Consider the following 57,671-nt stretch of genomic DNA (forward strand, 5'->3'; position numbering starts at 1 on the left):
GCGGTGGATATGGTTATCTCGTGAAAACCCAAAACTTAGAAGCACAAGTTCCAAAACTTGACGATGTCACATTACTGGTTGCTGCTGGAGAAGATATCAAAAGCGCTGTGACTACACTTTGCCAATCGGGCAAAGGATTATTCGCCATTCTGGACGGTCCAACCGAAGAGTTAAAATCTGATAGCCAACCCGGAACTAATTATGATTCAAGCCCTTTTGCCGCAGTTTATTACCCTTGGCTAACGGCTGATTGGACGAATATCCATATCCCGCCAAGCGCGGCCATTGCCGGTATCTATTGTTCAGTTGACCGTACCCGCGGTGTCTGGAAAGCTCCCGCAAACGTCATATTACAAGGTGGGGTGAAACCGAAATTTAAAGTCACTGATGATTTGCAAGGTACCTATAACACCGGTAAAGCCATCAATATGATCCGTGAATTTCCAAATACCGGTGTCACCATCTGGGGCGCCCGCACACTTGAGGATAGCAATAACTGGCGTTATATCCCGGTTCGCCGCCTGTTTAACAGTGCAGAAAGGGATATCAAAAATGCCATGAGTTTCGCGGTCTTTGAACCTAACAGCCAACCCACCTGGAAAGCCGTACATCGTGCTATCGATAACTATCTCTATGCCCTCTGGCAACAAGGAGGACTGGCAGGCAACAAAGCTGAACAGGCTTACTTTGTTCAAATCGGTAAAGGCACCACCATGACCGAAGACGATATCAAACAGGGCAGAATGATTGTCAAAGTGGGTATGGCGGCGGTTCGTCCAGCTGAATTTATTATTCTGCAATTCACCCAAGATGTTGCCCAGTCTTAATGAGGCCGGTAACTGATTCAGGTCAACCGCACATTTACTTACCTAAGGAAAACCTATGACTTCTGCAACCTATGCCACGCCGGGCGTCTATATTGATGAAGATGCCTCACTATCACTATCAATTAACTCCAGCCCAACATCTATTCCCGTTTTTATTGGTAAGTTTTTCAGAAAAGATGGAAACCCGATAAAACCGGGTAGCTGTATTAAAATCACCAATTGGTTGGATTTTACCTCACAGTTTTCATTTTCGCCTGTAGTGTCAGTAAAGGCTGAGCCTGAAGCTAAGGTTGAGCCTGAGATTGTTGAAGCTGAGGTTGATGTAGATGAGAGTGAAGCTAATGGTGGTGATGTTCCACTGGACGAAGACAAAAAGGTTGAATACACCTATGTTGTCACTGTCACGGCCACGTCTTTAAGTGCCTTTGCTGTGCAGCACTATTTTAATAATGGCGGTGGTGTCTGTTATCTATTGCCATTGGTAGCAATTGAAGCAGGGGCTGTGACAACAGAATTAGCAACGCTACCAAACCTGATTGAAAAACAGCAGGAGATTACTTTACTGCTCTGTGCTGAAACGGATAAAACGCTAGTAAACTGCAAAAAACAGGCTGTTTACAATGCGATAAACTCCTTGTTGCAAAAAAAAGTAGGTTACTTTCTGATTGCTGATGGCAAAAGTGAGACAGATAAACCTGATACCCAACCGGATAAAACCGCTGTTTATTACCCTGATTTAAAGACCTCTTTTACTTATAGCCAGCCAACGGATGAGGATATTGTGCTAAGTGGTTATAAAGGGAATAAAGAGGTGAATACGCTAGCCGCGCTGAAAGCGACTGCATCAGATGAATATACTAAAGCTAAGGAAGAAATCGATAAAAAATGGCAAGCGGCTAACGTACCCACAACACCAATTACCTTACCCCCAAGTGCCGCCGTTGCGGGGGCCTATGCAGCAACTGATGCCAGCCGTGGTGTCTGGAAAGCTCCCGCTAACCTAGCACTGAATAATGCTAAACCGTCTGTAGCAATCACAGATACCGCTCAAGGAACCATGAATGATGCGGGTATTAATATCATCCGTGCCTTTACCGGCAAAGGCACGCTAATTTGGGGAGCCCGCACATTAGATCAAACGGACAATTGGCGTTACATCCCGGTTCGACGTTTATTTAATGCAGCGGAACGGGATATCAAAAAGGCAATGCAATTTGCCGTCTTTGAACCTAATAGCCAGCCAACCTGGAAACGGGTACAAACAGCCATTGACAACTACCTCTATCAACTTTGGCAACAAGGTGCACTCGCGGGAAATAAACCGCAAGAAGCCTATTTTGTCCAGATTGGTAAAGATATCACCATGACCGATGACGATATCAAGCAAGGCAAAATGATTGTCAAAGTTGGGATGGCCGCCGTGCGTCCGGCTGAATTTATTATCCTTCAATTTTCACAAAACGTAGCACAGTAATCGTACTGAGGCGCGGTTTAACGCCGCGTCCATTCAGTCCAGTGTTGAATAAGAGGAAACAATAATGATAACGGAGATAAAACAGCCTGGCATCACGATAGCGGAAAATTCAATATCTCTAAAACCAAACAATGAATTTATCGGCATACCCGTTTTTATTGGCTATACCGAAAAAAATTCAAGCCATAAAACGGCTGTAAAACTAAATAGCCTGATGGACTTTACCCAAACTTTCGGTGAATCAGAATTAACGTATTATTCAGTACGCCACTTTTTTGAAAACGGCGGACAGCAAGCTTATATATTGTCACTGGGGATCAATGAACAGTTAAAAGATTTTCAATCATTAATTACTGCCCTACAACAAGAGTGGGTGAAACAAGCGATTTCCGCAGAAAGTGAAATTACGCTGATTGTCACACCTGATATCACTCGTTTTAATGATACCAACGCTCAAAAAGCCCTTTGGCTACAATTCTGGCAATCAGTTCTCGACCTTTGCAAAAGCCGACGCGGCATTATGGGATTACTGGACGCCCCGGACGATCCAACATTAGCCGCTGATTGTCTGGCTGATCTTTCTTCAAGTGATCGCCAATGGGGTGCCGTATACTGGCCGGGGCTAAAAAGCACTTACCAAAAAAAGGGGGAATATATTGTACTTTCGCCTACCGCTGCGGTCGCCGCTGTTATACAACGCAATGACAACCAGAAAGGCGTATGGACTGCTCCCGCCAATGTCGCTTTAGCTAAAGTGATCAGCCCGGTACGTTCTTACCTTGAAGCGGGGACTCTCCTTAATCTTAATCAAGAAAGCACTTCGTTGAATCTGGTTCGCAGCTTCCCGGGCAAAGGTATTAAAATCTGGGGTTGCCGCACGCTGGACAACATGTCAGGTTCCCCCTGGCGCTATATCCAAATTCGCCGTCTGGTTTCCTATGTCGAAACCCACATGACCCAACTGGGCCGAGCCTTTGTCTTTGAACCCAATAACGCCATTACCTGGATGAAATTTAAAGGTCAAGCCCACAACTGGTTACGTCAATTATGGTTAAAAGGTGGATTGCGAGGCACTGAGGAAAATCAGGCATTTGAGGTGTTACTGGGTGTTAATGAATCAATGAATGAAGCGGATATTTTGGCCGGAAAGATGATCATGAAAATCAGGCTGGCCCTGTTAATTCCAGCAGAGTTTATTGAGTTAAGTCTGACATTTGATATCCATAACAATACCGTACCTAGCTAATCTAAACAGGGGAAAAACATGCACAACCTATACACCCCGTCAGTATCACACCGTTTTATCGCCAGTTTTCTGTTTAACAATATTCCCAGCCCACTTGATATCGCTTTTCAGCGCATATCGGGCCTGAGCCGAGAGATGCAAACCACCCAACACAGCCAGGGCGGAGAAAATGCCAGAAACGTCTGGCTAACCGAAAAGATCCAACATGGCAGCCTGGTGCTGGAGCGTGGTGTCATGACCATTACGCCCCTCACTTTGATATTTGATCGCGTACTGCGTGGTGAGAAAGCGGTGTATGCCGATGTCGTCATCATGCTACTGAACGAAAACACGTTACCCGTGGCGAGCTGGACGGTCAGTAACGCACTCCCCGTTCGTTGGTCCACCAGCGACTTTGATGCTAATAGCAACACCGTACTGGTGAACTCTCTGGAATTACGTTATCAGGATATGCGCTGGTTAGGAGTAAAAGCATGACTGTTGAAATTAAGGAACTGATTATTCAGGCAAAAGTCACCGATCCGACGAGTGATCAACTCTCCCCACCAACATTAGCTCAGGAAAAACTGGATAACACCCGTTTGATTGAGATGGTGAAACGGGAGGTATTAGAGGCATTACGTGAAACAGGAGGTGATTATGAGTTTAATTGAACGCGGTTTATCCAGACTCACCCTTTCCGCCTTCAAAGACCGGGAAGGAAAAGTCTCCGTGGGTAGCTTACAGGCCATGTATAACCCCGATACGATCCAGCTTGATTACCAAACCCGTTACCAACAGGATGAAAGTGTTAATCGTACCAGCCAAAGCAGCCGTTATGTATTATCTCAGCCTGCTGGATTATCCTTGGTCCTGCTGTTTGATGCCTCAATGCCCGGCAATAACACACCCATAGAAACACAGCTTGCAACCCTGAAATCCCTGTGTGCGGTGGATGCCAGCACCAAAGTACCCCACTTCCTTAAAATTAAATGGGGTAAAATGCGCTGGGAAAACAAAGGTTATTTCGCTTGCCGAGCCAGTAGTCTGGCCGTCAACTATACTTTGTTTGACCGGGATGCCACACCACTGCGCGCCAATGCGACCTTATCCCTGGTGGCAGACGAGAGTTTTGTTATTCAAGCTACCGAGCGACAGTTAAAATCGCCTCCGGCTACTGCGGTTAGCGTAACCGATATGCTTTCCCTACCCTTGATCGCCTTAGGTGCTGGAGCTTCGCTGGCCGGTGGTATCGATTATCTCTCGCTGGCCTGGCAAAACAGTCTGGATAATCTTGATGACTTTACCCCCGGACAAACCCTACAAGCTCGGGGGGATACATGAAAATACCCACAGTAACCCTCAAAATAGGGGGTAAAACCCTCAATCAATTTACCGTAATCAGCTTGACAACCAACCATCACATCAACGGTATCCCTTCGGCCAACATCACTCTGGGTATCGCCGGTGATGCCAACCCTATTTTTGACACCAAGACACAGGCTGAATTGGCAAGCTGCCGCCCGAACCATGAAATTATCGTACAAATGCAAAAAACCGTGTTGTTTAAGGGAATCATCGTTCGGCAGACATTGGGGCTTAAAGGTCAGGACAGCATCATTACCCTGACGGCAAAACATCACCTGCAAAAATTAACCCATAGCTTTCACTCACAGCTATTCAATAAACAGAGTGATGAGGCAATTATCAAAAAACTCTTCAATCAGAATGGTATCCAAACAACGATAAAGCAGGCCCCTCAACTCAAAACCGTTCATGAACAAATGGTGCAATTTCGTTGTAATGATTGGGCATTTCTAAAAAGCCGATTGACTGCCACTAACACCTGGCTGCTGCCCGGCAATGAGTCAGTGACCTTGATAACCCCCAAGGCCCTAAATCAATCAACGGTACATACCCTTCATCGACATGCCAGTCGTATTCAAGATATTGTGCTATTTGAAGCGGATCTCCAATGGAATAACCAATACAGCCCTAAGACAGTGAGTGTCCGTGCCTGGGATATTGCTCAACAAAAGCTTTCTCAAGCAATCAATACTCAAAACAGCAGGCTTGGCGGTAATAGATTGGCGGTGGACAGTATCGCCGCACTGGCCGATAAAGAGTGGCAATGGGCTTACAGCTATCCATTGGATAATGAACAAGCCAAACATCTTGCTCAAGGCATTATGGATAATCTACGCAGTCATAATATATCTGGTAGTTTTGAGATCGAAGGCAATCACCATTATCAACCAGGGGATGTTCTGGCGTTAAATGGCTTTGGTCAAGGAATAGATGGTCAAGGGATCATCACCGGTGTAAATCAGATAATTAACCAGCGGCAAGGCTGGCGTACCCGATTAACCTTAGGCATGTTGCCAGATGTGGCCGCCCCAGTGCCACAGGTGAAAGAGTTACATATCGGTATCGTGGAAAAATACCAACAAGACAGCCAATCGCTGGGGCGCATCCCGGTCAGAATACCGGCATTAAACCTGACCCAAGGTGTCCTTTTTGCCCGGTTAGGTAAACCTTATGCCAGTCATGAAAGTGGATTTTGCTTTTATCCAGAACCGGGAGATGAAGTGATTATCGGATTCTTTGAATGTGATCCCCGTTTTCCAGTGATATTAGGTTCCATGCATAATCCGAAAAATAAACCGCCGTTAGAACCCAGCGAAAAAAATCCGGTGAAAACTTTAGTTATCAAGCAAGGAGATAAACAACAGTCATTAATATTCGATAATAAAGAAAACACAGTGGCCCTTAATAGCGGAGAAAATAAAGTTTCTCTGCAACAGGATAAAGATATTACGCTCAATTCAACGAAAAATCTCAATATTAAAGGTACGAAAATCAACTTAACACAGTAATGAGGTATTGAAATGACAAGCAAAATATTAGCTGATATTTATGGTTGCGGCTGGAAATTTCCGCCACAGTTTTCTCTTGATAATGGAGTAGCAATGGAAAAAGGAGCCGAAAACGTTCGCCAAAGTATTAAAATCCTTTTTTTAACTGAACCCGGTGAACGGATTATGCGTGAGGATTATGGCTGTGGTCTGAATGATTATATGTTTGAAAATATCAGTGATGAATTATTATCGGAGATTCAAACCCGCATTGAAGAACGCATATTGCGCTATGAACCCCGCGCAGAAATCACCGATATTCAGGTAACTCAGAAAACAGATTCACCGAATACCTTACATATTCAAGTGACCTATGCCCTGAGAGGCAGCCAAATCAGTCAACAGCTTAAAGGGGTTCTTGAGATCAACGAAGGTCAGGCAAAGGTGAATCTATGAGTAAACAACTCATTATTGATGGCGACAGCCTGCTATTCGAGCCATTCTTCGGCAACCGTCAGGTCACCATTTTGGGACTAGCAACCATCAGCGGCAGCGGACACGCGCAAATCCAGGGCAAAAAGATCGCCATTGTGGGGGATGAAAAAAAGGTACAACTTCAAGCCCAATACATTACCCCAAGCCACCCGATACCCGGCCTAGGGATGGTCACCATTGCGCAATTGGATGCCAGTCAACAAGTAAACTTTTGCCGTAGCCCTGCCACAGTGATAGTTGTCGGGCAGCAATTTACCGCCCGTTTTACCCCATCACAACCAGCGAGTAATCCGTCAACCGGACCAGATATCACAACACCTAGTATGGGAAAAGGCCGTTTTATTGCCAGTCAATATAGCGTTAACGCAGGATAAATAACCTCTAAAAACTCATTATTAAATAACGATCCTATTGCTCAATAGCTATCAGCAATATATTTAAATAACAGGTGGTATAATATGGGACTCACCGAATTAAAAAATAAACTCGCCGCTATCGTACCAGAGACAGATTTTAAACTTGATGAAAGAAGTACGCTGGATATTTTAAACTGGCTACAAGAATATGCTAAAAACATCCCTTTCGCTCAAGAGCAAGAAAAATTCTGGGATAGTTTCTATTTTATTCAGGAAAATAGCCCTGAGAAATTAGCCGATCTTTACCAAAACGTTAATAAAACAAATGGTCATTTACCGGCCCATCAAGCTTTTGTTTTAGCCTTTTTAAAACTCTTAGAAACCTCCAAAATATTATTTAATACTTTTCCGGCACGACATCGTGATCTTTATTACCGGGAATTATTGGGACTAAAACCAAGAAATGCTCAAGCAGATAGCGTTGCTTTAGGCATTACCTTAAATACAGATAATGCAGAACATCTTATTCCTAAAGGAACCTTGTTTGATGCCGGGCAGGATAGCGCTGGAAACCCATTACAATATGCATCAGATACCGATCTATTAGCGAACCAAGGGAAACTAACCGATCTGCGTTGGTGTCGGAAAGATAACGGTGGCTGGAAATCAGCAATACTGTTAAGCGACTCAGACAATATTGAATTACCTGAAAACGGTATTAAGCTTTTTAGCCCCTTTTCCGAAGATAACTCGGTCTTGTCCGGTTATCTGATTACCTCCTCTTTATTTGCTATGTCGAAAGGAGTACGTAGTATCGAGGTAACTCTAGCAAGTGAGTGGACGGGTGATCCTAACAACATTACTGCTCAGATCAGCTCTGGAAAACATTGGCTTTCACTATTCGTAGAAAAAGAAACCGACCTTAAACTCACCTTAAGCTTATCAGCTAATGATGGACCCATCAGCCCCCCTGATGAATTAGATAATATGGAGTTTAATGTACCCGTATTAAAGCTGGGCACCACTCAGGGGCCTATACTACCCAAGATTACTGATATTGAAATTAGCATTAACGGCAGCAGTAATGTGCGCTATGCCTCTGATAGCGGTATTGAAAACGTAGGTACGACTAGTTTTCCTTTTGGGCAATCACCGACACTAGGTTCCGGTTTTAATCTGATTTCCCCTGAATGGTATCATGTTAAAAACGCAACACTCACTATCACCCCACAATGGGTGGGATTGCCAACAAAAAGTTTTAAAGATTGGTATAAAGGGTATGAGACTCAACCCAATAATAATAGTGCATTCAAAGTAATGGGGTATTTAGTCACACCTAAGAAAGAAACCAAACTAGAAAATACTGAGCCTCAACCATTATTTGATGATACGGATAAACCACAAGGAAAAAGCCTGAATTTTTCTGTGCCAGCAATGGATTATCCTATTGCAGATAGTCAATCCCCAAATGACTGGCCAGCGTTTATTCGTGTAGAACTAGCTGAACAGGATTTTATGCATTCTCAGTATCAGAAAAATCCTCTGGATAAAAATCCCCCCTATATTCCTCAGATCAGCTCATTGAAAATTGAATTCAAAGCAAAAGTTAAAACCGACCAATATTCCGTTTATCCCCTAACACCTTTTGGCTGGGACAAAGCAGGAAAAGATATAACATCACTAACCGACGACGCATTCTATTTAGGTTTTACTGATATATTACCAAGACAAACTTTATCCCTGTACTGGCAGTTAGAAGGTTCTGAAAAACTCCCTTTATCCTGGTTTTACCTCAATAAAAACAACAGCTGGTGTTCACTGGATAAGTTGATTGACGATAAAACTCGCAACCTGTTTGACCGAGGAACCTGGAGTACTTTGTTACCCCATGATGCTTCAAATCAAACCTCTCTAATGCCAACAGATAAATATTGGCTAAAAGCTGAGATGATATCAAAGGTATCTGGTAAAAAACCGCCTAATTATCCAAGCATTAAAGGGCTATTATATAACGCGATAACCGCCACTCTAATTAACGTAGAAACCATTGAATCGGCTCACTTAATCAATGGATTAGCCATCAGCAGCATTAAACAACCAGTAAACTCATCCGTTGCAATCAGTGAAGTGACTCAACCTTGGACATCCTGGAATGGTCGTCTGAAAGAAGACGAGCAAACCTTCCTGAAACGGGTTCCCACCCGGCTGTCCCATCGTAACCGAGCATTGAATTGGGGAGATATTGTCACCTTATTAAAAGAGCGATTTGTCAGCATATTTGATGTCAAATACCCTTCTACCAATGAATTAACCAAAATACCCGCGCCAGAAAATCGCCAATTAATCGTTATCCCTGATAATCGCTACAAAGATAATAATGATTCACTCCGCCCAGAATTGAACCAAGCCCGATTAACTGAAATGGTTGAATGGTTAGATCAATTAAGCAGCCTCTGGACAACTATTGAAATTAAAAATCCCACATACGTTGACGTGAAGATCAACTATCAGCTGGAGTTTGCGTCAGACGTTAACGCCGATTATGGCTACCATCAATTACAACAGGAATTAAGTCGAATCTACATGCCGTGGGGAGAAAATATTGCTATCGGCGTAACGCCAGGTAATCGCATTGACTACTACCAGTTATTAGCCACAATTCAACAATCACCTTGGGTTGAGCGAGTTGCTAGCTTAACTCTGCAAAAAAACAATAAGTCCACTAGTGACATAGGTGAAAGTATTGACGCTAATGACAATGAAGTCCTGATTTTAACCTGGTAATAAAAATCCCCTAAACGAAGGAGTTAACAAATGAATAATCGAGATATGTTATTTCCCATTATTAAAGACGATATTACCTTTGATACTTTACTTGCTCAGGCAAAGACCGTTATTAAACAACAATCTGGAAAGCTCTGGAGTGATATGGGCGAAAATGATCCCGGTATTACCTTACTGGAAGCTTGTTGTTATGGTGCCTCTGATTTAGCTTACCGCCATTCATTACCCCTGAAAGATCTTCTTACACCTAAGCAAGAAAGACAGGCATCCGATGACGGTATTTTTCCTGAGGAATTTGGACCACAAAAAATACTGACTTGTGACCCGATTACCGCAGAGGATTATCGCAAAGCTTTACTGGACTTACATAGCGACAACACCACTAATAGTTATTTTTTCTTTAATGATGTACAGCTCATTCGTGAACCTGAAAATGAACGCTATGAATACTGGTATAACAAAGGAAAACGTGAATATAGTTTCGCGAAAACCCCAAACGGCGAACAATTAACATTAAGAGGAAACTATTGGCTCTACTTACTTCCCAGTAGGAAAACGCAAATCGACAATACCCTAGCTGAAAAAAGGCTCAAAACTTTTTTAAAAGATAACCGAAATTTAGGGGAATTGGTCAGCAAGATTATTTGGCTAAAACCTATTGAGCTGCCATTGAAGATTGATATTCAACTTGACGATGATGCCAAAGATATTGCTGATATATTCGCTAAAGCTTATATGATGGCGGAACAAATAATTCTTGAAAAACCGCAACGTTATACCACCCAAGCAATGAAAGAAATGGGTTTCAGTAATGAAGAAATTTTTAATGGGCCTTATTTGCATCATGGCTGGATACCCGAATTACCTCCGATCAAAGATTACAACAACTCTACGGTATTAAACTTAAGTCCTCTGGTTAACCGATTATTGACGATTAAAGGCGTTCAAAGTGTAACCCGTCTGGAGTTAAGTAAGTATGATACTCGCATTATTTCTCCGTTACCGAATGATAATTGGTCTTGGAAAATAGCTAAAGAATATTATCCCAGGCTGTGGGGAGAAGATCCATTAGCCTCGATTACCGTATCAGGAAACAATCCGCTCACCATTACTGCAAAAGGTGGGATTAAAACTCCCGTTACTAAATCACAGATAGAAGAAAAAATAATTTTAGATCCTCTGATTAACACTACGCCGGAATTATTACATCAAGGGAGACATCGTAAAGTCCTGGATTACTACCCGATAAGTAATAAATTACCTGCCTGCTATGGATTACAAACCAATGCAGATACCCCTCAACAAGTACAATTGCAGCAATTTATGCTACCTTTTGAGCAAACGCTAGCTAATGGTTGTGCTGAACTTGCTCTGTTACCAAAACTATTAGCATTTAAGCTACGGGGAAATAGTGTATATGGTATTCAGCCGCCTTTTAAAGCTAATACGGTCAATCAAAAAACCCATCAGAATATAGAATCTGATTTGCAAGAAAAACTTGATAATGACGTTAAAATTTACAATAAAGGAAAAATCAAAAATCAAAACTATATTAAGGAACTGGCTATTCTTGATTATCTGTTAGGATATTTTGGTACTCATCGTGCAGCCAGACCACTCACATTAAACGCATTAGATTTTCTGGCTACTCAACGTGGCTATTTGGCTCAACAACCCGACCTAGCCTATCATCGTAATAATATTCGTATTGATAAAGTATCAGCACTGCAAAAACGTATTGCTGCTCGTCTTGGCTTGGGAGAAGAGTGTTTCAAAGAAAAACCAGAGCTAAATAAACTCCCTTTTTATTTAATTGAACATCGCCAACTTTTACCAGTAAAACCTAATAAGCAATTCGACAGTGAACAGACACCAAGTCAACTGGAAATTAAAAATGACCCCAATTCTCGTCATCATCTCTTAATCATTACACAACCAAATACAACAGGCCAATTACTACATGGTCAAGTGATTAACCTGATTATTATTGAAGGTGATAGAAGATTTACATTGCGAGGCCAAATGATTATCGACATTGAAGGAGAATCATTCTCTCTCAACATCCGTAATAGTGCTGCTCTGGAACACAATCTGAAAAGAGTGCAGACCGCATTTGATCAAGGTAATTTGCGCTGGAGCGATAGCACGATATGGTTGGAAGATATGGATTATCAACTGGTTTATGCCGATGAAACACATCAAAAGAATAAAGAAGACGATGAACTCTGGATCACCTCCAGCCCTCATAGCCCTTTTCCTGCTATGATCAAAGAAAATGACGAAATCACATTAAAATATGTAATTTCACCATATAAGCCGTCTCATCCATCTATGGAAATGCTTGAACGTTCTGAGTCTCCATCTGATTATGTACTTAAAGCTTACGTAAAAGAATTTGATCGCATTAAAGGACAGATGAAACTTAAAAAATGTAAAAGTCAACAAAATAATTTCCCATTAAAAGCAGAAGCATGGCGTTATCGTTGGTATTTCTCCGGCGAAGAATATACCCATACCGATCGCTTTTCATTTGTTGTCAGTGTAGTGATTAATCGCCAATTAATTGAGAATGACAATGTTGATCCTTACAAACTGGAATCTTGGATAAAAACCGAGATTTTAGCTGAATTTCCTGCTCATATTTCTATGATTATTCACTGGTTGTCACCAGAACATTTCGTGAATTTTGCCAGCACTTATAAACGTTGGCAAAACAATGGAGCCCCTTTAGGAGATGAGGCATACAAAATTTTAGAAACGTTAACCCTAGGACGTCTACCTTCAGAATTAACAGGTATTGGTAGTATGCGAATTGCCACTGCACAACAACGTATTGAGGCAATTGGTCAACATGAAAATAAATGGCATGAAGAAGCAATAAAAAACAATCAGTTATTATATGTTCCTTATACTGGAGAACATATTCAATTAAATACTGACGGCTCTAATGAAATTCCAGTAAATACTGGCGACTCTAATGAAACCCCAACAGTTATTTTAAATCAATAGATAAATCAACATAACATTATTGTAAAAAACATTAATTTACTTTATATCTGATTCCTCTATATAAAATATCTATATTCATTGCACCGTAATAGTTACAAAATATCTAAAATAGAGTGACTATACATTACCTATAACATAAGGTGATAAACATGAGCGCAGAAAAAAATTTGACAAATAATATTAAAGTGGATGACTTAAAGAATCGTTTTAAAGAAGGCAGTATTCCGTTACAGACAGATTTTGTGGACTTAATTGATATTGCTGATATTGGTCGCCGAGCGGTTGGCAAAGCACCCGATCAAACCGATAACCCGAATTCAGCACTAAGACTGGATAGCCATGGTAGATTAGTAGTTAAAGCTGGCAACGGTATAACCATTGATTCAAACGGTGTCAACATTGATCCAAATAGAGTACTTCCCAAAGGAATGATTGTGATGTTTTCTGGTAGTAGTGTTCCTACAGGTTGGGCATTGTGTGATGGTGATAATGGTACCCCAAATTTAATCGATCGATTTATTCTAGGTGGGGATTTCGATGACATTAATGGTAAAAGTAATATTACACATTCAGGAATTAAAAATAGCAAATCATTTAGTTTTAGCTCTGATGAAGCTACGCTAAATATTAATGGAAAAACAACTGGTAGCTCTCTATCTATTAATCAAATACCTAACCACAACCATCTTAGTGGAATAGTTATAGACACACAAAAAAATAATCAATATGGATATCATGAAATCCAAAAGTCAGAAAATTTTTGGGCTGTACCAACAGCAAATAATACCAGAGATACATTCCAATATCATTCAAGTGGCGTCATCGGCTCCACAGGAACTGTGAGTCAAAATAGTCAAGAGATGCATAATCATGATATTGATTTGAAGAACACTGGCAAGCATTCCCATAATAGCAGGATAACAGTTCCTTATTATATTCTTGCTTTTATTATGAAAATTTAACACTGACAAAAAACTGAAAATTTAAATCATCCATTAATCGCAAAGAGAATATTAACATGGTTTCTGGGACAAATTTATTAAATCGGATTTTTATTACTATTAAGGTTAACCATCAACAAAGAAGATGATGAATTTTGGATCACCTCCAACCACCATAGCCCTTTTCCTGCTATGATTGAATAGAACAATACCCCACTTATAATATAAGGTGATAAACATGAGCACAGAAAAAGATTTGAAAATTAATATTAAAATAGATGAATTAAAAAATCGCTTTAAAGAAGGCAGTATTCCGTTACAGACGGATTTTGCGGACTTAATTGATATTGCTGATATTGGTCGTAGGGCGGTTGGCAAAGCACCCGATCAAATCGAGAACCCAAATTCAGCCCTAGAACTGAAAGATGATAGTGGATTGGCGGTAAAAGTTAACGCTAATGGTGGTTTACAGGCAAATGAGAATGGAATAAGTGTAAAAATTAAGGATCAAAGCCTGCTATCTGATACTGAAGGATTAGCAGTAAATACAGGTAAAGGATTGTGGATTAATAAAGGAAAACTGGAGGTAGATAATCATGATGGTATTGAAATAGTTAATGAAGGTGTAAAAGTTAAAGCCAGTGACGGTATTAATGTTAATAATAGTGGTGTATCGGTAAAAGCCAGTGACGGTATTAATGTTAATAGTAGTGGTGTATCGGTAAAAGCCAAAATGACACATGGTGGTATTGCTGTTAATAAAGAGGGTGTGAGTATAATCCCAGACACCACTACGGGTATAATGATAACTGATAAAGGATTGGGTATTTATCTCGGCAATGGCTTGAAATGTGACGATGCAGGTGGAAGACTATATGTTGATATAAATGCAATCGCATCAACACTCGCTAATTTAATTATTCCTAAAGGAACAATCGTGCCATTTTATAGTGATGACAATAATCCACCCTCTGGTTGGGCATGGTGTGATGGGAATAATAGCACTCCTAATTTAAATAGATATAATGATAATGATTACAGTCTTTTCTTTATTTCAGGGAGCAATAGTCGGTATAGTAGTTCTCGGGGATTTCCCCTTGGAGTTGCTAGTGGAACAATATATATACATTATATGAGATACATAATGAAAATATAATAATTTCTATAAAATACGGACAAATTAATAATAACGTATTTTACATGCAGATTCATTCACAATCAGCATAATTATCAATCAAAAGGGAAATACTAATATGGTCATGAAGACAAATCTGTTAAATCGGATTGTCATTACTATTGAAACTAATAACGCTCAGATAGCTAAAAAAATATTGCATAACTCTATGCTCAATAAAATCAATATAAATGGACTAATCAACTCATGTTTTAACCAACATAACATTGATCAGAATATACATTTAGAAGAACTAACTCTAAATTTGGGAGAAATAAACTTACATAACTTTAATTCATTATTCTATGCTCGCCTCAGAGTTGAGCTAAATAAAGCACTTAGCCAATATCAGACAAATAACCATCAGGAAGAAATTCTGCTGAATAAGCCAATATCCAATAAATTGACCGATAACACCTCTTTATCCAGTGACAATCATTTAATTGATGCAGAGAATTTCATTCATTTCTTATATCAAAAAGATCCGCCAATCAATCCAATGGAGGTAATAACCGATAATAAGAATAGCAATATCAAGATTAAGCCATTAATCAACCAATTAATGCAGATAGAGAACAAATCAGCATTATTATTAGCGAAAGGCTGTTTATCTGAACAGGGTCTACAACGGCTTTTAGCTATCAGACAACCAGCCTTATTAATCGCCATTAACCGCAGATTATCCAAAAGGGTAAACAAATCACAACATCAGGAGGAGCTTGTCTCCTCCGAACAATTGATACTTAATGCACTGGAATATATCCAGCGGTATAATACACAGGAAATGCCTAAACCCGATACGAAAATTATCTCACGTATCACGACTGAACTTAATAACGGTACGATTAATATAGCCTCTATTATTGCGTTATTTCGCCAGGCTGCAACCCGTAATTCCACATTAAATAACTGGTTAAAACTACTCTGGCAAACAGCACCCGTTTCACAAAATTGTAAAAAACATCTATCGGTTGAAGAATACCAATATCTGTCGGAATACTTTATTACAACAGGAGAAAATAACCACGACCAACATAGAACTGATGACACGCAACTCTCTGAACCGACTTTATTACCTGAACAAGCCCTTCCACATCAAGTGAGTCATGCTGGAATATTAGTTTTATGGCCGATATTACCTGTTCTGTTTAATCAACTCGGTCTACTCGAAAAGCAAAAATTTATCCATCGTCAAGCTCAATTCAGTGCCGTAGCCCTCCTTGATTATCTAATTTGGGGAACCGAAAAGGCACCAATAGAACGTAAGGGATTAAATCATATTTTATGTGGACTCATGGTTGATGAGAATATTGAATCAACGCCCATTGAACCAGAAAAGCAGTTGGCAACAGAACAATGGCTGGATGGGGTTATCAGCCAACTTCCTGCCTGGAAAAAATTAAGCCACAATGATGTTCGCCAATTATTTTTACAACGCCCGGGAGAATTACGAATAGATGAACAGGAAATCAAAATCACGGTGCAACCTCAACCATTCGATGCACTGTTAAACGACTGGCCATGGCCATTAAATATCGCCAAACTGCCTTGGCTAGATCGCCCTCTATTAATCAACTGGCAAAACATTTAAAAGGTTTATATGAACTTCCCTCTAAAAAATAACCACTGTATGGCAGCAGAATCACGTTGGATTTATCCTCATTTGGAGCGTATTGATCTGCTATTACAACGCTACTATTATCAAAAGAGAGATTGGTACGACTCCTTACCAGAGAGTTTTTTACTTACCGAAGATGAAATAGAACAACGTTTGGTAAAACCATTAGGCATACCTCATTGGTTAAAACAAAGTGATATTATTGATTACAAGGAAATAGAGAATGAATCTATCACCGGTACATTATCATTGTTGATAGAACGTTTTGAACTCACTGAATTTGAACGTGATGCCTTATTATTAGGTTTATTGCCGCATTTCGACAACCGTTATCATGCGCTATTTGCTACTCTACACGGTAACAGTAAAAAACAGTGGCCCAGTTTTGCTTTAGCAATTGAATTATTTAGTCAACACCAAAGTGATTGGCAATTATTTCAAAACCATTTTTTACCGCAAGCTCCATTAATCAGTAATCATTTATTACGGATCAACAACCAAGAGGAACCCATTTGGCTACAAACGCAATTCTTAACGCACAGTAGCGTCTGGCATTTTTTATCCGGCCAACGGGTTATTTTACCTCCCCTGATAACCTGTGCTTATTGGCATTCTTCTATCTCACAGACTTGGTATCCGCAAACCCTTTATCATTCACTTAACAAGATATTGTTAAATGAAATAGATGAAGTACGCCCACTGGTGATCCTCAAAGGAAAACAGGACAGTGCCAGAGAATTAGCGGTCAGTAATATTATGGCATTTCATAATATCAGTACCTTAGTTCTTGATTTAACCCATCTACCGGACGAAGGGAATACCAATACTAAACCTAGCCTGTTAACAGATGCAATACGGGAAGCCCGGCTACACGATGCTTGCTTATTAATTCGTAATTTTTCTTTACTTGCAGGGGAAAAGAAAATATGGCAAAGCGAATTATCCACCCTGCTGAATCAACCAAAATTACGCGTGGTTTGTCTGGTAGAACCGGGAGATTCATTCATATGGATTCAACACTTGCCAATGGTACACATTGAGATGCCTATAGCCACGCTGGCAGAGAAAAAATCGATGCTGACAGAAAATCTGCCAGATAATACCGATTGTGAAATTAATCTTACTCAGTTATGTCAGCGCTTTTCATTTACTCCCGAAACGTTACCGTTAATTATTAAAGAAGCGAGTCAATATCAAATACTCCGGCAACCGGAAGACCCATTAAAGGAGATCGATTTGCGTAAAGCGTTAAATTTCCGCGCCCAACAAAATTTCGGCAAATTAGCCCAACGGATAACCCCCAAACGCCGTTTTAATGATTTAGTGATTTCAGAGGGATTAACTCAACAACTGAAAGAAATTATTGCCGCCATTCATTACCGAGACCAAATATTAAACGCGGGTTTTCAGGAGAAAATAGGTTATGGTACCGGTATTAGCGCCCTATTTTACGGCGAATCAGGGACGGGTAAAACAATGGCCGCAGAAGTGATTGCCGGGCATCTTGGCGTTGATCTGATTAAAGTCGATCTCTCTACCGTGGTGAATAAATATATCGGTGAAACTGAAAAAAATATCTCCCGTATTTTCGACCTGGCCGAAGCCGATTCCGGGGTGTTGTTTTTTGATGAAGCCGATGCTCTATTTGGCAAACGTAGTGAAACCAAAGATGCTCAAGACAGACATGCTAATATTGAAGTTTCTTACTTATTACAGCGATTAGAAAATTATCCGGGGTTGGTGATTTTAGCTACCAACAATCGCAGCCATTTGGATAGTGCGTTTAATCGCCGTTTTACCTTTATTACCCGCTTTACTTACCCCGATGAAATATTACGCAAAGCCATGTGGCAAGCTATTTGGCCTGAACAACTTAATTTATCAGATAAACTTGATTTTGAGCATTTGGCTAAACAAACAAATCTAACCGGTGCTAATATCAGAAATATTGCCTTATTATCATCAATATTAGCCGCGGATGATAATGGTGATCACATTGAAAATAAACACATAGAGCGAGCTGTGATACTTGAATTAAATAAAACTGGTCGATTGGTTTTTTAAACATTTAATAGAATTGGAGTTAATATGATAAATATAATTGATCCTAACAATGCTATTATTGAAGTTAATAACGCATTAAATAATATTTTATCTCAGTATTTAAAGAATATTGATATCCGCTTTGATCTACCCGAAATAAATTCAACCCCAGAAGCCCCCACAGTCAGTGTATTTCTTTATGATATACACGAAGATCTACAATTACGCGCTGCTGAACCAAAAAGCTATAATCCCATCACCAACTCATTATTGCCAGGATGGGTAAATATTAATTATAACTACTTAATTACTTACTGGCATCCAAGTAAATCATCAAGCGATAGCGCTAATCCTGATAGTCAACCAAATAATCAAGCTGCGCAAGTCATGACAGCGATTTTAAATGCATTGGTTAACAATCGACAATTACCTAAAATTCCTGGTGCATATACCAGAGTCATTCCACCACAAGAAAATCTAAATAGCTTAGGTAACTTTTGGCAAGCGCTCGGCAATCGCCCTCGCCTTTCTTTATTATATTCAATTACCGCACCGGTAAAACTGCAAGATATTAAAGAGACCATAAAACCCGTTAGCCAAATTTCCACTTCTGTGGATCAAAAATCAAATCTGGATAATGTGCAAATCAACCAAGCTTTATTTAACAAATTGTGTGCCGATTTAGGGGGTACAGAAGATGTTCACCTTGCCCTTGCGAAAGTAAATCTGATAACCAAATCTATTAAGGAAAATAATGAAAATCAGAATAATAAAAATATTATTCTTGAAGTTTCTGGCACTACCCACTTTGATTATTCATCCAAAATAAAAGATATTCTTTCAACCTGGAAAAATAGCCATAGTGCTGTTGTCAGGATAAATAATATTGATATTATTGTTTCAGAATACAAATCAGAACAATTAAAAGGAGTTCAAAACCTTTAATTTACATTAATATATACCCAATAGATTTAGAGTTGCAGCGCGGCGGCAAGTGAACGCATCCCCAGGAGCATAGATGACTATGTGACTAAGGTGAGTGAAAGCAGCAAATTGAAAGATAAAGGATATAAAAACAATCATTTCAATACCAATTAATATTTCTTACAAAATCACTTTATTTATATATTAAAATACACTTAACTTTATTTTTAAAAAATAAAATGACAATAGCCAATCCATATAGTATTTATTTCCAACATGCCTCTTACTGAAAATTCACAGGTGATAATATGGTATTTGAGCACGATAAAACCGTCGAAAGAACAAAAAAACCGTCGATTCAATTAGGCAATGCTAAAGAGAAATCATCGGAACAAGCACTAGAATTGCCTCAAAGTCATCAGAACAATCCATTACTCCATGACCTCATCACCAGCGATAATTTACGTAAAGGGGCTGCGATCTTTGCCAAACGGATTGGTCCCTCCTATCAAGGAATTCTGGATGAACTTGAGCATCTCCATAATCTGAGTGGCAATGAGCAATTCACGGCAGGTTTCGAATTACATCGACGTATTACCCGTTATCTTGAGGAACATCCTGATTCTAAACGTAATACTGCCCTGAGAAGAACACAGACACAGTTGGAAGACTTGATGTTTACCGGTGCTTTGCAGGAAGTACGCAACCCATTGTTGGAAGTGGCGGAAACCCGCCCTGCAATGGCATCACAGATCTACCAGATTGCCCGTGATGAGGCCAAAGGTAATACACCTGGGCTGACCGACCTGATGGTACGCTGGGTGAAAGAAGATCCCTATCTTGCGGCCAAAACAGGCTATCAGGGAAAAGTTCCCGACAATCTTCCCTTTGAACCTAAATTCCACGTGGAGCTAGGCGATCAATTTAATGACTTCAAAACGTGGCTGGATACTGCCCAAAGTCAAGGGGTACTGACTCATGCACGGCTTGATGAACAGAATAAACAGGCCCATCTTGGCTACAGCTATAACGAGCTGCTAGATATGACCGGAGGAGTTGAAAGTGTGAAGATGGCAGTCTATTTCCTTAAGGAAGCAGCCAAACAAGCCGAACCAGGTTCTGCTAAATCACAAGAGACAATTTTACTCAACCGGTTTGCTAATCCGGCTTATCTGACCCAACTGGAACAAGGCAGATTGGCACAAATGGAAGCAATATATCACAGCTCACATAACACGGATGTCGCTGCCTGGGATAAGCAATTTTCCTCAGATGCGCTGACGCAATTTAATCATCAATTGGATAACAGCATGGATCTGAATAGCCAGTTGTCTCTTTTACTTAAAGATCGTCAAGGGTTACTGATCGGTGAAAGTCATGGCTCAGATCTGAACGGATTACGTTTTGTCGAAGAGCAGATGGATGTATTAAAAGCGCATGGCGTGACGGTCATTGGTCTGGAGCACTTACGCTCAGATTTAGCTCAACCGTTGATAGATAAATTCCTGACAAGCGAGAATGAACCCATGCCCGCTGAGCTGGCCGCAATGCTTAAGACCAAGCATTTATCTACAAATTTGTTTGAACAGGCCAGAAGCAAGCAGATGAAAATCATTGCTCTAGATAACAACAGCACAACTCGCCCTTCCGAAGGAAAGCATGGCCTGATGTATCGTGCCGGGGCGGCTAATAATGTGGCAGTTGAGCGTTTACAACAATTGCCTGCGGGAGAGAAGTTCGTTGCCATCTATGGTAATGCTCATCTGCAATCCCATGAAGGTATTGATCACTTTTTACCAGGCATTACCCATCGTCTTGGATTGCCAGCCCTCAAGGTAGATGAAAATAATCGTTTTACCGCTCAGGCCGACGATATCAACCAACGCAAACGTTATGATGATGTGGTTGAAGTACCCCGTATTCAATTAACATCTTGATTACAGTACAATTGCTAATATAACAAAACCAAAGATGAATACTTTTCACTATACCCAATAGATTGCAATTTGCAGCGCGGCGGCAAGTGAACGCATCCCCAGGATGCATAGATAACGATGTGACTGGGGTAAGTGAACGCAGCCAACAAAGAGGCAACTTGAAAGATAACAAGTATAAAAACTTATAGGTGATAATTATGGTGTACGAATACGGTAAAACCAATGATAGAAAAAGAAAACGATCAACACAGTCAGATAATTACGAAGAAAAACTATTTGCACCAGTATTAGATTTACCTAGAAATAATCAAAATACGCCTAATATGGAAGATGAATATGAAACACCTAAGGATTTTATTAATAGAACGGGTCGAGAAAAATTATTCCGTGCAATCCGTATGATAGCCTCAGATAAACGAGATCCTATTACACAAGATCAAGTTTCAGTGCCACCTGATGGTAATCTATTTACGGAACTTGAAAAGACACATCAAGGTAGAGCCGATGAATATAAAAAATTAAAAGAATGGCCGACACATGCTTCAATTATAGCTACCTCCCCCAACGCTAATATCCCTATTGCACAACATGTTTCCGGGGATAATATATTAAGCCCTTATATCTCTACAGGTGACGAACTAGGGGCCGCGCAGAATACGGTAAGGAGTTGGAATCAGGCTGGGCCAGTATCAGAAAGAAGGCTAAGACCAGAAAAAAATTGGTCGCCAATAATAGAGATCGACGTGAATAAGCTGCCTGACACGACTAAAATCTTCGATCTGAATAAACCGAGTAATACCTTCTTTAGTACCGCAAATAGCGACATCTCTCAAAACGCTTTTGCCGATAAAGAAGTGCTAATTTCACCAGAAATTCCAGGCCACGCTATCACACGGGTAATTAATGATCCAAAAGAGATCAAACAGATTGCTAATCTTAATCCAAGCCAATCGCCTATAGAAAAAAAGAACATCATTCCTGAAGAAAAAATAATTTTTGAAGAGAAAAAATCTGCTCCTATTCATGATAGTGATGCCAATCTACCGTCATCATCATTTATCTTTCAAAAACGCAAGAAACCGAGAAATATAAGATCACGCACGGATAGTTGATGCAAAAAACAGGCTAAATTAAGCCTTGAAAGACATATTTTTTTGAAACATCAAAACCAATATTCAATAATTGGAAAATTAAACTTAATTTTCCAATTATAATTGAAAGATGTAAACATTTATTCCAATGACTACAAATATAATGAGAAACAACCTAAAGGTGATAATATGGAACATGACTATAATGAGAAAGAAAAACAGAGAAAGTCAGCAATTAAGTTGAATGATACTATTGCAAATAACGAAGGAAATATGGATATGACTAGCCCATTGGAATTGGGTCCTGAAATACCCCATTATAATCAAGAAAATGGCGATCTGTTTTATGGGCTTGCGACTAAAAGGGGACGCTATATAAAAAGCGCTAATCCTGATTTTGATTCAACGAAATCTGAGAGCATTCCAATGATTATAGATGTTTATAATAATAGTATTTCCAAGAATGTTTGGGATAGGCATACAGGAAAAGACCCAGACGAGATAGATAAGGAAATAGAAAAATTATTCGATGATCCCAAAAAATATTCTAGAAATATTAAAGTGTCAAAGAAATTACAGCAGGATGTTATTTCAGATGAAAGAGGATGGTATCCTCTATGGAATGATTATTTTAATACTGGAAAGAAAAATCCTAAATTTAATCTTTCTAAGATATATGAAAAAACAGCCAGTAAGTATGATTCTGATTATTATCACTCATGGGCTCTTTCCGCATTAGCACCTAAATTGCTTTGGAAAAGAGGCAGCAAATTAGGTATAGAAATGGCTGCCAAAAATGGGAGAACAAAGATACATTTTGTTCTTGATGGTCTGAATATCGAACAAGTTGTTAATAAAACCAAAGGTTCTGATTCTTTTGAAGCCGGCCCCGGTGAGTCAATTACCGCTTCTGAATTACGTTATGCTTATCGAAATAGAGAAAGGCTCGGAGATAGAATTCATTTTTACAAGGATGATAAAGAAGCTATTGCACCTTGGGATGAAAATCCAGAGCTATGGCAAAATTATATGCCTAAGAGTAATAAAAGAAATGTAACGGCTCAAGGAAATAGTGAAAGAATATCTAGATTAAACACATTGTTCGGGAGAGTGTTTTCTTCTTCAAAGAAAAGAAGCTGATTATATTTTACGAGATTTGCATATGAGAATCGCAATTACTTATCAAAAATAAATTCGAATTATTAGCAGAGAATTAACTTAGAGGTAATATATATGGAACACGAATACAGTGAAAAAGAAAAACCCAAAAAATACCCAATAAAGCTAACGGATTCTATTGAACATGATCAAGAGGGTATAAATACCACGACTCCATTAGAACTTAATTCTCAATACACTAACAGAGAAAGACCCGGGTTACGCGAACGTTTCTCAGCCACTCTACAACGTAACCTACCAAGCCATTCTATGCTCGATCGTGAGTTAACCACCGATGGCAAAAAAAACCAAGAGAGTCGATTCTCTCCCAACATGATAATGGACCGGATGATGCATTTCGGGGTCAGAACCAGATTAGGCAAAGTCCGAAATTCGGCGAGCAAATATGGCGGTCAAGTCACCTTCAAATTTGCCCAAACTAAAGGTACCTTCCTGGACCAAATCATGAAACACAAAGACACCTCAGGCGGTGTCTGTGAGTCTATATCGGCTCACTGGATAAGCGCCCATGCCAAGGGTGAAAGTATCTTTGACCAACTCTATGTCGGGGGCCAAAAGGGAAAATTTCATATAGACACTTTATTTTCCATTAAGCAGTTACAGATGGACGGCTATCTGGATGATGAACAAAGTACAATGACCGAGTACTGGCTTGGTACGCAAGGCATTCAACCAAGCATGCAAGAAAACGACGACATGGACGAACACTCATCCAAGGTAGTGGGTCAAACCGGTACCAAAGGTACAAAAGACCTATTAGACGCCATTCTAGATACGGGTGATAAAGGATCAGGCTACAAGAAGATAAGTTTTTTCGGAAAAATGGCTGGACATACTGTAGCTGCCTATGTGGATGCTCAGAAAGGTGTCATTTTTTTTGATCCCAACTTCGGCGAGTTTAGCTTCCCGAACACAACTTCGTTTTCTCGTTGGTTCACTGACGATTTCTGGCCAAAATCCTGGTACAACCTGGAAATCGGTTTAGGGCAACAATTCGAAGTCTTCAACTACGAGCCTAAGAAACCATAATTCACCACTCCCCCTAGTCAATTGAACAATCTGCTAATGAAGCAGTACAACAAGCAACTACGATCAACAAGTGGAAAACATAAAATAATTTTATAAATTCATTTTCAATTGCGCAGTCGTGATTTAATTACATTATTCCCTAAATACACGGCTGCATCACACATCACAGATCCTATACTTAGCCCGTTCCCTCTTAACTCAATGAGAACGTTCTCCTTTCATTTATTTACAAATATTTATCATTTATCCTATTTACAACTTATCACAGAAAGTCTTTACCAATATTCCTATCCCCTAAGAACATCCCTCCACTATCTTTCTCAACGGCTGTACCGATTTGTTTGTTATCCGTATATAAAAAACAATAGATAAACATTTATATATAATTGGACTAATTAATAGTTTTATATTGTTATTAATTGATATTTGATATTACACCAGTTTGATTATAATCACTCTGCCTTACGATTAGGATTAAAAATTACAACATAATATGTTGGCATGAATAGTAATCTCTGTGAATCAGCTTACTACGATAGCTATATAAATAATAAAATTAATCAACCTGGAGGATTATATGTCAAATTCCGAATACGATATTACAAATGAAAACGAAGTTTATCAGGAAAAAGAAAAGGAATATACTGTAGTCAATGGGAAATATTGGCAATATGAGATAGAAGGTAATAAAAATGACAATAATGATTTTATTTCCCTCATGAAAGGTAATCAAAATCATCCAATCTGGATAACATCTGATATTAAAGAAATGGCTTTATATATAGTAGAAGGTCTATTTTCTTATCACAAATTTTCAGCCGAATTACAACATACTTTAAAAAATGCAGTGAGCGCTGTTTTCAATGAATATACTGAAATAAAATATTCTGAGTTACTGAATAATATTAACAATATATTCAACTTGTTTTTTATAAAAAATTACAATACAAGCGATATCGATGCAGCAATAAATATTTTAACAGCAAAAATAGAAATTTATGACAAACTGGAAAAAATCGATCAAGACCAAACAGATTCAAATAATACTAAAGTGGATATATGGGAAGAACTTGGTATCAATGCCGAAGAACCTTTACTGAAAATATATCGTCAGGCATTCTCTACAGGAGATATTGATGATAAGATCTATTCAGATGTATTACTCACTTTCATGTCAGATGGTAATATAGAGTTAGGCGATAAAGAAAAATCAGATTATAACCAACGAATTAAGGATAAAGCAGATCTTTTCAAATCCTATAAAAAAGGAATTGAAAAAGTAGAGAATTTAATTGCCTTAAATAATATTAATCCAGGTATACCTATTACTCACCCAGAAACAGAACAAAGTATTAACATTGGTGATGATATACTATTAGCCCAATTAGCGAAAGAAGAGATAGCAATAAAAAAACAAAACCGTAGTGAATATAATCAGAAAGACATCTTTGACCTGCAAACACTACAAGCTGCTAAATATCATTTATTAGTCTTATCTTCGTTAGGCGCTCTACTCTATCAAATTGCCCCTAAAGTCGAAAAAATGACTAAAGGTCATGGTGATTATCGCGATATTATTTTTTCCCAAGATCAGGCTGAGTTATTATTTAAAAGAAATAATATTCACTATGATACTGACCATGTTCTTTACCAAGAATCAAAACATATTGAAATGGAAGGCTGTATTATTTTAACAGCAGCAATTATTTATCGCATGAGAAAAGAGAATACTAATACAGAACAAGCATTTAATTACTCCACCTTAGAAACAATAAAATTATTCGAAAACGACAAACGAAAACTTAACCCTTTCAATAAAAACAACGTAAAGCCCGCAGGATACTTTTCTTTTATCGATTTCAAAAAGAGAGATAAATTTGATTCACAATACAATTTTAATGAGCAATTTAATGTTTATAAAAACAAATACAGTCATTATGAATCTATTTCGTTCAGTAAATTAATCCTTTCATCTCCCGCTGCACACTTAACTGTCGAAGAGATTATTAACCCACCAGAAGAGGCTTTTCTCTATTCAGTCGAACAGGGTATGGGAAATGTCGCCATGATAAAAATGTATCAAGGTAATTGGTTGGTTGTTTCAACGATCCAAGGCGGCGTGAAAGCAAAAAAATACTCCCAGCAGCAAGTTGATAACAATCCGACCTTACGTGCCATGTCTAAACCCAATGCATTATTTTTAATTGAAAGAAAAATTGAGATAGGCATGGGAATATTAATGCCAAATATGATAGTCAACACCGGAAAAAGACTTTTCCCAACGGGTTATGAACGCGCCAAAACCTTGAGCGGCTTCGCAGAAACAAGCAGATATAAACATTCTTACGATGCATTCTGGAATGATTATTATGGTATAACGTCAGGAATGAATGTAGGAATTAGTTTCACTGGTTCACCTAGATTTAATTTTTATAAAGAAGAGAACTTACTTTCTGTTACGACAACAGTCATCCAGCAAGGTTTAAATGATATTGCAATAAAAAGTAAACAGGCGCTGGACATTACCTCTGGTTGGCATATAGCAGCAACCATTCTTATTCCTTTCTATAATGTTATCTATAAATCAACGACCGATAGTGAATATAAATTAACGGGAGAGGATATTGGTTCCATTGTCTTTGATACCGCAAATGTGCTTTTGATTGTTGCTACCCTAGGTATGTCATTGACTGAATCAATGGCCGCAAAAGTAACACAAACTACATTGCGCCTCAGACAAGCTGGTCTGACCGGAAGAGCTTTAATTACAGCGGTTGTCAGGACATTACCAGAGCATGGAATAATAACCTTACGTCAATCCTCTGGAATTATACTCGGTGGATTAATTGATTTAATCGAACCTTTGCCTATCAGATCAACACTAACCTTAACTTACCGGGGAGTCATCAGCGCAGTCGGTGCCATGAGAAATAGCATTAAACTTGAGAAAAGTTTCGCTGATATTTTTGGAAAAAGTACCAGAGGATTAGGTAAACTTAAAAATGAATGGCAAGTCAAAAATATTTCACTCGATAGGATGGCCCTTCATACAAATGAAGGAATATATAAAGGAATTTATTCAATACGCCCTGCTAATGTAGAAGTAGCGGTTAAACAGAACTACTATATAAAGGAATCAGGCACTCACTATCAAGTTAAATGGGATGATGCAAATCACACCTGGCGCGTTGTCAATCCAACTTATCCCGAACAATTTAGTTACTGGCCCGCAGTTAAATTAGATAAAGATGGGCATTGGGTTACTCATGCCAATATATCTAATCAATTTATTATCCTGGAGCAAAGTAAAAGAATAGATCAGGAACTTGAAGCTGCACACAGAAATATTAATAATGATAATATATTGGATGCATTTATTCATATCAATACCGCATTCAAAGATGGTGAAAGATATGATATTGATAAACTATCAGATATTACTGACACGTTAACCCATTTTTTCGAAAAATCGCTAAAACTTAGAGATAACACGATTCTACTCAGCACAGAGGTAATAGATATCCAACAGATCTGGATACGTGAAGTCATCTTACCATTGCAAAATAACCTAAGTATTTCGGTTGAAAAAATTAATGCGATCAAAACAGAATTTCCTTATTTATTAAGAAAAGCCTTTCCCTTTGACAACGAATCAGTGGTAAATAAAATTGCATTTTCCATCGAGGAAATACCTACCACACTGATGCCAAAATATAGTTCGGGTAATATCTTAAAAACGGTACAGTATACATCGTTAGAGAGTAACTATATCGATATTCCCCCTGTCGGGATCACAATAACAGGTAATGATATATTCATCAATCAAGTCACTCGTATACTCAATGAAATAGAGGGGATACCATCCGGCAATATTGTTATTCAAGAGATTGAGAAACAAGGTATAAATATTCAGCCACCTACCATGAACGCAATTGTACGTGAAAAAGAGGGGCAATTCTATGCCCGTAACAGCGCTGGCAGCAGTATCACTTTTGATCCTGATAATCATATTATTGATACAGAAGAGAAGCTTATTGAGGAACCCTGGCGCTCTCGTGAACCCGCTATCGCTTTATATCACGAGATGTTACATATCTACTATAATCGCTATCCAACATGGTTTACTTCTATTGATAACAAAGTGATTGATAAGAAAGTGAGTGGTGGCTTTTCTTTACTGGAAGAGTCGCGAATTGTGGGAGCAAAATATTATGTCAACGATAAAAATACATTATTTGATTTCAGTGATCTTAATTATTTACTAGAAAATAATTCCGCTTTATTGACGGAAAATAGATTCAGAGCAGAATATGCCATATTTAAAGGCAAAAGTGAGTATGTTATCCGACCGTATACTGGTAAAGGAGATAGTCAAATCCCACTGACAAATACCAAAATAAACATCAATGAATCACACCGAAACGTAATGGGCGTGGGTAATGGCAAACCTGAAAAAATGCCAAACGAATCAGCAACGGATTATCGAAATAGAGTGAGAGAATGGAGGAAAGCAAATAAGCAACCTGGAACAGATATCGAAACGGGTGATATTAGAAAGACAAAATCGGAAACCAGAATTAAACATTTGAAAGAAAGTTATCCTCAATTTGAACCACAAAAAATTGAGCTTGGGGGTGCATTCCAATTATGGACGGTACCGAATCAATCTGCGAATAAATTGATGCTGAGTTCCCACGGATATTTTTTCTCTGATAGTGCAGCGACACAAGTCCCCGCAGGAAAAACAATCCAATTTCTGGGTCCTCACGGCAAAACATTATTGGAAGCACCGGAAAATCCCTTGAATTCCCCTTTTGATGTCACATTGGGTAATAGTGGTTTTACTGTGCAACCTTATGCGACGATTGAATCAGGCAGCAAAGCAAGCTCCAGCAGTGTAAAAATAGGTGATAAGACATTTACCGTAAACGATATTCAGAATATGACTGCCGATGATGTTGAAAATTATTTACTTGCTACCGGAGTAGAAGCTAATACATCAAACCATGGTAAGGTTAGAAATTACGGTATCAAATATTACGAAAAAATGCCGGATGAGGAAGTTAAAGCAGCAATATGGAAAAATAGAGCAGACGAGACTGTTACCAGTAAATATGATGCCTTATTAGTTAGTCCAGAAGCGGGAAATCGTAAAAAATTGTCTGATATTTTTACTCTGATGAAAACAGACGAAAGGATGTCAAAGTACGACGAAATAACCTTTGTTGCTTGTCGTGAAGAATTGAACAGAATAAATATGAAATCAGTTCATGATACCGGCCTTGGCGGCGGTTATGAACCCAAGCTGGAACCAACTGTTATTCTTTCACGCCGGCGACGGGAAGCAACATTTACCCCCGATGGCGCAGTCATCTATTCAGTTATTGCGGTAAATCTGCATCGTAATTTCATAACAGAGAAAATCGTCGGCATAGCCCCTTTTCTGTTTATCGATAATTAAAAGGTCTTTTTGTATTACTTGAAACACTAAATTGAGGCGAGGAATATTTTCTCGCCTTATTTATTTTAAACTGTACTAGAATCCAGACTCACTCCTCGCGCCGTGAGGAGTAAGAAAAAGCATCCTACGATTTTGATATCTTATTTAGCCGACTACGTAGATCTGCGGGGGCAATATAATGAGTTGTTCGTTTTATTTTTATAGGAAGAAATATATTCATTGACTCAAGCTCTCTAAGTAATTTCCTGGCTGTATTTTCACTAACATCATATATATTTTGAACTGATTTTACTTTAAACAATCTTCCGGGTTCTTTTACACCTTTTTTGATTAAATCTTTCTGAATGAAGGTTAGCTTACTTTTATACTTTGAATGTTCCAACACATCGACAATTTCATAGAATTCTTTTGTTTTTACTTTTAAATACTCTTGTAATTCATCAAATGCATTTAGAATAATATTAACATTAAAATTGATAAAATAAGTCAAATCCCCATAATCCTTTTGAACATAAAGATATGACATACCATAGTCTTTAGCGTTCTCCTTGATAACCTTGCTTATTGAAATATATTCAAAAATGTCATATCCATTCTTTAGCATATACCAATAAAATATTGCCCTTGCAGTTCTGCCATTCCCGTCTCTAAATGCGTGTTCATACCCCATCATAAAATGAAGAATAATCGCTTTTATTACTGGTGGTATAAATTTCCTGCCATCCTCTCCATTATGATTTTCGTTAGCAAAAGCACATAATGCTTCTAACCTATTTTCTAACTCCTTATAGTTTGGCGGGTAAAATAATGGATTGTCATCATTTCCAATGTAAATATCATTACTGCATCTAAATTCCCCCGGTATATTTTCGTTTTCAGATACACCATTAGTCGCTATTCTGTGAAATTCAAGCATCAGATCCCTTGTAAGGGGTTCTTGTTTTCTTTTATCCGCTAGCTTTAATAGCATATAATTGTTCAGAATCATTCTCTCATCAGGAGTACTGGGCGCTAATTCTTCCTCTAGCATTTTTTTTGCGTCAGCTCGGGTAGTTGCTGCGCCTTCCAATTGAGCGCTGGTGATGGCTTCTTCCATCAGTAAAGATGATACTAAGTAATTCTGTTGAATATTATCTGATGCTTGAGATCCTGCAATTGCAGCGACTTTACCTGCACCAAGTTGTACAATTTTGTGCAACTTTGGCTCTAGTGAATCATGTATACAAAAACTAAACTCATTCCCGCTTTTATCAAATAAGCCCGTACTTTTTTTTACCTGATCTCTACAGAACTTTACTGCATACCAGATGTGTTCAGCTTCTTTACTAGGAACTCGCCACTTAAGCTGACTCCAATGAAGGTATCTTCCTTGTTTATCAACAATACTATATTCACTGAGGTATTCCCCGAATTTAACAAAATCTAAATTTGAGAAATCAAGTTTAGGTGATTGTTCTACAGGATGTTTTGCCACATTACCTCACATTTCAAAATTTGATGTATAGGTAAGTATGACAATAAATCCTTAAGGAGGTCAACACGAATAAACCCGATTTATGAACTGTTTGAAACGTAGCCGAGGCCCCCATTTGGCTCGTCACTCAGCAAATTTTTTTGCTCAGTTCCGATCGACTGAAAATTTAGCTGATGAACCTACCAGCAGGCGGGTATATCGCTGATATTTTTTTCTTAAAAGACTTATATAACACTTTAAAGTATCTTAAATACCTTTATAAGCTTCAAATAGAACTCTTAAATCCTTCTCTTTTCATGTCAAATTTTGGTAAAATAAGAGATATGATAAAATCTCTTAACCATAAAATTTAAACTTAAGAGGTGCATTTGTGGCTCTAATACTTTATACCGAATCGGAGTTGCTAGCAGAACTTGGACAGCGCCTCCGGGAACATCGGCTACGACGTAACATGCTCCAGACAGAGCTGGCGTCCAGAAGCGGTATTTCTGTCTCAGCGCTCAAAAAAATTGAAAGCAGCGGGCGGGGTACGCTTGAAAATTTCATGAAAGTCGTTTTTGCTCTGCGGCTGGAGAACGAAATTAAGTCCCTGTTTATGCTACAACCGACCAGCATTGCTCAACTCAAAGCCATGAAAGCGCCGGTTCGCCAGCGCGCCCGGCGAACCCAACGTTCGTCTCGGAAACTCTCCGGCAATGGCCTCGCTCATCAATCAGGGAACGCAAAAAAATGACGACGCGAAACTTTCAGTACCGGTCACTGGACCGACTACAGGTGATCTACAACGGTCATGGAGAACAGTGGATATTGGGTCATCTGGCCGAAAGTACCGTACATGCCCGCTATTTATTTGAGTACACCCACAAAGCTCTTGAGAGCGGCATCGAATTCTCGCCTCTGCAACTGCCACTTTCCACTAATACTTACGCAAATTTTGAACACTTTCAGGACTGGCTCCCTGGCTTCATTGCAGATTCTCTGCCGGATGGGTGGGGACGGCTGCTTATGGACCGGTTCCTTCGCCGTAATTATGTCGATCCTGGGCGGATTTCCGTCCTGGAACGCCTTGCATTGCTAGGCGATAACACGATGGGGGCTTTGACCTACCAACCTGCTCTGCCTTTACCAGACGACCAGCAAGACAAATATAGTATTCTAAACTTGACCGGGCTGGCCAAACAAATCCGTAAGGAAGTCACTGGTCAGGACTCGGAAGCACTGCGTGAACTTTTCCTGCTTGGTGGCTCGCCTCACGGAGCCAGACCAAAAGCACAGGTAGAATATAATCCCTCCACCGGCCAAATGAAAACGACGGCGTTCCCAGGGAGTGAGCCTTGGTTGGTCAAATTCCCCGCAGCAGAGGAAAATCCTTGGGTCTGTGCCCTTGAAGAAGCGTATGCCTGTACTGCCAGAATGGCGGGCATTAATTTCCCCACAAGTCGCTATTTCCGCCTTGAAGGAGGACTCGCCGCATTTGGTGTCCAGCGATTTGATCGCGAGAATGGAATGCGAATGCCAGTACTGAGTATGGCCGGCGCCCTACATGCCGACTTCCGATTACCCTGTATGGATTACATAGATATCTTACGGGCGACTGGCTCTATCACGCGCTCTGTTGTTGAACGAGAAATCCAAGCCCGCCGCATGGTGTTCAATGTGTTGATGCATAATCGTGATGATCATGTGAAGAATTTCTCCTTCATTTTGAATAAAAGCAATGAGTGGGTAGTGTCCCCCGCCTATGATTTGACCTTTGCGGACGGCCCCGGAGGACAACATCAGACCTCGGTGACTGGCCACGGAACGGATATCACCCGCACCATATTGTTGAAGGTTGCCAATAATGCGGGCATCTCACCGGCCAGAATGAACAGCATTATTGATGAAGTAGCGGATGTCGCCGCCAATTTCGCTCATACTGCACGGAATGTAACTGATGATATTCCCGCTGACGAACTTCATCAGGTCACGGACTGCATTAACCGAAATCTGTCCTGCCTCAAACGATAGATTCAAGGTACGAACCTTATAGATTCTTCTGTTAATCAGAATCCGACAGCACCGACGGCAGAGAATACCGCACATCGGCAGCGTCCTGGCCGTCACCTGAAAAAAGAGTGGCTGCCAAACCTACGGCTTTACCTAATGATTAAATCACAATCCTAAATCAGATAATCCGGGATGATCGTCAGGGCGACGGCCTAAAGGCCAATGAAATTTTCGTTCAGACTCTTTTATTGGAAGATCATTAATGCAAGCATAGCGGTTATACATCAAACCCTCTTCATTAAATTCCCAATTTTCATTACCATATGAGCGAAACCAATTGCCAGAATCATCACACCATTCATAAGCATAACGAACCGCTATCCGATGATCAGTAAACGCCCATAGCTCCTTGATCAGTCGATATTCATGCTCTTTTTCCCATTTTCTGGTTAAAAATTCTTGAGCTTCCTTACGGCTGTGAACAAATTCAGAACGATTACGCCAATTAGTATCCAATGAATAAGCTAATGATACTTTCTCAGGGTCACGGCTATTCCAGCCATCTTCAGCCAAACGAATTTTTTGAATAGCAGTTTCCCGGGTAAATGGGGGTACTGGCTGGCGAATTTCTTTTATATCAGACATGTTGTCTCCTCATTAAATTTTCCATTAATTCACATTGCATTCACTTAATAATACTTTTGCAATATTCATTGCATCTAAAACACAATTCTTGTCACTCATTACATGAGCCATGGTAATAGCACCTTCTATCAAAAGTAGAAATTTCCTGGCTAAATCTACTGATGAGTCTGGCGATATTTCTTCACAAATAGAGAGAATATAAGTAAAAACTTTCTCTTTATGCTCCTTAGCAATGATTCTCACCGGATCATCAGGATTAAGGCGTTCACCAGATGTATTGATAAATGCACATCCTCTGAAATCATCACTTTCAAACCATGTTTGTAATACCAGAAAAATATTTAATAATTTTTCTTTAGGCGTATTATATTCGGCGATTGATGAGGTAAACCACCGCATCCAGCGTTCATCTCGTCGGCGAAGAACCTCTTCGACCAACCCATCTTTCGTACCGAAGTAACGATAAATTGTCTTACGTGAAGAACCTGTGGTACGCGTTATAAGATCAATACCTGTAGCAGAAATCCCCCTTGTATAAATCAATTCCTCTACCGCATCCAACATGTTTTCCCTGATGTTGGGCACCTGCTCACCTTCCATGCCTTTTAGGGTAGAACGATCGTTCTCCATAGTCAACCTCTTTACTAAAAAAATAGATTTAAATTGTTATCTCTATGATTTTAAAACAATTATAATATTTCCCACCTTTTCCATCAAAGGTACTCATTTCCACATAATAACGATTTTAAATAAAGAAAAATCACAAAATAATATTAAGTTTCCTACTACTGTTTCTTGCTAAGATATATCAGTAAAAAATAGAATTATTTATTAAGCATAGGCGAATAATATCATTAAATTATTTTCATAGAAAACTTATAATAATTTATCGCATCTCTTTATTGTAAATAATTTTTAATTTAAATATTTGACAATATTATTAATTAATATCTTAAAACGCCACCAATAATCAAAATGAGAAATATAAAATGAAGGGCGAATATCCGCCCTTCTATCAGCCACCCGCTAATTTAACTGTCATACCTTTGGCTTCAAGTAATTGTTTCAATAAGTCTCTTTTATCGCCTTGAATTTCTATTTCGCCATCCTTTACTGAACCCCCACAGCCACATTTTTTCTTTAATTCAGCCGCCAGTTTGATCAGTGCCTGATCATCAGTATCAATGCCAGTAATTACGCAGACCCCCTTTCCTTTACGACCACTGGTTTGGCGCTGAATACGTACAATACCATCACCTTTTGGCCGCGGAGGTTTAACCGCTTCTTCCTGAATACGGCCTCCGTCCGTAGAATAGACCAGGCGCGAATTATTATCTTGCATTAATAAGCTCCTGCAATGGATTGATTAATTTGACGCAATGCCGCAGCAGGATCAGCTGCACGAGTAATCGGGCGCCCGATAACCATATAATCAACACCAGCCAATACCGCTTGTTCTGGTGTCATGATACGACGCTGATCACCCGCATCACTGCCTGCCGGACGAATTCCCGGAGTGACTAATTGGAAATCCTGACCGCAAACCTTTTTCAGTTGCTGAGCTTCATGAGCAGAACACACTACACCATTCAGCCCACATTCCTGAGTCAGTTTTGCCAATCTTTCAGCCTGTTGCGCTGGCGTAATATTAATACCAATGTCTTGCAGATCCGATTGTTCCATGCTGGTTAATACAGTGACAGCTATTAATAATGGCGCATCATTACCATAAGGTAGCAGCGCTTCTTTCGCAGCAGTCATCATTCTGGCACCACCACTGGCATGTACATTGACCATCCAAACCCCGATTTCAGCCGCCACCGCCACCGCTCTGGCTGTAGTATTGGGAATATCATGGAATTTTAAGTCCAGAAATACTTCAAAACCACGTTGGTGTAACGATTTAACAAACTGAGGACCATTAAGGGTAAACATCTCTTTACCCACTTTCAAACGGCAATCCTGTGGATCAATTTTGTCGGCAAAAGCCAATGCAGAATCTTGGTTGTCGTAATCTAAAGCCACAATTACAGGCGAGTTAATCTGTTTACCGAATGATGTTAAGGTATGTGATGTCATTTTTTAACCTTTTTAACCAACAAAGAAATATTACTGTGACACTGTCACTGACCATCCAATCCACGAATAGGTTTAATAGAGTCCCATAAACGACATGATGGGCAATGCCAATAAAGTGAATGAGAAGTAAAGCCGCATTTATGGCAACGATAATCGGGTTTGGTCCGAATTTGTTCACCAACCATGTCCCTCAGCAAAACAATACTTTCTTTCGCTCGGCCCTCTTCTGCTTCAGCCAGATGGTAATCCATCAGACGACAAAACAAGCGCATTGTCGGATGACGTTTCAGTTGATGGTTGATATAGATTTGCGCGACCTCATGCCCTTCTTTCTGCTCAATAATATCAGCCAGCATAAGCTCAGCAGTTGCACCACTATTCTCTTCCACACAACGTCTCAGGAAATTTTCCCATTCATTACCCTGATTCAGATGCTGATAACACTCCCGGAGCATGGGTAATGATTCACTGACAAGTTCTTTATCCTGCTCAAGAACAGATTTCAAAGAATCTGCCGCTTTGGTGTATTCCTGCTGGGCCATAAATAGACGTCCCAGCATAATAGAAACTCTGGCGCAATTTTTATCGGCTTGAACAGCTTTATTGAGATAACCAATAGCCTCATCAAGATCATCACCACTCATTTCTTGCAAAGCCAGTTCGCAATAAAAATGGGCAATTTTTTGTCGTAACTCATGTTTACCGGATTTAACTAATTTTTCAGCAATATCAATCGCTTTTTTCCAATCACTAGTTGCCTGATAAATAACCAGAAGCGATTGAAAGGCATTTTGCCGAAACTCTTTTTCAACCACCAACTGAGAGAACATATTTTCAGCGCGATCATATAAACCCGCTGACATATAATCACGACCTAGTTGTTGAATTGCGAGTAGACGCTGCTCAAACGTCAGAGATGCACTTTCTATAAGCGATTGGTGAATACGGATAGCTCGCTCTACTTCCCCTCTGGAACGGAACAGATTCCCCAAAGTCAGGTGAGCTTCAAAAGCGGAACTGTCCTCTTTTAGCATTTCAAGGAACAGATCCACGGCTTTATCCTGCTGGTTTGACAGGAGAAAGTTAACCCCGGCTACATATTCCCGAGACAAACGATCAGCATTTTGTTGCTTATCCTGTTGAGCACTTCTGCGCCCCATATACCAACCATAAGCAGCGGCCACGGGAAGCAACAGAAACAGCAGCTCTAACATAGGAGTTTATTCCCTGTTAAGTATAGGTGATGAATGAGCAACTGGAAGCTCCAGTTGTGCTTCCAATCTCTTAATCTTGCGTTCTGCCCTTGCTAATGACAAACGAACACGAAGATAGAATAATCCACAAATAACCCAGCCTAACACTAAACCACTAGCAAACAATACGGCCAAAAGTGTAGATACCGAGTAATCCCCTTTAGCAATCAGATAGTTAAAAGTAACAACCTGATCATTATTTGATCCAAGGGTCACAGAGATGATAAAGATCACCAATACCAGTAATAAAATCAGAAAATATTTCACATTTTTTCCTGTTATCTATCGTTGCTCGGATATTATGCCAAATAACCGGCATAACGGCTCGTTAAATTAGCATTTCCAGTCTGGACAAAGGAAGCAATTTATCACGATAAATGCCCCTTTCAGCGTTTTCTTAATGCCTTCTCATTAACTTAGTGTAAATAGGAAGCAATTACATATTAAGACCTTATTTGAAGTGAGGACGTTATATACCCTTCATCTTTCAAGTTGCTGCCTTGTTGGCTGCTTGCATTTACCCCAGTCACATCGTTATCTATGCTCCTGGGAATGTGTTCACTTGCCGCCGCGCTGCAAATTGAAATCTATTTTGGGTCTAGGTACTTATAATCGTTAATTAAGCGCCATTTTTCTGTGAGATAGCACATAACCATCACCAATGTCGCACTAATTAACGTTGACATCATAAGATCTTGCGGCCAATGCATACCTAACGCCATCCTGCTAATCAAAACACTGACCACCCATATCGTCACTATTGAGGATAAAATATAACGGCAACGAGGCAGCAATAAAATCAGTGTTACTACAACAATAGGCTTGATGAATTGATTCATGTCTGATACTAAATACTTTTATGTACATTTTAGAACTCTGCTTATAGCTTAACATACTGATGTTATAACGCTTACTTACATATAATTATTTAAAAATTTCCACAGATAATTTTTTACAAATATGGCAAAATATATACACGTTATAACCAGAGAAAATCTCCTATGCAGTTTCAGCTGATTTCCCAGACCAGTATTGTTTTTCTTTATCTATTTTTACAATGAGTCTGAATCAACATATGAAAAATAAAATGCAATTAAAACGAGTATCTGAAGCTAAATTACCCACGCAATGGGGTGACTTTTTAATGGTCGGTTTTGAAGAAATTGCCACCGGACGAGATCATGTCGCCTTGGTATACGGTAATATTTCTGATAATGAACCTGTTCTCTCCAGAATCCATTCAGAATGTCTGACAGGTGATGCCCTATTCAGTTTACGTTGTGACTGTGGCTTTCAACTTGAATCAGCCCTTGCTCAGATCGCGAAAGAAGGGAGAGGTATATTACTTTATCACCGACAGGAAGGCCGTAATATTGGCCTGATAAACAAAATTCGGGCCTATGCTTTACAGGATCAAGGAATAGATACCGTAGAAGCTAACCATCAGTTAGGTTTTGCCGCCGATGAACGTGATTTCACTTTATGCGCAGACATGTATAAATTGTTGGGAGTTAATGCTATTCGTTTGCTGACAAACAACCCTAAAAAAGTAGAAATTATGAACGAAGCAGGTATTAACATTGTGGAACGCGTTCCGCTAATTACCGGGCGTAACCCTAAAAATGCTTATTATCTGGATACCAAAGCCAAAAAAATGGGGCATTTATTACCTAAAGATATTACCTAAGAACTTTAAATTGTTTTTTCACTCACTTAAACAAGCAAAGACGACGCCAATATCAGCGCCGTCTTTATACCGTGTAAAAATTATTTCAACATATGACGGATAACATAATGCAAAATACCGCCATGACGGAAATAATCCAATTCAGTCCCGGTATCAATACGACATCGAGCATTAACAATTTCCTTGCGTCCATCAGCATAAGTCATTTTTACCGACACAGTTTGACCCGGCTTGAGATTATTCATCCCTTCAATATCAATCGTCTCATCACCTCTCAGATTCAACGTCTTACGGTTTATACCCTGAGTAAACTCTAGCGGTAATACCCCCATACCAATCAGGTTCGAACGGTGAATACGTTCAAATGATTCCGCAATAACCACCCGAACTCCCAATAACCGGGTTCCTTTCGCAGCCCAGTCTCGGCTCGAACCAGAACCATATTCTTTACCCGCAATCACAACTAATGGTATTTTTTCTTGCTGATAACACATGGCCGCATCATAAATCGCTAACTGTGTCTGTGATGGTATATGACGGGTATATCCTCCTTCTACGCCAGCAATCATTTCATTACGGATACGGATATTAGCGAAAGTGCCACGCATCATAACTTCATGGTTACCACGTCTTGATCCATAAGAGTTAAAATCTTTAGGAGCAACGCCATGCTCCTGAAGATAACGCCCTGCTGGGCTGTCAGCTTTGATATTTCCCGCAGGAGAAATATGATCCGTGGTTACAGAATCCCCAAGAATAGCCAGTATATTTGCGTCATGAATATCCGTTATAGCTTCCGGCTCTACTGTCATATCACTAAAGAATGGCGGGTGACGAATATAGGTAGATTCAGGCTGAAAGTCATAAGTTGCAGAACTTGCGACTTCCAGTAACTGCCATGTCTCATCACCATCAAATACTTCGGCATATTCTTTGTGAAACATATCGGTTTTAACTTTATCAACAGCTTCAGCAATTTCTTTTCTGTTAGGCCATATGTCTCTCAAATAGACATCATTACCTTGCTGATCCTGACCAATCGGTTTTTTAGTCAGGTCCTTTTTCATACTGCCGGATAAAGCATAAGCCACAACTAATGGCGGTGATGCCAGCCAGTTAGTCTTTATCAGAGGATGAATACGACCTTCAAAATTTCGGTTGCCAGAAAGGACCGCACCGACAGTCAGATCGGCTTGCCTAATTGCAACTTCAATAGGTTCAGGCAATGGCCCAGAGTTACCAATACAAGTTGTACAGCCATAACCGACCAGATTGAAACCAAGTTTCTCCAGATATGGCATAAAACCCGCCAGTTCAAGGTAATCAGTTACCACTTTCGAACCCGGTGCCAGTGAGGTTTTTACCCATGGCTGGCATTTTAGTCCCCTCTCAACCGCTTTCTTCGCCAGCAAGCCAGCGGCCATTAGAACACTAGGATTAGATGTGTTAGTACAGGATGTAATCGCGGCAATCACGACAGCACCATCTTCTAACTCATACATGCGGTTATCCAAATTAATCGGTGCGGAAGCGACTTTCCCCTGAGCTTTATTCATCTCCAGATCAATGGCTGACTGAAATGCCTGTGGTACTCGCGCTAAAGCGACGCGATCCTGTGGGCGTTTAGGCCCTGCAAGACTGGCTTCCACTATCGACATATCCAATTCGAGACTACTGGTAAATATCGGTTCATCACCTGGATTTCGCCACAATCCTTGGATCTTAGAATATACTTCAACCAGAGCAATCTGCTCTTCTGTACGCCCCGTCAAACGCATATAACTCAGGGTAATATCGTCTACCGGAAAGAAACCACAAGTTGCCCCATATTCTGGTGACATATTGGCAATTGTTGCCCTGTCAGCCAATGGCAGGTCAGCTAATCCATCACCATAAAATTCAACAAATTTCCCGACTACGCCATGCTTACGCAACATCTGAGTCACGGTCAGCACTAGGTCTGTCGCTGTAATACCTTCGCGCAACTTGCCAGTAAGTTTGAAACCAACGACATCAGGGATAAGCATGGAAACAGGTTGCCCTAACATAGCCGCTTCCGCTTCGATACCACCCACACCCCATCCCAAAATACCAAGGCCATTGATCATTGTGGTATGAGAATCAGTACCAACCAAAGTATCAGGATAAGCCAGCTCTCTGCCATTATGCATTTCATGCCAAACTGTTTTACCCAAATACTCCAAATTTACCTGATGGCAGATCCCTGTTCCTGGCGGTACCACACGAAAACGATTAAATGCTTTTTGTCCCCAGCGTAGAAATAAATAGCGTTCATAATTACGTTCCATTTCTAATTGAACATTTTGTTCAAACGCATTTTCCGTACCAAATTTATCCACCATAACTGAATGGTCAATAACCAAATCAACTGGCGACAGCGGATTAACCTGTTCAACATCTCCACCAAGGCGCAGAATGGCTTCCCTCATAGCGGCTAAATCAACAACAGCAGGCACACCAGTAAAATCTTGCATTAATACACGTGCTGGCCGGTAAGCAATCTCCCTATCTGCATGGCCTGTATTTTGCCAATCAATAATAGCTTTTAAATCATCAACAACAACAGAATTGCTATCAATATTGCGAAGAAGATTTTCCAGAAGAACTTTCATTGACTTAGGCAAGCGGGAAATATCACCTAAATGTTTAGCAACCAGTGGTAAACTGTAATAATCATACTCTTTACTTGCAGTGGAAAGTGTTGAAACACAAACCTTTTTCAAATCAAACGACATAACTCCTCCTTCTTATTATGCTGGTATATACCTGTTATCTTTCAAGTTGCCTCTTTGTTGGCTGCGCTCCCTTGCCGTCGCGATCCATCTTGAAATCTATTGGGTATAACTTAAAGCCATCTTAACGATGATGACATAAATTAAACATAACATATAAGCAGGTATTTATTTTTTATTACCACACAATTTGTCAATTCAGCGTATCTATCATAATTTCAGTAATAAATTTTGATAATTTAGTCAGGTAAACAATCGAATGATAATCGTATAGAATTCGTTTTCCATCAAATTGGATTTAAATGATTAATTAAAAGAATAAGGATAAATTATGGATATGAAAAACTCAATTACAAATCACCAGGAACATATCGAAAAAATCAATGAAGCCAATAAGTTCTTTCACATTGATGAAGCTTATTTTAATATAGAGAACACAAACAAATATAATGAAAAAGATGGTTTGGTGCAATTCATTGTAGCAACACAATTATCTGATCAAAAAGACGTTTTAGAAAAAACCAATAGTTTAAGTCAGACATTGATTGCCTTATCCTCCATCGTCACTAATTATGTAAATAAATATGCAGAAAAGCATGGAGAGCAATATAAGACAGATATGGCATTCTGGAGTAAAGCAGTAAGCAAACTGCCTTTAATGGGTACTAACAAAGTTGAGTCTAAAAGCTACACAGATTCATTAAATGGTTTAAGTATTTCAAAAAGTTTCCTGCATTTTATTATGAATGTTGTTGTATTTGAAAATACAGATATGCTGGCAGATTTCTCCCATTTTCTTACAAAACAAGGAGAAACGATTCGTTTAGGTATACGGAAAAATAAAGGCTTCTATTCTACTGTAACGTTGGCAATTGCCATCGATACCTTAGTTGTAGGAGAGAAAACCGTGTATATTCCTAAATTGAAGCTTTACCAAGTTAATTTTGATAGCAGTAATGCAAACTTTTTATCAAGTTGTGCTTCTAATGAAAATGTCAATGTTGATTTCAAATATTCATCTTTAGTATCGGTATTCGACTATGAAGCTCTCGATCATCCTGATGTTAAAGCCAGTTTTGATAATTTTATTAATAAGCAAAGAAAAACATCAATAGAAGAGTCAGATGATTTCTTCAGTGGTGAATTTGACGCACTCTGATAAATAAATTCCGGGAGATAACGGCCATCATTATCTCCCTCACCTTTTACTACACAATGGGTAACTTGATATCTTTGAACATGGCTTCAATATCTTCATTTGAACGCAAAGCAACAGCCTGATCAACAACATCACGCGTCAAGTGAGGTGCAAAACGCCACATAAAATCATACATATAACTGCGCAAGAAACTACTGCGACGAAAACCTATCTTAGTTGTGCTATAGCCAAATCTCTCACGCATATCAATGCAAATAAGATCTTTATCCTGTATCGGATCAACGGCCATACTCGCAATAACCCCCACACCTAATCCCAATCGGACATAAGTTTTGATCACATCGGCATCAGTAGCTGTGAAAACAATTTTAGGCTTTAAGCACACTTTATCGAATGCAACATCTAATTCAGAGCGGCCAGTAAAACCAAATGTATAAGTGACCAATTGATAATTAGCCAATTCTTCAATTGAAACATTCTCTTTACCCGCCAACGGATGATCTGGTGTAACAACTAATGTCCTATTCCAATGGTAGCAAGGTAACATTATCAGATCTTCGTACAAATGCAGTGCTTCAGTTGCGATAGCAAAATCAGCGTTCCCTTTACATACAGCTTCCGCAATTTGCGTTGGCGATCCCTGATGCATATGCAAAGAGACCTGCGGATAACGTTCAATAAACCCTTTAATTACCGGAGGTAATGCATAACGAGCCTGTGTATGGGTAGTGGCAATATATAGTGAACCACGATTTGGATAAGTATGTTCACTAGCAACTGACCGTATTGCATCAATTTTGGACAATACTTCACGGGAAATTCGGACAACCTCTTCACCTGCGGGAGTAACGTGCGTCAGGTGTTTACCACTACGGGAAAAAATCTGAATACCTAACTCATCTTCAAGCATCCTAACCTGTTTACTGATCCCAGGTTGAGACGTATACAGCCCTTCAGCTGTAGATGAAACATTAAGGTTGTGGTTTACCACCTCCACAATATAACGAAGTTGTTGTAATTTCATATAAGTACCATCCCAGAATAAACGCTGTGAACAATTATGACTTAAAATTTGGCCTGATATTGCTGTTTGCTATTTATTATAACTAATAGAAATAATTTTATCGTCGCATATAACCACTATAACACGATTATATATTTATATAACGAATAATTGAAAAATCATAATGAAAGTTATAGCTGTATTTCAATTCAAATATTTTAAGATTCTGTTGATAGATGAAAAAAGCCAACCTAATAAGGTTGGCTAATAGAAGAAAATGACTTCTTTTTGAGAAAAAAGAGAGGGTTAATTCTCTCAATAATTGTTACTTTTTATCTTTCTCAATCCATTTTCCATCAACATAGAACACGCTCCACCCCGTTGCCTTGCCATTTTTCTCTGAAGAAGCATATTGCTGTTTAGTTTTACGACTGAAACGGATAACAGTTTTATTACCCTCAGCATCAGCCACAGGCGCATCAGCCAGATAACGTAATTTTTCCGGCAGGCGGTCTTTGAAGAGAGCCAATTCTTCTACCAATGGTGCCCTCGTTTCCCTAGATTTAGGGAAAGTATTAGCAGCGAGAAATACACCGGCAGCGCCATCACGCAAAACAAAATATGCATCAGACTTTTCACAAGGCAACTCTGGTAATGGTACGGGATCTTCTTTTGGTGGAGCGACTTCTCCACTACGCAAGATTTTACGGGTATTTTTACACGTTTCGTTAGTACAACCCATGTATTTACCAAAACGTCCCATTTTTAGGTGCATTTCAGAACTACATTTATCACATTCAATAATCGGGCCGTCATACCCTTTAATGCGAAACTCACCTTCTTCCACTTCATAGCTATCACAAGCAGGGTTATTACCACAGACATGCAATTTACGTTGGTTATCGATGAGATAGCTGTCCATTGCTGTACCGCATTTTTTACAACGGCGGCGAGCACGCAACGCGTTTGTTTCCGCTTCATCCCCTTCCAAAATATTGAGAATTTCATTTTCAGGAATAAGGTTGATCGTCTGTTTGCAACGTTCTTTCGGTGATAGTGCATAACCCGAACAACCCAGGAAAACCCCCGTAGTTGCAGTTCGAATTCCCATAGGACGATCGCAAGTCGGGCACGCAATGGACGTTATCACCATAGGATTAGGCCGCATCCCCCCATCTTCCGGGTCTTTATTTGCGACGTCTAGCTGTTCACTAAAATCAGTGAAAAACTCATCCAGAACCCCTTTCCATTCCGCTTTATTACTTGCAACCTGATCAAGCTGATCTTCCATCCGTGCGGTAAAATCATAACTCATCAGCTCGTTGAAATTTTCCTCCAGCCGATCAGTAACAATCTCACCCATTTTCTCCGAGTAAAAGCGACGGCTTTCGACCCGAACATAACCACGATCTTGAATCGTAGAGATAATAGAAGCATAGGTAGATGGACGACCAATACCGCGCTTTTCCAACTCTTTAACCAAAGATGCCTCACTGTAACGTGCTGGTGGTTTGGTAAAGTGCTGGCTCGGAATCAGTTGTTGTAAGTCAAGTTCAGTACCAACCTCAACAATAGGCAATGTGTGATCTTCATCACCTTTACGCAACGCAGGCATCACTTTTGTCCAGCCGTCAAAACGTAATGTACGGCCTTTAGCTCTCAGCTCAAAATCATCAGCTTGTACGGTCAGCGTCGTGGAATCGTATTTTGCCGGTGTCATTTGACAAGCAACAAACTGACGCCAAATAAGCTGATAAAGCTTTTGTGCATCGGCATCCATATCTTTCAGTTGTTCAGCCACGACATCAACACTGGAAGGACGAATCGCTTCATGCGCTTCTTGTGAATTTTCTTTACTGCTGTAGGTATTCGCTGCTTTCGGTAGGTATTTGTCACCAAAATTATCACTGATATAACCACGAACCATATCCAGCGCATCCTGACTCAGGTTAGTTGAGTCAGTACGCATATAAGTAATATGTCCAGCCTCATACAAACGCTGAGCCATCATCATGGTCTTTTTAACACCAAACCCTAAACGCGTACTGGCAGCTTGTTGCAATGTGGATGTGATAAACGGCGCACCAGGTTTACTGGATGTCGGGCGATCTTCACGATCAATAACCTTATAGCGGGCTTTTTCCAGTAAAGATACGGCAGCCTGAGTTTGTTCACTATTGACTGGCTTAAACGGTTTACCCCGTTTATGACTCACTTCCATATGCAGTGAAATTTCACCTTTCGCCAGCAAATCAGCATGTAACTGCCAATACTCTTCTGGTACAAATGCTTTAATTTCACGCTCTCTTTCTACAACAAGACGCACTGCTACGGACTGCACACGACCAGCAGAAAGCCCTCTCGCAACTTTTTTCCACAACAGTGGAGAAACCATATAACCAACCACCCGATCCATAAAACGACGGGCTTGTTGGGCATTTATCCGGTCAATATTCAATTCACCCGGCTTATCAAACGCCTGCTTAATAGCGTTTTTAGTAATTTCGTTAAAAACAACCCGGCTAAAACGATCACTATCGCCACCAATCACCTCTCGCAAGTGCCATGCAATGGCTTCTCCTTCACGGTCAAGATCCGTTGCGAGATAAACATGATCTGCTTTTTCAGCTAGTGATTTCAGCTCTGCCACAACTTTCTCTTTACCTGGCAAAATCTGATAATTAGCTTCCCAGTCGCGGTATGGATCAACCCCCATACGGTTGACTAACGCCGCTTTCTCATCCTTTTTAACTTTCTTCTTAGACTTATCGCTAGATGAGTTTGAACTCTTTTGGCTGGCTGAGCCACTGGTCGGCAAATCACGGATATGACCGACGCTGGATTTCACCACGTAGTCACTTCCCAGATATTTATTGATTGTTTTGGCTTTTGCCGGGGACTCCACTATTACAAGAGCTTTACCCATAGTTATCTTTACCTAGTTATCTTTTCAGATGATGGAATTCACAGAGCCATATCACGGTATTTAAAACCTCTTTTTATATTGCGATAGATTCTCAATATATCAACTTATTTTTATCCAGTTGATTTGCCCGAACTCAAAACACGTTGAATTATCTAAGGTATTTTAGATACCGCCCATGGGCTATGCAAATGAATGAAACGATCATCGTAAACAAAATCTTCCATCTGCATTACGAAAAGTCCACACTCTACCTGATAAAAAATGATGCGCAACAAATTATTTTTGACAAGGACAGACAAACGCAAAAGAGAACGACATCGATTAAACGTAAGCAATTATTAGAAAAAACCAACTTTATTATCCGCCAACATGAGGATTTTATTGATGGTATGTATGCAAACAGTGCGGAACAAAAAGGAGAAATCTTCGTGTCCAGTGGTGAATTTTCTCTAAATGAAAATGGTTGACCAACGACCAAAAGTCCAGCTGCTTTTAATATGTTCAAGCATCTGACACACATCCTGCCAGGCTAATATCATCTCGAAAATTAATAATAAAAACCTATTGACCAACAAATAGGCAGATATATGAAATTCATATAAGAATATATCTGCCGGGCATAGTTAGACGAGAAACCCCAGATATCCCTTATACTTCCAGAGTAAGATCGGAGAAAAAACCTGCCATCAGGGTATTAAACAACTCCGGCGCTTCCCAAAATGGTCCGTGACCAAGATTGAGCAAATTATATACTTGACCAGTCCAAAGATTTTTGTAAGTAATTCCATTTATGTAGTCGATATTGACAAATAAATCGTCTACACCATTGACAATCGCCAGTGGAGTTGGATTGGTTTCAACTAACAATCGCTGATCCATGACATCCGGTAAAATAGATGATTCAGACATATATTGCCGAGCTAAACCATCAGTCCGTGCAACTGCGGCTCTAAGAAATGGCTCACAAAGCGCATTTTCTCCATACAACGCAAGGGTATAATCGGTAATTTCTTCTTCAGTCAGTGAAGCTTTACCGGATATTGCCATAAACCGGTTTGATTTAAATCCAAGACTGACATTCTCTGGACCCGGACTAACCGGAGGCGTACCACAAATCATCAACCCTACAATGCCTGAAAACCTCGGGATCATTTCCAAACCAATATGTCCCCCCAGTGACCAGCCGAAAACAGCAACTTTGTTGATGCCTAATTTTTCCAATACTTCAATAATACAGAGGGCATAACCGGATATCGAATAAGTCCGACGCGGGTCTACTGCATTCGATGAAGCACCATGCCCCGGTAAATCGATAGTCAAAACCCGGTATTCGTCACCAAAGCAGTTAACTTGATGGCGAAAAATGTCTTTACAACTTGAATTACCATGTATAAGGAGCACCGGTAACCCGTCACCACCAGTATCAGTAATAGAGATGACAGCGTGACTGGTATGAATATCGTATTGTGAAATAGCCATAACACCTTATTTCCTTATGAGTATTTATTATAAGTCGCAATTTTTCGTGGAGTTACATAATACGTTTAAGTGTGTCGGCCAATAGAGCTATGCAAAAGTGATTTGTATTTGTTTTGAATATCCACCAAATAAAACACATAAACGCGAAGTCAGAGTATCAATTATTGGTGTAGAAAAGCCTGCTTCTCATCACACAGGAGAAGGGGACGTGAAGCAAATTATGTAATGCCTGTAATATTTTGAAAGGAGCAAAATCTCTGATTTTTAGGGAAATGACATTGTAACAATAAATGAAAAATGAGGATCGATCTGTTCAATTAGGACATTAATCAGGCAATTTATTGGAAATAATATCAAGGCGCCTCTAAGCATCAAGATAAAACGCCATTTGAGGTACGCCGAGATACTATTATTCATAAAAACAGCGGTATTTTATCAAAACAGAGGTTTTTCTCCTCTTTGCCACCAGCGTAATAATAACTTATCAATACTTTCCATTGTGCTGCTGGTGAAACGTTCTACCATGCGCTTACGACGTGAATAAGTGACACCAATCACTTCACAATTATCTATTTGAGCAATTAACAGATCATCACTGACACCAATTTCATCAATCAATCCTTTCTCTTTCGCTTGAGTGCCATACCAGTATTCGCCTGTAGCCACATTTGCCACATCAAGTAATGGACGATGTGTATGAATAAACTCTTTGAATAATTCGTGAGTCTGGTTGAGATCTTCCTGAAACTTTTTCCGACCTTGCTCTGTATTTTCACCCAAAAAAGTCAGCGTGCGTTTATATTCACCCGCCGTATGCAGTTCTACATCGATATCATTCTTTTTCAATAGCTTATGAATATTTGGGATCTGAGCGACCACCCCAATAGAGCCAATAATGGCAAATGGTGCAGCAATAATGCGATCAGCAACACAAGCCATCATATAACCACCACTGGCGGCAACTTTGTCCACAGCAATAGTCAAGCGAATCCCTTTCTGACGCAAACGGGCAAGCTGAGAGGCAGCAAGCCCATAGCCATGAACCATTCCTCCGGGGCTTTCAAGACGCAACAACACTTCATCTTTTGCATCAGCAACGGCTAAAATCGCGCTAATCTCTTCACGTAATGAATCGACCTCATGTGCATCCATACTTCCTTTAAAATCCAGTACATAAAGACAAGGTTTCTGTAACCCTTTCTGGCCAGTTTTAGCTTGACTCTTCTTCTGCTTAGATTCGAGCTTTTGCTGCTTATTAAACTCTTTCTGCCAGATTTTTCTCTCAGCTTCCGTCATACGCGCTCGCTGCATTTGACGCTGTTTATCCCGGTGCACCTCACCAAGATCTGTTAGCTTCAACTCTCCTTTTGGCAAGGATTTACGCATTCCTATGCCAATACCAAATATAGCCAGAACAATCACAGCCAATACTAGCGTTACCACTTTGGCTAAAAACAACCCATAAAGAGATAAATACTCCACAAATCCACCTTTTTTTCACAATAACTAAAAATAAATATATTTCATTATTTTCATTTAAAAACAAAATATTATAATAAACTCATATTCAATCAAAACAAATATGTACAAATAAAAAATATCCAGTATATCGGGCTTAGTAACTAATTCTACACCATTAGACAGAGAAATGGGGATCAGTTCAAAAATGAGAGAAATCATTGAACAGTGAAAAAGCCCGTTATTATCGCTGTAAACAATAAGGGCCAAATGGCCCCATCATTATGCTGCCCTTACAATGTAGTTAAATGCGATATTGCGAGGGCGATTCTCTGAGGCTACAGGGACAACCCTTGACGCCTCAAATCCAAAGCCGTATGGAGTATCTGGGTTAAAATTATTTACCGATTTAAAACTGCCGTCTGTCCCTATTCCAACAACTTGACTAGCATAAAAAGCCCCTCTTGTTGCCAAATGATAGTTTGGTGCTATCGTGCTGGCGAATGAACCCTGAATGTTTCTGATGGCATCCCCCTGATGAGTTAGAATTCTACGGTTATTATCAACACCCCGGCCATCATCCCAACCTCGAATAAATTCCCCTCTTAAATCGGGTAATCTACCATCAGGATAAGCCTCTGCTAATTTCGGAAATTTCGACTTATCAAAGACCGAACCATTACACTGCAACCACCCAGCAGGTGGTATGGTAGTCGGCCAGGGAACAGGAACACCTACAGGAATGTCAGAGCTATTTGAGATATTTGAAATTTTTTGTTCTAATGCTTCATTTAATTGAGCAGTAAGCTTGGTTATATCACCATTATCCAAAATATCCTCGCCAGATTGTTCCGCAATAAAATTAGCTACGATAGCTGATATAGTTGATGATTGACGCAATACTTTATTTAACAAATGAGTGGAAATATCATTTGGAGAAAATCCTGTCTGCAACCCCGGACTAACTTCATATCTCTCTTGACTCACTACATTAACATTATCATTAATAGAAAAGGCTTTAAAATCATTTCTTTGGTTCATATACCTTCCTTAAATTATACTCAATAGATTTCAATTTGCAGCGCGGCGGCCAGTGAACGCAGCCAGCAAAGCAGCAGCTTGAAAGATGAAGGGTATAAATAATACCATTTCATAATCAACATATTTAAATCATTGTAAAAATAATCTCTCTGCCACTCACGCCAATCAAAGTCTAGTTTAGAAAAAGAATAATGCAGTGTTCTTATTACTTATAAGATTAACTATTTTTATATAATTGCCAGCAATAAGTCATTCAACATTTTGGAACCGAAAATATAGCCAAAATACTTGTACTTAACATGTAGAAACTATATTTATCTCTCTTTTCCTGCAATTCCATCTATTTGATGAGGTATATACCCAATAGATTTCAAGATGGATCGCGACGGCAAGGGAGCAAATCCCCGGGAGCATAGATAACTCTGTGACCGGGGGGAGTGAGTGCCGCCAACAAAGGGCAATTTGAAAGATAACAGGTATGAGTAATTGAACAGATTTAACTAAAGACAAATACCAACGCCTTCAATGTTTCACCGTTTATCTCCTAAGCAATAGACTTTGACGAATTTGACTCAGTACATAATTTTCTGTTTTGATAACCAGAGTTACTCTGACGGCAACAAACCGCCCCATCAATAATAGGAAATCTTCAAATGTTACATTACCAACCCAAACATGACCTCCTACAGCAACGTATTATTCTGGTTACAGGCGCTGGAGATGGTATTGGTCGTGAAGTGGCGTTGACTTACGCCCGTTATGGCGCGAAAGTAATTCTGCTTGGCAGAACTACACATAAACTGGAAGCCGTCAAAAAAGAAATCGAACAAGCAGGTGGAGCCTCTGCCACTATCTACACCCTGGATCTACTCACTGTCACAGCCGAAAAATGCAAAGAATTGGCTGATGATTTAGCAAAATATTATCCGCGTCTGGATGGCATTTTGCATAACGCCGGATTACTGGGCGCTGTTGCCCCAATGGTAGAACAGCCGGTTCAGTTATGGCATGATGTTATGCAAGTTAACGTCAATGCGACTTTCATGTTGACTCAAACGTTGCTTCCACTGTTACTGAAATCCCCTGACGGCTCACTCATCTTTACCAGTTCAAGTGTTGGCCGAGAAGGTCGCAGTGGCTGGGGAGCCTATTCTGCCTCTAAATTTGCCACCGAAGGCATGATGCAAGTTCTAGCTGAAGAATATAAAAACAGTTCCCTACGCGTTAACTGTATCAATCCCGGTGGAACACGCACAAATATGCGTGCCAACGCATTCCCTAACGAAAATTCTGCTAAACTGAAAACTCCAGCAGAGATTATGCCACTGTACCTTTATTTAATGGGCAGCGACAGTCTGCATAAAACAGGCATCAGTTTTGATGCGCAACCCGGACGCAAAGCAGGACCAGCCGAATAATGACAATAAATGACAACCAACACCAAAGAAGGCAACAACGTCTGAAAGAAAAAGTAGATTCCCGCATTGAAGCCGCACTGTTAGAACGGGGAATCCTCATCATTTTTACCGGCAATGGTAAAGGTAAAACCACTGCGGCTTTCGGCACGGTCACCCGTGCAGTAGGTCATGGACGGCGTGCCGGTGTTATTCAATTTATAAAAGGCAAATGGGAGAATGGTGAAAAAAATCTCCTAGAACAGCATGGTGTAAATTTTCATGTTATGGCAACCGGTTTTACCTGGGAAACCCAAAGCCGAGAAACGGATACCACCGCTTGTCATCAGGTATGGCAGCACGCGCTGGAGATGTTATCCGATCCTAATTTGGATCTGGTTGTACTGGATGAGCTGACTTATATGGTGAGTTATGGCTATCTTCCTCTCGAAGATGTTATAACCGCCCTAAACCACCGACCAGAGCACCAATCCGTTATTATTACTGGCCGCGGTTGTCATCGTGAATTATTGGAAATGGCGGATACCGTCACAGAGATGCGCCCGGTAAAACATGCTTTTGATGCTGGCATTAAGGCACAAAAAGGCATCGACTGGTAGGAAAAAGGCCCCGTTATTACACGAGGCCCACAGGAATAGCAATTAACCAGAAATAGAAAGAACTAGAAATTAACGGCCTTTTGATGCCGTTGTACGACCTGCATTCTGGCGGGAACTACCCGGACGTTTTCCTGCCGATGGACGTGATGCCACTTGAGCATGACGTTTAACCGCACGGCGGATCTGGTTGGATTTCATACGACGTTGATCACGTTCGACCGCCACCTTGGAGACAGTCTCTTCGTTTAAACCAACTAATTGACGCAGATAGTTAGTTTGTTCCAGACCAAGCTCTGTCCAACCTCCACGTGGTAAACCTTTTGGCAAACCAATATCACCATAACGCACGCGAATAAGACGGCTTACTTGTACACCAACAGCCTCCCAAAGACGACGAACTTCACGGTTACGCCCTTCTGTCAGCGTCACATTATACCATTGGTTCATCCCCTCACCGCCTTTAAAAGCGACGGTGAGGAATGCTGCTGGACCATCTTCCAGCTGGATACCTTTAGCAAGTTGCTTCAATTTGGCATCATCAACTTCACCAAAAACACGAACGGCATATTCGCGTTCCACTTCACGGCTTGGATGCATTAAACGATTAGCTAACTCCCCATCCGTAGTAAATAGCAACAAACCACAGGTATTTACATCCAGACGCCCTACAGCTATCCAACGGGAACCCAGTAATTTAGGCAGACGATCAAAAACGGTTGGCCGTCCTTCCGGATCGTGGCGGGTACAAAGCTCACCTTCTGGTTTGTAATAAGCCAGCACACGGCAAATCGCTTTTTGTGATTCTTTGATGTTTAATATCCGGCCATCAAGGCGGATTTTTGTCGCAGGCTGTACTTCAATACGATCACCTAAAGTCGCAATCTTGCCGTCAACACTGACGCGCCCTTGTTGAATATAGCCTTCTATTTCGCGGCGGGAACCGTGGCCGGAACGCGCGAGAATTTTCTGTAACTTTTCAGATTTTTGTGTCTTACCGCTCATTGAGCAACCTCTGTTGTCGCCTTCACAGGCGTCGTGTTATATATCGATCAATACGTTATAATAAAATTTTCTTATAACAAACTGATTTTAATACATTTTATAACATAGAATGTGAAAAAACAGGTCATACACTCTAGTTCGTGGCCGAACATTCTACACTAATTTTATAATCAATGATTCCAATAAATCACTCAGTCAGCTGAATGTGCTTAAATTCGTCGTAATAACACAAATATATTATTGTGGCAATCAGTTGAAACATGATACTTAAAGATATGAATATCCATGATATTCAAAAGATAAGAAAATTCCTAAATACGACAAAATAAACAACGACCGACAGCTGTTAATTATCGAAATTCCAGCCAGCATTCTTTCGAAACAAATTCACGTTGAAATATCAAAACCAAGATAAACCAAGATGAAAGTGGTCATGAGATATTAATCCACCCCACCCGCCACACTTTATCAAACTCTAATCTTTATCATTCCTGAATTGATGACAAATTTGCAATACTTTTCAGTGAATCAGGGACTGTTTCTCTGAGATTAATAATTCAAAATTAACAATAACCATTTCGATTAAATTAAAAAACCAAAAATATAAAGCCTGCGTATAACACAGGCTTTATACTCGTCATCTTTCAAATTGCCTCTTTGTTGGCTGCACTCACTCACCCCGGTCACAGAGTTCTCTATGACATAGTTATCTCTGCTCCCGGGGATTCGCTCCCTTGCCGCCGCGGTCCATCTTGAAATCCATAGGGTATAAATTCTGAAAATAATTACTACTTAACTTATAAAAATGGAGTTATATTTCCTGCTCCTTCGCGTATTACAACCGGCGTATCATCAGTTAAATCAATTACAGTTGTAGGTTGTTGCCCTAAATAACCACCATGAATAATCAAATCAACCAGTTTCCCCAAATTATCTTTAATTTCTTCGGGATCAGATTCAGCAAAATCATTACCTGGTAAAATCAGACTGGTGGACATCAATGGTTCACCCACTTGTTCAAGCAGAGCCAGAGCAATGGGATTGGATGGAACACGTAACCCTATTGTTTTCCGTTTATCATTCATCAAGCGACGAGGAACTTCTTTAGTCGCACGCAAAATAAACGTGTAATTGCCCGGTGTATTATTCTTAATCAAACGGAAAGCTGAATTATCGACGTAGGCATAGGTCGATATTTCTGATAAATCCCGGCACATCAAGGTAAAATTATGATGACTATCCAACTGACGAATACGACATATTCGTGTCATCGCATCTTTATCTTCCAAACGGCAACCAATCGCATAACCAGAATCAGTCGGGTAAACAACGACTCCACCTTTCTTAAGCACATCCACACTTTGCCCTATTAGGCGTGGCTGCGGATTATCAGGATGAATATAAAAAAACTGGCTCATAAATTACCTCTTAATTTTATGCAGCCCCTACAGTGACCAGTTGCGCCATATTGGTACCACATCACCGGGTAACCACAATTTACGCCCTAACTCTATCCATGCACAAGGCTGGTGAAAATCAGAACCCAACGAAGCCATCAAATCATATTCCCGTGACAATTGACCAAGATATTGCCGCTCGTTAGGCGCCTGCTGGCACTGTGCAACTTCCATTGCATCACCACCATGTTGCTTAAACCAGATAATCAAACGTTTCAACCATTTAGTAGATAAATCATACCGCCCCGGATGCGCAATGACTGCCTGTCCACCTGATTGATGAATGACATCAATAGCTTGTTCAATTGTACACCATTGCGGTGGAACGTATCCGATTTTTCCCTTTGCCAAATATTTTTTAAATACTTTCGCAATCGTTGGCTCTTTACCTATTTCGATTAAATAGCGGGCAAAATGGCCTCGTGTCACTTGCCCACCATTCGCTAATCGGTTTGCCCCTGCCCAAGCATCTGGAATACCTACCCTTGCCAGTCTGTGGCCTATTTCAATTCCTCGTTCTTTCCTAAGTTCAGATTGTTTATTAAGTAATTCAATCATTGCATCTGACTGAATATCAATGTTCAACCCCACAATGTGAATCTCTATATTTTGCCACAGAGTCGATATCTCAACGCCTGATATGAGTTTCAATGGCAAATTGTGTTGGCTAATATGCTCATGGGCTAACGGAATAGCGTCCGTCGTATCATGATCAGTCACGGCCAATACATTAACGCCCATTGCTACCGCGCGTTCGACTAACTCCGATGGTGAAAGTGAACCATCCGATACAGTCGTATGGCTATGAAGATCATAAATTGTCACCAACTCAGTGACTGAATTTGTCATTATCTCTTTCTCTGCCTGAATAGATTTGGAACATATGAGACGATAGCTTAACGGTAAATAGCAGCATTTTACATCAAAAACAAATAAATCTATTTAAAATCAATCTAATAATTAAAAATAAGAATTAAATCTACACCATAAAACACTAAGTTTCACGCTAAATAGATCAATAGTAACAGATAAGCTTACAGAGATTGGGAAAGTACTGATGATGAGTTTCAACGTTGAGAAAAAACCGGGGTTGATTCCGGCTTTCAATATAATTTTGTTTCAGTTCTAAGGGTAGAATGAATTATTTTTTACTGTAGTAATATCATATTTTTATATTAACTACCTATAGCAAACCAGAAAGCTACTGTTTCACCATCTCCAGCACAATATGTAAACCCTGATGCTGATACATTCTTCGCCCTTACAGGAGCCACATTATACCCATTATCATCAACTGCTTTCAATGTCAGTTGCACATTGTAACAGACATTAGGAAATGGCATGGGGAAAAGGACTGGTGTTTTATCTGCTACTCTGGTGACTATTCCCCATTGTTGAATGACTTGGGGGTCGCTATCCTTTTGCCAACTAGCTATGGCTACTAATTCTTCATCGCTATTATTATTCATATACTTTCCTCGAGGTAAATAGTTAACATTTCTCGGAAAAAACCTAATGATCAAATTATTTTATAAAAGATTTAACCACATGAATTAAGCATTGATAAATAATTTTTAAGTCAAAAAAATATACCAAGCTATTTATACACAGTATCAAAAAAATATCTATCAATCTACTCCCGAACTCATATTTTTATAGCAAAGATTAGCGCTCAGATATAAAATATCGAACTGAGCATTATCATTTTAAGCGTTAAAGACTAATCAGAATTCTTCCTTATTTCACCAATAGATTTCAAATAATAGGGCTTACCCGGATTATAAATAAGGTGGATAAAATAGTTAATTTGGAAAAATTTAGGGGTAAAAC

General features: G+C 39.7%; 45 protein-coding genes and 2 pseudogenes (1 of these 47 only partly in view). 29 read left to right on the forward strand and 18 right to left on the reverse strand.

Going from position 1 to position 57,671, the window contains the following annotated elements:
• The 21 genes from EAE89_RS02910 to EAE89_RS03010 all read left to right on the forward strand — a co-directional run.
• Nucleotides 1-827, forward strand: partial view of a phage tail sheath family protein gene (locus tag EAE89_RS02910; protein ID WP_214085343.1) — the 3' portion only. The gene continues 238 nt to the left of window position 1, outside the view; the window shows 827 of its 1,065 coding nt (coding positions 239-1,065); its start codon lies off the left edge, out of view; its stop codon occupies nt 825-827.
• Between the two features lie 55 nt (nt 828-882).
• Nucleotides 883-2,301: a phage tail sheath family protein gene (locus EAE89_RS02915; RefSeq protein WP_214085344.1), complete on the forward strand. Its 1,419-nt coding sequence runs from the start codon at nt 883-885 to the stop codon at nt 2,299-2,301.
• 64 nt (nt 2,302-2,365) lie between these two features.
• Entirely contained in the window at nt 2,366-3,547 is a 1,182-nt protein-coding gene (locus EAE89_RS02920; protein WP_214085345.1) for a phage tail sheath family protein, read from the forward strand.
• Between the two features lie 18 nt (nt 3,548-3,565).
• On the forward strand, nt 3,566-4,024 hold the full coding sequence (locus tag EAE89_RS02925) for a phage tail protein (protein WP_054475391.1): 459 nt from the start codon (nt 3,566-3,568) through the stop codon (nt 4,022-4,024).
• Complete coding sequence (locus EAE89_RS02930) at nt 4,021-4,200, forward strand: DUF5908 family protein (protein WP_054475389.1); 180 nt, start codon at nt 4,021-4,023, stop codon at nt 4,198-4,200. The genes EAE89_RS02925 and EAE89_RS02930 overlap by 4 nt, the downstream gene beginning before the upstream one ends.
• The gene (locus EAE89_RS02935; RefSeq protein WP_054475387.1) at nt 4,187-4,870 is read left to right on the forward strand and encodes a CIS tube protein; all 684 of its coding nucleotides are present in this window, start codon (nt 4,187-4,189) and stop codon (nt 4,868-4,870) included. The genes EAE89_RS02930 and EAE89_RS02935 overlap by 14 nt, the downstream gene beginning before the upstream one ends.
• Nucleotides 4,867-6,402 carry a phage baseplate assembly protein V gene (locus EAE89_RS02940; protein WP_244866105.1) on the forward strand — a complete coding sequence of 512 codons (1,536 nt, stop codon included), beginning with the start codon at nt 4,867-4,869 and terminating at the stop codon, nt 6,400-6,402. The genes EAE89_RS02935 and EAE89_RS02940 overlap by 4 nt, the downstream gene beginning before the upstream one ends.
• Before the next feature lie 12 nt (nt 6,403-6,414).
• A complete protein-coding gene (locus EAE89_RS02945; RefSeq protein ID WP_214085346.1) occupies nt 6,415-6,837 on the forward strand; it encodes a GPW/gp25 family protein in 423 nt (140 codons plus the stop codon).
• On the forward strand, nt 6,834-7,250 hold the full coding sequence (locus EAE89_RS02950) for a hypothetical protein (protein ID WP_214085347.1): 417 nt from the start codon (nt 6,834-6,836) through the stop codon (nt 7,248-7,250). Before EAE89_RS02945 ends, EAE89_RS02950 begins: the two co-directional genes overlap by 4 nt.
• A gap of 84 nt (nt 7,251-7,334) precedes the next feature.
• Nucleotides 7,335-10,016 carry a hypothetical protein gene (locus EAE89_RS02955; protein WP_214085348.1) on the forward strand — a complete coding sequence of 894 codons (2,682 nt, stop codon included), beginning with the start codon at nt 7,335-7,337 and terminating at the stop codon, nt 10,014-10,016.
• Nucleotides 10,017-10,046: 30 nt separating this feature from the next.
• The gene (locus EAE89_RS02960) at nt 10,047-13,025 is read left to right on the forward strand and encodes a hypothetical protein (RefSeq protein ID WP_244866107.1); all 2,979 of its coding nucleotides are present in this window, start codon (nt 10,047-10,049) and stop codon (nt 13,023-13,025) included.
• A gap of 149 nt (nt 13,026-13,174) precedes the next feature.
• Nucleotides 13,175-13,987 (forward strand): tail fiber protein, encoded by an 813-nt coding sequence (locus EAE89_RS02965; protein WP_214085349.1) that lies wholly within the window; start codon nt 13,175-13,177, stop codon nt 13,985-13,987.
• Between the two features lie 217 nt (nt 13,988-14,204).
• Nucleotides 14,205-15,122, forward strand: coding sequence for a hypothetical protein (locus EAE89_RS02970; RefSeq protein ID WP_214085350.1), 918 nt, complete (start codon nt 14,205-14,207; stop codon nt 15,120-15,122).
• 97 nt (nt 15,123-15,219) lie between these two features.
• Entirely contained in the window at nt 15,220-16,731 is a 1,512-nt protein-coding gene (locus EAE89_RS02975) for a contractile injection system tape measure protein (protein WP_214085351.1), read from the forward strand.
• A 9-nt stretch (nt 16,732-16,740) separates the two neighbouring features.
• Nucleotides 16,741-18,822, forward strand: coding sequence for an ATP-binding protein (locus EAE89_RS02980; protein WP_054475371.1), 2,082 nt, complete (start codon nt 16,741-16,743; stop codon nt 18,820-18,822).
• A 24-nt stretch (nt 18,823-18,846) separates the two neighbouring features.
• Nucleotides 18,847-19,746, forward strand: a complete 900-nt coding sequence (locus EAE89_RS02985; RefSeq protein ID WP_214085352.1) for a Pvc16 family protein — start codon at nt 18,847-18,849, stop codon at nt 19,744-19,746.
• Nucleotides 19,747-20,033: 287 nt separating this feature from the next.
• Nucleotides 20,034-21,662: a membrane-targeted effector domain-containing toxin gene (locus EAE89_RS02990; protein ID WP_214085353.1), complete on the forward strand. Its 1,629-nt coding sequence runs from the start codon at nt 20,034-20,036 to the stop codon at nt 21,660-21,662.
• Nucleotides 21,663-21,859: 197 nt separating this feature from the next.
• Complete coding sequence (locus EAE89_RS02995) at nt 21,860-22,774, forward strand: DUF7587 domain-containing protein (protein WP_054475366.1); 915 nt, start codon at nt 21,860-21,862, stop codon at nt 22,772-22,774.
• Nucleotides 22,775-22,942: 168 nt separating this feature from the next.
• Nucleotides 22,943-23,893 (forward strand): hypothetical protein, encoded by a 951-nt coding sequence (locus tag EAE89_RS03000; protein ID WP_214085354.1) that lies wholly within the window; start codon nt 22,943-22,945, stop codon nt 23,891-23,893.
• A gap of 93 nt (nt 23,894-23,986) precedes the next feature.
• Nucleotides 23,987-24,961, forward strand: a complete 975-nt coding sequence (locus EAE89_RS03005) for a YopT-type cysteine protease domain-containing protein (protein WP_054475362.1) — start codon at nt 23,987-23,989, stop codon at nt 24,959-24,961.
• Nucleotides 24,962-25,538: 577 nt separating this feature from the next.
• Nucleotides 25,539-30,422 (forward strand): putative adhesin, encoded by a 4,884-nt coding sequence (locus EAE89_RS03010; RefSeq protein ID WP_214085355.1) that lies wholly within the window; start codon nt 25,539-25,541, stop codon nt 30,420-30,422.
• A gap of 124 nt (nt 30,423-30,546) precedes the next feature.
• Here the strand turns inward: EAE89_RS03010 and EAE89_RS24130 are convergent, their stop codons facing one another.
• On the reverse strand, nt 30,547-31,896 hold the full coding sequence (locus tag EAE89_RS24130; protein WP_054475354.1) for a Fic family protein: 1,350 nt from the start codon (nt 31,894-31,896) through the stop codon (nt 30,547-30,549).
• A gap of 370 nt (nt 31,897-32,266) precedes the next feature.
• On the opposite strand from EAE89_RS24130, the pseudogene EAE89_RS23950 reads away from it, so the two are divergent.
• From EAE89_RS23950 to EAE89_RS03025, 3 genes and pseudogenes are all read left to right on the forward strand, one after another.
• Nucleotides 32,267-32,410: pseudogene (locus tag EAE89_RS23950) on the forward strand (helix-turn-helix domain-containing protein); the annotation flags it as partial.
• Nucleotides 32,411-32,440: 30 nt separating this feature from the next.
• Nucleotides 32,441-32,629: a hypothetical protein gene (locus tag EAE89_RS23450; RefSeq protein ID WP_244866122.1), complete on the forward strand. Its 189-nt coding sequence runs from the start codon at nt 32,441-32,443 to the stop codon at nt 32,627-32,629.
• Nucleotides 32,626-33,906, forward strand: coding sequence for a type II toxin-antitoxin system HipA family toxin (locus EAE89_RS03025; protein WP_214085356.1), 1,281 nt, complete (start codon nt 32,626-32,628; stop codon nt 33,904-33,906). Before EAE89_RS23450 ends, EAE89_RS03025 begins: the two co-directional genes overlap by 4 nt.
• 144 nt (nt 33,907-34,050) lie before the next feature.
• On the opposite strand, the gene EAE89_RS03030 is transcribed toward EAE89_RS03025, so the two are convergent.
• The 7 genes from EAE89_RS03030 to EAE89_RS24280 all read right to left on the reverse strand — a co-directional run bounded on the left by EAE89_RS03030 (nt 34,051) and on the right by EAE89_RS24280 (nt 38,701).
• Nucleotides 34,051-34,521: a nuclear transport factor 2 family protein gene (locus EAE89_RS03030; RefSeq protein ID WP_200905747.1), complete on the reverse strand. Its 471-nt coding sequence runs from the start codon at nt 34,519-34,521 to the stop codon at nt 34,051-34,053.
• A gap of 33 nt (nt 34,522-34,554) precedes the next feature.
• On the reverse strand, nt 34,555-35,160 hold the full coding sequence (locus tag EAE89_RS03035; protein WP_054475346.1) for a TetR/AcrR family transcriptional regulator: 606 nt from the start codon (nt 35,158-35,160) through the stop codon (nt 34,555-34,557).
• Nucleotides 35,161-35,545: 385 nt separating this feature from the next.
• Nucleotides 35,546-35,872: a stress response translation initiation inhibitor YciH gene (yciH, locus tag EAE89_RS03040; RefSeq protein ID WP_054475345.1), complete on the reverse strand. Its 327-nt coding sequence runs from the start codon at nt 35,870-35,872 to the stop codon at nt 35,546-35,548.
• A complete protein-coding gene (gene pyrF / locus EAE89_RS03045; RefSeq protein WP_054475344.1) occupies nt 35,872-36,609 on the reverse strand; it encodes an orotidine-5'-phosphate decarboxylase in 738 nt (245 codons plus the stop codon). The genes yciH and pyrF overlap by 1 nt, the downstream gene beginning before the upstream one ends.
• A gap of 44 nt (nt 36,610-36,653) precedes the next feature.
• On the reverse strand, nt 36,654-37,823 hold the full coding sequence (gene lapB, locus EAE89_RS03050) for a lipopolysaccharide assembly protein LapB (RefSeq protein ID WP_054475343.1): 1,170 nt from the start codon (nt 37,821-37,823) through the stop codon (nt 36,654-36,656).
• Between the two features lie 6 nt (nt 37,824-37,829).
• Nucleotides 37,830-38,129 carry a LapA family protein gene (locus EAE89_RS03055; protein ID WP_054475342.1) on the reverse strand — a complete coding sequence of 100 codons (300 nt, stop codon included), beginning with the start codon at nt 38,127-38,129 and terminating at the stop codon, nt 37,830-37,832.
• A gap of 320 nt (nt 38,130-38,449) precedes the next feature.
• The gene (locus tag EAE89_RS24280; RefSeq protein ID WP_072161779.1) at nt 38,450-38,701 is read right to left on the reverse strand and encodes a phosphatase PAP2 family protein; all 252 of its coding nucleotides are present in this window, start codon (nt 38,699-38,701) and stop codon (nt 38,450-38,452) included.
• 248 nt (nt 38,702-38,949) lie between these two features.
• Here EAE89_RS24280 and ribA point away from each other — a divergent pair, with 248 nt between their 5' ends.
• On the forward strand, nt 38,950-39,549 hold the full coding sequence (ribA, locus tag EAE89_RS03065; protein ID WP_054475599.1) for a GTP cyclohydrolase II: 600 nt from the start codon (nt 38,950-38,952) through the stop codon (nt 39,547-39,549).
• Nucleotides 39,550-39,629: 80 nt separating this feature from the next.
• On the opposite strand, the gene acnA is transcribed toward ribA, so the two are convergent.
• The gene (gene acnA / locus EAE89_RS03070) at nt 39,630-42,305 is read right to left on the reverse strand and encodes an aconitate hydratase AcnA (protein WP_214085357.1); all 2,676 of its coding nucleotides are present in this window, start codon (nt 42,303-42,305) and stop codon (nt 39,630-39,632) included.
• A 328-nt stretch (nt 42,306-42,633) separates the two neighbouring features.
• Here acnA and EAE89_RS03075 point away from each other — a divergent pair, with 328 nt between their 5' ends.
• Nucleotides 42,634-43,461, forward strand: a complete 828-nt coding sequence (locus EAE89_RS03075; RefSeq protein WP_054475338.1) for a hypothetical protein — start codon at nt 42,634-42,636, stop codon at nt 43,459-43,461.
• Nucleotides 43,462-43,510: 49 nt separating this feature from the next.
• Here the strand turns inward: EAE89_RS03075 and cysB are convergent, their stop codons facing one another.
• Both cysB and topA read right to left on the reverse strand, forming a co-directional pair.
• Complete coding sequence (gene cysB, locus EAE89_RS03080) at nt 43,511-44,485, reverse strand: HTH-type transcriptional regulator CysB (protein WP_054475337.1); 975 nt, start codon at nt 44,483-44,485, stop codon at nt 43,511-43,513.
• A 304-nt stretch (nt 44,486-44,789) separates the two neighbouring features.
• Entirely contained in the window at nt 44,790-47,390 is a 2,601-nt protein-coding gene (gene topA / locus EAE89_RS03085; RefSeq protein WP_054475336.1) for a type I DNA topoisomerase, read from the reverse strand.
• A 188-nt stretch (nt 47,391-47,578) separates the two neighbouring features.
• Between topA and EAE89_RS03090 the strand changes: the two are divergent.
• A pseudogene (locus EAE89_RS03090) lies at nt 47,579-47,923 on the forward strand (DUF2498 family protein).
• 115 nt (nt 47,924-48,038) lie between these two features.
• Here EAE89_RS03090 and EAE89_RS03095 read toward each other — a convergent pair.
• The 3 genes from EAE89_RS03095 to EAE89_RS03105 all read right to left on the reverse strand — a co-directional run bounded on the left by EAE89_RS03095 (nt 48,039) and on the right by EAE89_RS03105 (nt 51,368).
• Complete coding sequence (locus tag EAE89_RS03095) at nt 48,039-48,869, reverse strand: alpha/beta fold hydrolase (RefSeq protein ID WP_054475335.1); 831 nt, start codon at nt 48,867-48,869, stop codon at nt 48,039-48,041.
• Between the two features lie 435 nt (nt 48,870-49,304).
• Entirely contained in the window at nt 49,305-50,351 is a 1,047-nt protein-coding gene (gene sohB, locus EAE89_RS03100; protein ID WP_054475333.1) for a protease SohB, read from the reverse strand.
• A 258-nt stretch (nt 50,352-50,609) separates the two neighbouring features.
• Nucleotides 50,610-51,368: a phage tail protein gene (locus EAE89_RS03105; protein ID WP_214085358.1), complete on the reverse strand. Its 759-nt coding sequence runs from the start codon at nt 51,366-51,368 to the stop codon at nt 50,610-50,612.
• Between the two features lie 653 nt (nt 51,369-52,021).
• On the opposite strand from EAE89_RS03105, the gene EAE89_RS03110 reads away from it, so the two are divergent.
• Both EAE89_RS03110 and cobO read left to right on the forward strand, forming a co-directional pair.
• Nucleotides 52,022-52,786, forward strand: coding sequence for a YciK family oxidoreductase (locus tag EAE89_RS03110; protein ID WP_214085359.1), 765 nt, complete (start codon nt 52,022-52,024; stop codon nt 52,784-52,786).
• Nucleotides 52,786-53,382: a cob(I)yrinic acid a,c-diamide adenosyltransferase gene (gene cobO, locus EAE89_RS03115; protein WP_054475328.1), complete on the forward strand. Its 597-nt coding sequence runs from the start codon at nt 52,786-52,788 to the stop codon at nt 53,380-53,382. Before EAE89_RS03110 ends, cobO begins: the two co-directional genes overlap by 1 nt.
• 69 nt (nt 53,383-53,451) lie before the next feature.
• On the opposite strand, the gene rluB is transcribed toward cobO, so the two are convergent.
• The 4 genes from rluB to EAE89_RS03135 all read right to left on the reverse strand — a co-directional run bounded on the left by rluB (nt 53,452) and on the right by EAE89_RS03135 (nt 57,310).
• Complete coding sequence (gene rluB / locus EAE89_RS03120) at nt 53,452-54,384, reverse strand: 23S rRNA pseudouridine(2605) synthase RluB (protein WP_054475325.1); 933 nt, start codon at nt 54,382-54,384, stop codon at nt 53,452-53,454.
• A gap of 797 nt (nt 54,385-55,181) precedes the next feature.
• The gene (locus EAE89_RS03125; RefSeq protein WP_172908630.1) at nt 55,182-55,802 is read right to left on the reverse strand and encodes an L-threonylcarbamoyladenylate synthase; all 621 of its coding nucleotides are present in this window, start codon (nt 55,800-55,802) and stop codon (nt 55,182-55,184) included.
• A 27-nt stretch (nt 55,803-55,829) separates the two neighbouring features.
• On the reverse strand, nt 55,830-56,690 hold the full coding sequence (gene rnm / locus EAE89_RS03130; protein ID WP_072161777.1) for an RNase RNM: 861 nt from the start codon (nt 56,688-56,690) through the stop codon (nt 55,830-55,832).
• 326 nt (nt 56,691-57,016) lie between these two features.
• On the reverse strand, nt 57,017-57,310 hold the full coding sequence (locus tag EAE89_RS03135; RefSeq protein WP_214085360.1) for a gp53-like domain-containing protein: 294 nt from the start codon (nt 57,308-57,310) through the stop codon (nt 57,017-57,019).
• Between the last annotated feature and the right edge of the window lie 361 nt (nt 57,311-57,671).

Source organism: Photorhabdus heterorhabditis (genome assembly GCF_018448905.1).
In the GTDB taxonomy this organism is placed as follows: domain Bacteria; phylum Pseudomonadota; class Gammaproteobacteria; order Enterobacterales; family Enterobacteriaceae; genus Photorhabdus; species Photorhabdus heterorhabditis.

Coding starts and splice junctions, on each gene's coding strand:
- EAE89_RS02985 (WP_214085352.1), top strand. CDS start 18,847: ATGATAAATATAATTGATCCTAACAATGCTATTATTGAAGTTAATAAC.
- EAE89_RS02960 (WP_244866107.1), top strand. CDS start 10,047: ATGAATAATCGAGATATGTTATTTCCCATTATTAAAGACGATATTACC.
- lapB (WP_054475343.1), bottom strand. CDS start 37,823: ATGTTAGAGCTGCTGTTTCTGTTGCTTCCCGTGGCCGCTGCTTATGGT.
- rluB (WP_054475325.1), bottom strand. CDS start 54,384: ATGAGCGGTAAGACACAAAAATCTGAAAAGTTACAGAAAATTCTCGCG.
- cobO (WP_054475328.1), top strand. CDS start 52,786: ATGACAATAAATGACAACCAACACCAAAGAAGGCAACAACGTCTGAAA.
- rnm (WP_072161777.1), bottom strand. CDS start 56,690: ATGACAAATTCAGTCACTGAGTTGGTGACAATTTATGATCTTCATAGC.
- EAE89_RS02935 (WP_054475387.1), top strand. CDS start 4,187: ATGAGTTTAATTGAACGCGGTTTATCCAGACTCACCCTTTCCGCCTTC.
- EAE89_RS02965 (WP_214085349.1), top strand. CDS start 13,175: ATGAGCGCAGAAAAAAATTTGACAAATAATATTAAAGTGGATGACTTA.
- pyrF (WP_054475344.1), bottom strand. CDS start 36,609: ATGACATCACATACCTTAACATCATTCGGTAAACAGATTAACTCGCCT.
- EAE89_RS02995 (WP_054475366.1), top strand. CDS start 21,860: ATGGTGTACGAATACGGTAAAACCAATGATAGAAAAAGAAAACGATCA.
- EAE89_RS03095 (WP_054475335.1), bottom strand. CDS start 48,869: ATGGCTATTTCACAATACGATATTCATACCAGTCACGCTGTCATCTCT.
- EAE89_RS03010 (WP_214085355.1), top strand. CDS start 25,539: ATGTCAAATTCCGAATACGATATTACAAATGAAAACGAAGTTTATCAG.
- EAE89_RS02950 (WP_214085347.1), top strand. CDS start 6,834: ATGAGTAAACAACTCATTATTGATGGCGACAGCCTGCTATTCGAGCCA.
- ribA (WP_054475599.1), top strand. CDS start 38,950: ATGCAATTAAAACGAGTATCTGAAGCTAAATTACCCACGCAATGGGGT.
- EAE89_RS02970 (WP_214085350.1), top strand. CDS start 14,205: ATGAGCACAGAAAAAGATTTGAAAATTAATATTAAAATAGATGAATTA.
- EAE89_RS02975 (WP_214085351.1), top strand. CDS start 15,220: ATGGTCATGAAGACAAATCTGTTAAATCGGATTGTCATTACTATTGAA.
- EAE89_RS02980 (WP_054475371.1), top strand. CDS start 16,741: ATGAACTTCCCTCTAAAAAATAACCACTGTATGGCAGCAGAATCACGT.
- EAE89_RS03005 (WP_054475362.1), top strand. CDS start 23,987: ATGGAACACGAATACAGTGAAAAAGAAAAACCCAAAAAATACCCAATA.
- EAE89_RS03135 (WP_214085360.1), bottom strand. CDS start 57,310: ATGAATAATAATAGCGATGAAGAATTAGTAGCCATAGCTAGTTGGCAA.
- EAE89_RS02945 (WP_214085346.1), top strand. CDS start 6,415: ATGACAAGCAAAATATTAGCTGATATTTATGGTTGCGGCTGGAAATTT.
- EAE89_RS02920 (WP_214085345.1), top strand. CDS start 2,366: ATGATAACGGAGATAAAACAGCCTGGCATCACGATAGCGGAAAATTCA.
- EAE89_RS03075 (WP_054475338.1), top strand. CDS start 42,634: ATGGATATGAAAAACTCAATTACAAATCACCAGGAACATATCGAAAAA.
- EAE89_RS02925 (WP_054475391.1), top strand. CDS start 3,566: ATGCACAACCTATACACCCCGTCAGTATCACACCGTTTTATCGCCAGT.
- EAE89_RS03025 (WP_214085356.1), top strand. CDS start 32,626: ATGACGACGCGAAACTTTCAGTACCGGTCACTGGACCGACTACAGGTG.
- EAE89_RS02955 (WP_214085348.1), top strand. CDS start 7,335: ATGGGACTCACCGAATTAAAAAATAAACTCGCCGCTATCGTACCAGAG.
- EAE89_RS02940 (WP_244866105.1), top strand. CDS start 4,867: ATGAAAATACCCACAGTAACCCTCAAAATAGGGGGTAAAACCCTCAAT.
- EAE89_RS02915 (WP_214085344.1), top strand. CDS start 883: ATGACTTCTGCAACCTATGCCACGCCGGGCGTCTATATTGATGAAGAT.
- EAE89_RS02930 (WP_054475389.1), top strand. CDS start 4,021: ATGACTGTTGAAATTAAGGAACTGATTATTCAGGCAAAAGTCACCGAT.
- acnA (WP_214085357.1), bottom strand. CDS start 42,305: ATGTCGTTTGATTTGAAAAAGGTTTGTGTTTCAACACTTTCCACTGCA.
- EAE89_RS23450 (WP_244866122.1), top strand. CDS start 32,441: ATGAAAGTCGTTTTTGCTCTGCGGCTGGAGAACGAAATTAAGTCCCTG.
- EAE89_RS02990 (WP_214085353.1), top strand. CDS start 20,034: ATGGTATTTGAGCACGATAAAACCGTCGAAAGAACAAAAAAACCGTCG.
- EAE89_RS03125 (WP_172908630.1), bottom strand. CDS start 55,802: ATGAGCCAGTTTTTTTATATTCATCCTGATAATCCGCAGCCACGCCTA.
- cysB (WP_054475337.1), bottom strand. CDS start 44,485: ATGAAATTACAACAACTTCGTTATATTGTGGAGGTGGTAAACCACAAC.
- EAE89_RS03035 (WP_054475346.1), bottom strand. CDS start 35,160: ATGGAGAACGATCGTTCTACCCTAAAAGGCATGGAAGGTGAGCAGGTG.
- yciH (WP_054475345.1), bottom strand. CDS start 35,872: ATGCAAGATAATAATTCGCGCCTGGTCTATTCTACGGACGGAGGCCGT.
- EAE89_RS03110 (WP_214085359.1), top strand. CDS start 52,022: ATGTTACATTACCAACCCAAACATGACCTCCTACAGCAACGTATTATT.
- EAE89_RS03105 (WP_214085358.1), bottom strand. CDS start 51,368: ATGAACCAAAGAAATGATTTTAAAGCCTTTTCTATTAATGATAATGTT.
- topA (WP_054475336.1), bottom strand. CDS start 47,390: ATGGGTAAAGCTCTTGTAATAGTGGAGTCCCCGGCAAAAGCCAAAACA.
- EAE89_RS24280 (WP_072161779.1), bottom strand. CDS start 38,701: ATGAATCAATTCATCAAGCCTATTGTTGTAGTAACACTGATTTTATTG.
- EAE89_RS03000 (WP_214085354.1), top strand. CDS start 22,943: ATGGAACATGACTATAATGAGAAAGAAAAACAGAGAAAGTCAGCAATT.